Raw genomic sequence first — 56,351 nt, forward strand, 5'->3', positions numbered from 1 at the left:
CCGAGTCGCAACGCTCTTAATTATGCCACTATTTGCCCTCTTTGGGGATTCTCTCTAGCCTGCTGCGGCTCACGATCTCACCGCTCGTCCTCATCCGCTGTACCCGAAGGAGGTGGGTTTTCAGCAGGGGAGGGTGAAGGCGAGGGAGAAGGAGGGACAAAAGGCGTTCCTGGTTCCCCAGAAGGGGAACCGTCGACCTCAGAAGCGCCAGGTGTTGGGCCGGCTGGCCCGCCTAGAATAATCTGGCGCAGAAAGACCGTGTTAGGGACCGAGAGCAAGCGCGCCTGCCCCGTTTCATCCCTGACCTCCAACGTTGTGTACATACCTGAGGTGGCCTGGAAGCGCCCCTGATACTCGCCAAAGCGCAACTCCTGGGTGGGGGAGAAATGGCGACGAATATAGTAGCCAGCAATAATATTGCGCGCTGCCTCCTGTGAGCCGACGCCAAAGCTTAGAGCGATAGCCAGGCCCAGGGCTGCCAGCAGAATCGTAAAGCTCGTCGTCAGCACCGTCGTATCGATGCCGAGCAGCGAAATGGCAATGATCACAAGAAAGGCCAGCAGGACGTACTCTACCAATGAAGCCAGGAGGCGGCTGTAGGCAATATTGACACTGCGCGCCAGGGCCGCCACCGTTGCAGCCAGAAAGCGCGCCCCCAGGCCGCCAAGTAGCACCAACAAGGCTGCGCTAATGGCTCGCGGTACGAAATGCAGAATGGCATCCAAAAAGTCAACTAAGCTGATAAATTCGAGCAGGCGAGCGGCAGATGTAAAGAAGCTCAACAGCAAGAAAAAGAAGACAGCGTTCGCCAGGAACCGTGGCACCGAAGGGGAGAGGCCCAGCCGACGTAAGAAAGCGGCAAAGCCGAGGCGCTCGCCCAGCTGCTGAGCTCCCACATGCTCCAGCAGGAAGCGCAATCCCCAGCGTACCAGCAGACTCAGCACATAGCCGATGGCCAGCAGCAACAAGCTATTAATCAAGCGCGGGACGAACGAAGCAATCTCCAGCAGCGTCTTGCTCAGGCTATCGATGACCGGTTGGATACTCATTGCCTCTCTTCTTCTTCTTCTTTCCGGATTGAATCAGACCAAGGAGCCTACACGCAGAGGCGATTTGTGCTGAACAGGCGCCTGCCGCTCCCTGTCCGGTCTGCCCGGTCCGGCTCGTCTGAGAGCCAGGCCAGGGTAGGGGTCAGAGCGACCGGCCTGCAGACGGACAGAGAGCAAGTCGCCGAGTGCTGGCAGCTGACTTATGAAGGCCCCGGCTCGACCTGCACAGTGGCAGCGCCCTCGTTGCTCTCCCAATCTGGGACCAGAAAGGCGCCGAGCATGTGCAGCAGCTCTCTGAGCCAGGTGGTCAGAGCCAGAGCCGAGAGATCGAGCAGCTCCAGGCTGCAGCGCTCTTGATGGAGACGGGCCAGGACCCGACGCTCCAGGTTGACAGAGAGAGAGACCGCTCCTTCGCGCTGCCGCAGGACCTGAAAAAAGACATGGACCTGACGTGCAATCTCGAATTCGCGGCGACAATCTGGACAAACAGCCAGCGCTGCCCGAGCCTCAGCTTGTTGGGCTGGAGACAAGTGGCCATCGACCAACTCTGGAAGAAGGGATCGCAGTTCGTCACAATTCATGACTGCTCCTCTGCTCTCTTCCGCTGTCGCGGAACCTGCTGAGCCTGCGACGGAGGACGTCGGTGCCCTGAGCGCTCTGCCCGAGGGCGGGAGTGTACCACCCGCGCATAATGCCCACAGAGCTTGAGAAAGAGACGCTGAAAGGCCAGCCTGGCCCGATGCAGACGCATTTTGATGGCGCCCAGGCTCACCTCGAGCGCGCGCGCGATATCATCGTAGCTCAGCTCTTCCAGCTCTCGCATCACAAGGATCTGAGCTTGCTCTCGCTCCAAAGTACAGAGAACGGTATTAATACAATCTCTCAGCTCGTTTCGCAGTAGTTGCTCCTCGGGATGAGCTAGTGCGACTGTTGCTGCTGGAGATGGCTGGAGCGGCTCTGGAACCTGCTCAATGGGAGAGGTCCAGGGATGACGCCGGCGGCGCTCCAGCGAGTCCAGGGCGGCATTGGTAGCCATACGATACAGCCAGGTTGAAAACTGGGCGGGTTGCTTAAGCTGGGGCAGGGAGTAGTAAGCTTTGAGCAAAACATCCTGCGTGATATCCTCCGCTTCTTCGCGGTTGGCGACGATCCGATAGACCAGGGTATAGATGCGCTGGGTGTAGCGCCGAACCAGCTCCTCGAAACTGCGCGTGATCTCAGGCAGCTCGCGCTGGCAGCGCATCACCAGAACGGCATCGCTAAGCATGCTCTCGTCCAAGAACGTATTCCACCTGCAAAGGAGCAGGCATGACCGCCCACACCAGAAAGGACTGTCCGCTTAACTGTCGCATTGTTCCCTTCTCCCGAGCGGAACGATCAACCGGCACACCCGGATCGAACTTGCCTGACCTCCCTGCCGTGCCCTGCTGAGCGAGAGCCGGGTGAGGAGCAGCAAGGCAAGGGAACGAGAAACAGGAGTCGCACAGTCCCTGGCGGCCATGCCAGGGCAGAGTCGGCAACGGGGCGAGAGAGCAGCCGAATGGCCGACCGATGGCAAATGATCGGCCCGGCTTAGCTCAGATCAGATCGCGCCGGCGTCCCTGCAAATCTTCCCAAAGGGTCACCACATTGATACGGCCCTCGACGATGCCGCCAACCAGCCAGCCCAGAAAGGCCAGCACGGCAACCAGGAGCGCGGCCCCAAAGCCAAAGGCTACCCAGACTACCCCGAGAGCAAAGCCTAGCACCAGGCCCAAGGTGCGAGCAGTCATCTTCTCACTTCCTCCTTTCATCTCAGTGCATTGCGCAATGCCTCGCTCGCCTGCAAGTGACCAGCCACAGTAGCGCGGCCAGTCGACCTGGTCGAGCGGAGCATAGTCCTTCCTTCCCTAGCGGACTCGCCTACCACGTCCTGGAGAGGCGACCTGCGTTGCAATCTCTACCCGCGCCACTGGCAGGCCAAGGTGATGCTGGAGAGTCTGCTGTAGCTTCTCCTGAAGCGTTTTGCCCACCTCCGGAGCCGCAGCATCTGGAGAAATCGCCGCTTGAACGCGCACACGCAGACCCTGCTGCTCCTGGCGCACGGCGCCACGAGTCTCCAGGATACCTGGCACCGTCCCGGCAACATAGCGCACCAGCTCATTGACGCTACTGCGCGTCACAGCGACCAGACCGTGGCTATCGTGCTGAATCACGAACTGGGCTGGTGGGCGCTTACCCGGCAGTAGCTCCACGATGAGCAGGATCAGACCGACCAGCGCCAGACCTATTCCCACGAAGGTCGCGGTAGTAGCGTCGGCCTGGTTAAGATGGCTCAAAAACTCCCACTGCCGCTGTAAGAAGCCACCAGGGCTAACCTGAGCTGCGGTGACCAGTCCCGCTTCCAGCAAGATGAGCACGATCCCCGCCGCCAAAGCCACCAGGCTTAAAAGCAAGATCAACAGGCGATTGAATAGATTCCTCATAGCACTTCCTCAAGTAAGCAAGAAAGCAGAGAGAAACGGCGTTCCCACTCGTCGGCTAGCAGGAAGCGAGAGAGTGGGAACGCACGTTACCCAGCCAGCCCTTAACGCACGTCATCGAAAAAGACATGAATCATTCGTGCAGGCTGTTGTCCGGCCTGCGCAAGCGCGCGCTTGACCGCAGTGCGGATCTGCTCGCTCAACTCCAACAGAGAGAGCGCGTTGTTCCCGCTGCTGCTACCGGCGCTGGACGGACGTGGACGCCGCTGAGGCTGAGAGTCAGCGCTCCCACCAGTGCCGACAGGGCTCCCGCTCTGAATGGAGTGGCCATCGCGCTGCACTGGGGAACTGCGTAGCGCCTGCTCGGCCAGCACGACGCGCACGTCAACCTCCAGCGAATCGGGCGTGGGGTGTTTGATGACAACCCCACGCACAAACTCACCAGGACCATAGGTACCTTCGCGGGCAAAGCGACCCGCGCTTAACTCTAGCACCGCTGGGACTCGACAAACCGCCTCTGCCACCGCTCGTGCCAGCGAGAGATCGTCAAGGCTCTTCGGGGCCGCTTGCTGCTCTGTCATACCCCTGGCCATCCTCTCTGCTATTGCACACGCGCCTGGCTCTGGCGCGCCTGCTCTTCAGGGAAGTAGAGATCGGTCACCGCGATGTTGACCTCTTTGACCGTAAGGCCGGTCATGGCCCCTACCCGATTGATAATGTTCTGGCGCACCGCCGCCGCCACCTGGGGAATGCTCACCCCGTAGTCAACCACCATATTCAGGTCGATGGCCGCCTCCTGCTGCCCCACCTCGACGTTGACGCCGAGCGAGCGCGTATCTCCACCGGTGACACGGCTGGCCAGACCGGCAATGGCAGCCCCTGCTCCGGCGGGCACAAGCTCGTGTACCCCCTCAATCTCGCGGGCAGCAATGCCCGCGATCTTGGCCACGACGTTATCGGCAATGGAGGTCTTCCCCTGGGGGGTCACTGCCTCCAGGCCACGCCCCGTCGTTGCCGGGGCCACGCCGCGAAGCGGGCTTTGTGGGGTCGCCGTAGCTGTTGCGGTCGTCTGTTCATTCGGACGATCTGCCATCTCTATAACCTCCTGTAATCGTAGAAAAAGTTGCTATCAGCTTTGCTTCTTTAACTGATTTGGTTCCTGTCGTGCTCTTCCAGTCTGCTCAAGTCCTGAGCGAAAGGAAGTTGGCTAGCGAAAAGAGCCTGTCAGGCTGCTCTCATCTTTATGATAGAGAGGATGCGAATGCCTGCCACCGAAAGAGAGACGGCAGAACTTTCAAAAAGTCACGCCTCTTCTCTCTCTGTTGTCGGCCTATAAGAGCCAGCTTCCCGCCACAAGAGAGACTTCAGAAACAAACACGACCTGTCCCGGTTCAGCGTTTCTGTCAGGAGCGAAAGAGCTGACGCCACAGCAAACTGATGGCGGTTGTGCTTGACAAAGCTCACACAATTTTCCAATCAAATTCTCATGAAGAGCTGCTATGCTGAGAAGGGCAGATTCCGGGGAACGCGCCGTTGACCTCTTCCTCTGCTCTTCCAGGCAGGCAGTCTGCTACTTCTTCTGCTCTGCCGCCTGGGCCACAGGGCCAGATGGAGCGTGGCCCTGGGGCGCTGGCGAACGCGAGCATTCGGGGAAAGAAGGCATGCATATTCTTGTCATTGAAGATGAGAAGCGTCTGGCCTATCTCTTGCGCCGTGTGCTGCAAGAAGAGCGACACACGGTAGATCTGGCTCATGATGGTCAGAGCGGTCTTGATCTGGCACTTTCCGACACCTACGATGTTGTCATCCTTGATCTGATGCTGCCGGGGATCGATGGGTTGGAAATCTGTCGGCAAATGCGGGCCGAGCACATCACCACGCCAGTGCTGATGCTCACGGCGCGCGGCGCCATCGAGGATCGGGTGACTGGTCTCAATGTGGGGGCCGACGACTATCTGACCAAACCATTCGCGATGGCTGAGCTACTGGCCCGCATCAATGCTCTGCTAAGGCGGCGTGATCGCCGCTTCGACGATAACTTGCAGCTGAGTGTTGGTGATCTGACTCTCGACCTGGTGCGTCACGAGGCGCGCCGGGCGGGACGAGTCATTGAGCTGACAGCGAAAGAGTTCGCCCTGCTAGAGTACTTGATGCGTCATCCGGGTCAGGTACTGAGTCGCACGCAGATCATCAATGCAGTCTGGCGCTATGACATCGATGCTCTCTCCAATGTCGTTGATATCTATATCCACTACTTGCGTGAAAAGATCGATCAGGGCTTTGATTATCCCTTGATTAAAACCGTGCGTGGTGTGGGCTATAAAATCGAAGCGCGGGAGAGCGGTAAATAAAAGCGAGGGTAGTGCTATGTTCCAAGGGCCCAGATGGATCGACGGCCTCTTGAGGCGACCGGGCCGCCGGCTGCTGGTTGAAGAGGCGGGAGCGAGTCTCTTCCGAGGTCTGCGCACGCGCCTGACCCTCTGGTATTGCGGTGTCCTGGGGGCGGCGCTCATCCTCTTTGGGGTTGCGCTCTACTTTGGGGCCAATTATTTTCTTCTGCAGCCGTTGGAAGACTCCGCTCAGCAGCAGGCTCGTCAGCATGTGGCTCAATGGCTTGCGGGGTACCTAGACCGTGCCTGTGCCTCTCCCATGCTGGACAGTCCCTTTCCGGCGCCTAGCAAACAAGGTCCGGTCATGGAATGGGTAGTGTGCTTTAATGCCCAGGGCCATCCCCTCGTCTTCAACAACAGCCCTAATCAGCTGCCGCCGGGTCTGATCAGTGGCAGCCTTGTGCAACAAGCGATCCAGGAAGGCGATGCCAGCGACATCGTTGACGGCGGCTCCTCCTTTGGCGCCATCTACCGTTATGCGCGAGCCGTGCCTGGCGCTGACGGCTCTGAGATCGCAGGTGTGGTTCTCGTTGGCGAATCAATCCAGGCCCAAGAAAATGCCCTCTCATTGCTCCTGGTTCTCCTGCTCTGTCTTGGAGCTTTAAGCCTGCTCGGAGCAGGCATCGGCGGCCTCTTTCTGGCTAACCGGGCCCTGGCCCCGGCGCGGCTGGCCTGGGCCAATCAGCAACGTTTCATCGCTGACGCCTCGCATGAACTGCGTACGCCTCTCACCCTTCTCCGCGCTGATGCCGAAGTCCTGCTGCGCAGTCGCCTGCGTCTCCAAGGGGAGGATGCTGCTCTCTTGGAGGATATCGTCACTGAGACCAACCATCTGGCGGCCATCGCCAACAACCTGCTCACCCTGGCCCGCCTCGACAGTGGCCAGCTCCATCGCGAGCACGAGGTGGTTCACCTGGCGGCTCTTGCCCATAATGGGGCGCGGCGCATTCGTGCGCTCGCCTCGCAGCGGGCCATCCGAGTAGAAGAAGAGCACTGCGGCCAGCCCTATGTGATTGGTGATCCCCTCCTGCTCGAACAGGCCATTCTGGTCCTCCTGGACAACGCTCTCAAGTACAATCGCCAGGGCGGCAGCGTTCTCATCCGTACGCTAGAGCGCGAAGGAAGAGCCGTGCTGGAAGTCTGTGATACTGGCATTGGCATTCCGCCGGAACATCTGCCGCACCTGGGAGAGCGCTTCTATCGCGTTGACAAAGCTCGCTCGCGCGAAGTAGGAGGCACCGGCCTGGGTCTCTCGATCGCCCGTGGCATTGCCAGGCTACATCGTGGCCAACTGACGCTGACCAGCGCCCCTGGTCAAGGCACCGTGGCAACGCTCAGTCTGCCCTTAGCCCGCAGTGGGAGCTTTGAGACGCTACAGCACCGGCCCGCGCGCCTCGGGACAGCGACCCCTGGCGGCCAGCAGTCGAATGCGCGCTAAACCGGCTTCAGTTGCTAAGGACGAGCTTCTCCCCTCAAGGAGTTTTTTCTCCCGGTCCTGTAAACAAAGCAACTGTCCAACGTAAAAGATAAAGAGCAAGACAATTGTAGAAGACAGATATTGCTTTCATAGGGAGGAACTATGAAGAGGAAGAGCATCATCGTTGCAGTTGTGCTCGTGGTGGTAGTCATCGTCGTTCTCGTTGGCGGTTTTCTGGTCTATGCCCAGCATTTTGCCAGTAGCGTCAATCAGCCGCATCAGGCGGCGGGACCGATCAGTGTCACCGGGACGCCGACCACGATCGCGGGGCTACGCACCTTCCAGATCGTGCCCGATCAGACCACAGCAAGCTACAGTGTTTATGAGAACCTCATCATTGAGAACAAGCCGCATAACAAAGTTGTTGGCACAACCCACACGGTCCAGGGCAGCTTTGGCGTGCGTACCGATCCTTCGCCGCTCATCGGCAACATGAAGATCACCGTCGATCTGCGGACCTTGCAGACCGATTCGCCGCGACGCGACAACTATGTGCAGCGCAATGCTCTCCAGACCGATCAGTATCCCTATGCAACCTTTGTCTCCGTCCTCTCTCAGGGCTTGCCTGCCAGCTATAGCGATGGCCAGAACGTCCATTTCAAGCTGATCGGCAACCTGACCATGCATGGCAAGACCAACCGCGCCACCTTCGATGTCCAGGGCAAACTCAGCGGCGACACCATTACTGGCACGGCGACCACGACAATCTATATGACGGACTTCGACATTCAGCCGCCGAATCTGGCCAACATTGCCATTTCTGAGAACCAGGTGACGATCAGCATCACCTTCACCGCCCGCGCCACTGGGAGCTGAGCGAGCGAACGAGCGAGCCAGCGAGAGGAATGGCTCCCCTGGAGCCTGAAGTAGCAGAGGAAGATGCAACAGCAGAGACAAGAAGCGCAGCGGCGTCCTGAGCGCTAAGCTGATCTCAGAGGCGAGAAACCGGCCATGCACGCACCTAAAGACGAGGCTTTGGGGCGTGCATGGCCTGGCCGTTCAATGGAGGGAAGCAAGCCGTAGTCTGCGCATGGCAGGCTGTCCGATTAGCGCACTCTACCGTAGCTCTCGCCTGACATGGCCTGGCGACCCAGTGGCAGGAAGCCGACGATCGCTGCGGCGGCCCCGACAACCAGGTGGAGCAGATTATCGGCCAGGTTGATATGGACGAGGCCGAGCAGCATCCCGTCGGGAGCGAGGCCCGGGATGAACCCCAGAATACCGACCAGCAAGTAGACGATTCCCAGAGCCTGAGCGTAGAGGCGCGACCATCCTGTAAAGGCCGCCGCAATGCCCAGGATACCTACGAGCAGATGGATGACGTTGTGCTCGATATTGACCGCGAAGATGCCCAGGAGCGCCCCCTCGGTCGGGTTCAGAATGAAGCCAAGGATGCCAACTAGCAAGAAAACAATCCCGATGACCAGAGCGAAACCACGAGCAAGATCAAACTGTCTCATGAGGCAGAACCTCCTTTCTGCAAAGGGGCTACGTGATAGTGGGGCTGGCGGATTACTTCGTACACCGGGCGGTAAGTGGGAACAGACATCAGCCGGCCCAGCCCGATCCTCGCTCTGATCCCTGGTGAACAACAACAAGAGAGATCCAACGAGCCATCTTTTGCGTATCCATCCCAGAGAGAGCCTGTGATAGAGTGGCGGCGTGGCTTGTAACTTGCTGTCATGCCTATAATGGCCTCTGTAGTGGCCTCTGGATCTTTTGCTTGCGACGAGGACCGTGGAGTGCAATGAGTGCATCGGGGAAGAAGGAGGGGCAGGGTTCGGGTGGGCAGGCTTCTGGCTCTCTGCCCGGGGCGAGGCCCCCGCACATCCCTGTGGAAGAGCTGAGCGATGAAACGCTCGTGCGAGCGATTTCCCTGGGCGTTGTCTGGGCTTTAGAAATGCTCTATGAGCGTTACCATCGCCTGCTCTACTCAATAACGTATCGCATGATTAAGGATCATCAGGTTGCCGAGGACCTGCTCCAAGAAGCCTTTCTGGCGGTCTGGCAGAACGCCGGCAGCTACTCATCGCGCATGGGCTCGGTCCAGAACTGGTTGATCTCGATCATGCGTCACCGGGCGATCGATTACCTGCGGCGCCTGCGCACTCATGCCGAGTTGCGTGGGATGCCGCTGGAAGATGCTGCCACCAGTGAGGAAATGGTCTCTGCCGATGCCTGGGATGCGGTTTGGCGCTCTGTCCAGGGAGCACAGCTACGTAGGGCGCTCACGCTGCTCTCCAGTGAGCAGCGCCTGGTCATAGAGTTGGCCTATTTCGAGGGCTGGACCCACTCTGAAATTGCCCGCGCTTATGGCCTTCCCCTGGGCACGGTCAAGGCGCGCATGCGCCTGGGCCTGATGCGCCTGCGCAGCATTCTCGAACGACTCGGTACTGTCGAAAGCTAGCGCACTGCATCCAGGCAGGCAAGATAGAAGCTCGCCAGGCCCATCTATCCTGCGGCGTTGCCCGCTGCCCGGCTTCCGCATCAGGCGCTTGCCTTGCTTATCGCCCGCCACAGGCCAGAGTGGCCTTCCTCTCTCCAGTCCGGCCCCGCCGTGAGAAAAGGGGAAAGAGGAGGTGGCTAGCCGCTATGCAGCTTATGGAAATCGAAGGCGAGACCTGCACAGGAGACGGAGATCACTCTGCCCAGGCTTGGCACGCTGACAGGGAGCGTTACAATACAATGGGTGCGGGTCGCCCCGGGAAGAGAGTGCAATGGAGACGGAGCCCCTTATGAACTGCCAGGAATTCGAAGAGCTTTCCGGCGCCTATGCCCTTGACGCGCTAACAGAAGAGGAACGCCGTGCTGCCGATGAGCATCTTGCTCAATGTCCGAAGTGCTCGCGCGCGCTGCAGCAGTTACGCAGCGTCGTGGAACTCTTTCCCCTCACCGTTCCTCCGGTCGAACCCTCACCGCGTGTGAAGGAGCGCATTCTTGCGCGCATCGAAGAGCAAGCCCAACAGCAGCGCTCAAGCCAGATGCAGCCTGCCCTGCCTTCTCAAGCAGGAAGCTACTGGCAGCAGAGAGCGGGCAAGCGCTGGCGTTGGGCCGCTCTGGCTGCTGTGGCAGTCCTGTTACTGGCCCTTCTGGGCGGAACCTTCGCCTGGAATATCTCGCTGCAACAGCAGCTCAGCCACCTGCAGCAGCAGGTAGCGCTGTTGGGTAGCCCGGAGGCCCCTGTAGTCTATCCGCTCCGTGGCACTGCTCAGGCCAGCTCAGCTCATGGAGAAGTCATGTACTTTCCCCGCCAGCAGGTCACCGTGGTTGTAGTCTATGGACTGCCGCCCTTAGAAGGCAGCCATGTCTATCAGGGCTGGCTCCTGCGTCATCAGCATCCGACCAGCATTGGTCTGCTGACGGTTGAAAACGGCGTGGCCACTCTCAACTTTCAAGGGCCGCTGACTGGCTACGATAGCCTGGCCATCAGCCTCGAAAATGGTCCCCAGCCCAGCCGTGAGGTGCCAAAAGGTCCTGTCGTAGCTCTCGGTACGCTGATAAATTCTAGAGCAAATTCCTATTAAGCAATGGAACATTCTCCTTCAGTAGCATCTATCTATCTTTCAGGTGGTAGACTATCTGAGGGGGAAGTAATCTAAGTGAGGAAAATCAGCGTATAGGTGATTCGAGGAGGAGAAGGATCGCAGGTCTTGCTCTGCTTCGAGCCGTTCTACTACCCGGTCGGCGGCACAGGCTGTAGTTCAGCCTGCCTCTAGCCCAGGCGAGGGGTGCATCAGTGGCGCCCGCGCCCGTCTTTCCTCACAGCCTCCTCTCTCCGATCGGGGCGAGCGGGTTGGTTGATGAGCTGACCTATGCTTCCCTCTTCTCCTCGCTCAACTATCCGACCAACTGACAGCAGCCAAGCGAAGTGAGAACGACGCAAGGAGTATGGAACAATGGATGAGGTAAGAGAGATACCGATGCCAGAGCCGAAGTCTGGACCGCAGCAGCCGGAAGCGGCTCGGCGCGCCCTTCTGAAAGGGGTAGCTCTCGGGGCGGTGGCTGGAGCTGGTTTGGGGACCGCCCTTTCTACAACTGTCAGCAGTGCTTTCCTGGGGCAGGTGGCTCATGCTGCCTCTTCGGCAAGCAATAGCTGTGTGACACCTATCAAAGATATTTTTACTATTGCGCGCACTGCCGAGCGCCTGGCCGTAACCTTTTATAGCAACGGGCTGCGGCGCGCCTATCGTCTCGGTCTCACCTGGCGTGAGATTGCTGCTCTGGAGGCGGCCCTCATTGAAGAGCAGATCCACGAAAACTTCTTTGCCCAGGCAGGGGGGGATGTCCTCACCAGCGAATTCAGCTTTCCCCACGGGGAGGAGACCTTTGAGAGTCTGCGCCTCTTCATTGAGACCCAGCAGCAGTTAGAGGGTGTCTTTGACTCTGCCTTCCTCTCTGCGGTCCGTGAGCTGGCCCAACAGAATCGCCCTGACCTGGCGCAGATTGCGGCCCAGATTGCGACTGTCGAGGCCGAGCATCGGGCCCTTGGGCGCTTTATCGGACGGCTTGACCCTGCCGACAACTGGGCCTTCTCGCCCGTACTGGTTGCTAAAGTCGGTGATGCTCCGGCCCTGGTCCAAAAAGCCGGCTATCTCAATCCCCGTCCTGGCAACCGCTTTGTCTATCATCCTGTCAACACTACCGACCGCGGCGTGACCTACCGTACACCGTACGCTGTGGCCTGCTCCTAGGGGGCCTTGCTGGCAGCGCTAGCCGCCTGGAGTACTGGCCATTGCCGAGTGGGGCGGCGAGAATCCCCGCCCGCTAAAATAGTGAGGCGGGCACTCTCGCTGCTCCCTCCCTCGTTCTTGTGATCCCTGGGCCTCATGGCTGGAGAGCGATGCACAGAATGCCGGCGAAGATCAGCAGCGAGCCGACCACTTTCTGCCGTCCAAAGGACTCGTGCAGGACTGCCGTACCCATCAGGGCCGCAAAGACAACCGAGAGTTCGCGCGCGGACGCAATGTAGCTGACCTGAGTTTGCCGGAGGGCGAAAAGGACCAGCAGGTAGGAGAGCAGGGCCAGGGCGCCGGCCAGCACGATCCGCGGGGCGTGGGTCTGCCATTCGGCCTGCACCGCTGCGCGGCGGGTCAAGAGCATATAAGGAAGCAGATAGAGAGCCGAGAGCACAAAGACGAGATAGATATACGTGAGAGGCGCAGCATAGCGCAGGCCAACCTTATCAACCGTCGAGTAGCCAGCGATACTCAAGCCACAGAGCAGTGCCAGCAAGGCCGCCGGTTCGCGCAGCCGACGCAGTGGCGCAGTCAGCTCACGCCAGGCGAAAGCGCGCAGATGTACCACATAGATCCCACTCACGATCAGAAGGATTCCTACTCCCCCAACCGGTGACAGGTGTTCATCCAAAGCCAGGAGGGCGATCACGGTTACAAAGAGCGGAGCGCTGCCGCGTGCCAGCGGATAGACCAGCGAAAGATCGCCGTAGCGATAGGCTGCCCCCAGCAGCAAATAGTAAGCGGCCTCCAGCGCGGCTGAAAGAGCGATCAGCGGCCAGACATGGAGCGGCACCGCCTGATAGAGCAGCAGAAATGGCAGAAAGCAGAGCATGGAAGCGGAGCAGATCGCTAACCAGATGAAAACCTGCCGATCCTTACCCTCTTTCGACAGGAGATTCCAGCTACTGTGCATGAGGCCGGCACAGACTAAGAGCGCGAGGACCTGGATACTCATAGCTCAAGGTCGCTCCTGGCGGGGCAAGAAGTGGTTCGACTCTGCTTCACCTGAAGCGGAGGGCGTCAGGGAGACTGGCGGCGCCGTCCGCGCCAGCGTCTCCTCTCAGAGGACCATGACCAGGACCAGGCTGACTGTACCCTGGCTAAGCGCTGGGTGAGCTAGCTGACGCTCGCCGGTCGGCGGCAGAGTGGCATCACCAGTATAGCCCTCAGACCGCGCCTCGTCCAGTCTCCTGAGCGTCAGCATGGGCGCGGCGCGGCATCCCTTCTGTTCAATTGCCCATCTGTGCTATGCTGTTAGCATGCCCTGAAGAGCGATGCCACTCTCCCGACGAGCAGGGTGCCACATCGTCTATCATCGCATCTCATCTCTCTTGTTAGCAGCTGATTGCGATTCTGTGGATTTGAGGAGAAGATCGTATCTATGTCGTCGTCATCGCATTCACAGCAAGAACAAAAAGCGCTGATGCCGGAATTCACACGCTCGCATGAGGAGATCAATGCTCTGCTAGGCTATTTGCAGGAGATCTCTGACCTGGCAGCGCTTGGGGCCCTGGCGGCCTGGGACCAGAATACGGCCTTGCCGGAAGAAGCGGGAGATGTGCGTGGGGCCCAACTGGCGACACTGCAAGGCGTGCTTCACGAGCGTTGGACCGCCCCCGAGCTGGGGCGCCTGATAGCCAGGCTGGAAAAGGTGGTTGAGCACGAGCCTTTCACGGATGCCGATCGTGCCCTGGTGCGCGAAGCGCGGCGCGAACATGAAAAAGCCACGCGCCTTCCTCGCGCGCTCGTCGAGGAGATGGCTCGCGTCGAGGCGGCCAGTTTCGATGCCTGGCGGCGGGCACGCGAACAGAACGACTTTGCCAGCTTTGCACCCTGGCTGAGCCGCACGGTGGCCCTGCAGCGCGAAGTGGCCGACCGCTATGGCTACCGTGAGACGCGCTACGACGCCTTGCTGGACCTCTTCGAGCCAGGTCTGACTGTGCGCAAGCTCGATGCCCTCTTTGCCCCGGTGCGTGAGGTCAGCCTCTCCTTGCTCAAGCGCATTCAGGAAGGTGGGCAGAGTCTCGACGCTGCCTGTCTGTACGGACATTTTCCCGTGGACCGGCAAGATGCCCTTTGCAAGCGTCTCCTGCAGGCCCTGGGCTACGATTTCAAGCGTGGTGGCCTGGCCCATTCGCCGCACCCATTCACTACGAGCTTTGGCAGCCCGGTTGATGTGCGCCTGACCATTCATCCCCAGGAAAACTTTATCGCCTCAGCCATCATGGCGGTGATTCATGAAGGCGGCCATGCCCTGTATGAGCAAGGTTGTGCCCGCTCCCTCCTGCGCACACCGCTGGCTGGTGGGGCCTCGATGGGCGTCCACGAGTCCCAGTCACGCCTCTGGGAAAACTACATTGGCAGCTCTGAGCCATTCTGGCAGGGCCATTTCCACCTGCTGCGCGCGGCCTTCCCCGAGCACTTTGCGGCCCTCGATGCCACCACCTTCACGCGCGCCCTCAACAAAGTAGAGCCGAGCTTGATCCGCATTGAGGCCGACGAAGTCACCTATAATCTACATATTATTATCCGCTACGAGTTGGAGCGTGAACTCATCAACGGAGAGCTGGCCGTTGAGTCCCTGCCGCGTCTGTGGAATGCCCGTTACCGTGAGTACCTCGGGATCGAGCCGGATAGCGATACAAACGGCGTGCTGCAAGATGTCCACTGGACGAGCGGCTTTGGCTACTTCCCCAGCTATACGCTCGGCAACCTCTACGCAGCGCAGATCTGCTATAGGCTGCGCCAGACCTTCCCGGACTTCGACGAGCGTCTGGCAGGTGGCGAAACGTCTTTTATTCTTGACTGGCTGCGCCAGCATATGTATATCTATGGCATGATCTACCTGCCCGAAGATCTCATTCGACGTGTAACGGGCGAGGCGCCCGATGCCCGCTACTTTGTCCGCTATCTCAATGAGAAATTTGGCCGTCTCTATGGACTGACCAACTGAGGACATCACGGTCCGCTGGCGCGTAGTGCCTGACATCAACCAGCGCGCTCGCGAGGAAAGCAGCCAGCTAACCTTCATACCGACTCAACAAAGCAGGCAGGGCTGCAACAAGGGTGGAGGTCCAGCCTCCTTCTTGTTCTCCTGCTTGCTTGTCTTAGTGGGAAAAAGGAGAAGGTTGCGGGCCTAATTGGTGAAATCTTCGGTCACCCAAACATAGCCCTGGCTATCGAGATAGATGCCGATACCAACGCGGTGGAAGGAGCTACTGAGCAGATTGCGGCGGTGTCCGTCGTTGGGGGGCTGCTCGTTGAGCATACTGCTCTCAATGAGCTGTACCCCGCCCCAGGCATCGGGTGAGGCCGAGGCATAGCCCACGTTCTCCCCGCACACATTCCAGGTAATCCCTTCGGCACTGATGCGATCGCAAGGGGCGGCTTCCCCAGAGCAGGCATGGCTGAGACCGCAGTGGGCCATATTCCAGCTGTGCAGGCGGGCGCCAGCAGAGAGGGTGCCATCCAGCGTATAGGCTGGCAGACCCTGGCTGGCCCGGTCATGATTGATAAGGGCAAAGAGCTGCTGCCGTAGCTGACTTTCCTGGCTGCTCTCCGCGGGCGGTGTCCCGTACGGACCGCTGCCGACTGACGCCAGGGTTGGAACAGGTGTGGCTGTAGCGCCAGAGCGGCCCGAAGAAGTAGAGCCTGGTGAAGGCGTTGGGCGCCCCCGAGCTGCGGCGCTTGGCGTGGCTGTGGCCTCCCCATGACCCGTAATGCTAATCGGAGTGGCGGCTCCCAGGCCGCCGGAAACTGGTGCGGTAGTCTGTGGCGTTCCCCGCACGGTGGGTGTGTTGCTCCCTTGGGCCGTTGACCCCTGTCCTGACAAGGCTGGCCCTGTTGTCGGTCCGCTTGCGCATCCCGTTAGCCAGGTCAGCAGCAAGAGCAACAGCAGCGTCAATGGCTTTTTGCTCAGCACAACATCCTCCCTTCTCCTGGCTCACCTCACCTACCCAGAGGCGAAGTCATTGCATTGAGCTATCATGAACCAATCTGGCAGCAATTGTAGCATAGGTGGCTCGTCACGTAGTAAGCAAGCGAGGAAAACAGAGAATAACTAGTACTGAGGTCCTGGAGAGAGGAGCAGAGAGGCTCAACCCTTCGCGTCTGCTGGGAGCCGGCCTTTAGCTTCTGGCGGGCAGAAGCGGGCGCGTTGACAACGCCGTAGACGAAGCAGTACAATTCGGGCAGGCATCTCTTCTTGTAGGATAAGCGTGGCTTGTGGTAACAGATGGGAAGGAAACCGAGGCATGTCCGAAGATACCCAAGACCAAACAGATCGTGCTTTTGAGCGTGCCATTACCACCCTATGTAACTGTCGCAGCCTGATCCGCCATCATCCTGATCTGCCAGCCATCCAGCGCGAGCAGCTGCTCAGCGACATTGATCAGACCCTGGAGCTAGTGCAGGGCTGTGCCGCCAGGGCAGCTCAGGAAGCCTTGTTCTCCGCCGGGCCGGGATTACAGCGGCCCTCGCAGGGGCAGTCGACCCTGCGCGCTCTCTACCAGCTCTATCAAGAGCACATCAACTCGTCCCAGGCCAGCACCCAGGTTCTCAGTGCACGCTTTAACGAGGCCCTGACGACGCTCAAAGAGATTCAGGACCTCATTCAGGAATGTGATGATCTCGATCTAGAGGGCGATCACCAGCAGCTCAGCATGGCTCTCCAACGTGTTGGGGCCTTCACTGCTGACCTCTACTGTCTCTTTATGGAATTCCGCCGCTCGCTCGCAGCTATTCTTGACGAGCAGAGCAGTTACATTCATACCGAGGAACTGACCAGCTTGCAGCGTCTCCGTCCCGTGATGAGCGAGCGGCAGCCAACCCCGATGCTCCGTCCGCCGCATCTGCGCGAAGACCACCGCCGGCTCGACGAGCAAAGGCAGGTCCTGACCAGCCGACTGACCGACGCCACGGCCTTTCTCGTCCTGCTGGAAGAGGGTCTGCGCAGCGACCTCAAACGGCGCAACGAGATCATCAGCCATCTCCACAGCATCGGGCAGCTGTTGCGAGACATGGCTGGCCTGTTAGCTGGCTACGAAGAAACGCTGAGGGCCATTCTCTAGCCGAGCCAGAGCGACAAGGCCCATCAGGGCTTCTTCGCGGTGCCAGCTAACAGGCCAGCTTTACCCCGGCCCTGCCTCCCTGCCCTGCTGCCAGGCGCAGAGGCAGGGAAAGGAGGCGGGCAGACACACAGAGCAAACAGGCAACCAGAGGAGAAACGGCGGTCTGCTCCTTGCTGATCTAGAGAGCGGCCAGGGCTGCCTGGGCCACTTCCATATCCTGGGTGTAGTGGCCGCCGCTGACGCCGATCCCGCCGATAATCCCCTCAGCGGTCTTAATAGCAAAGCCGCCGCCGAAGACGATCAAGCGATCCGTCTTGATGATCCCGTGCAGCAAAGGCGGATCATTCCGAATAAAATCAAACCACTCATGGGTAGCCATGCCTCCGAAGCTGATCGCCGTATACGCCTTATCCTGGGCGATCTGGACACTCAAGAGGGGTGCCCCATCCATGCGGCTGAAGGCTTTCAGCGTACCGTCCGCGTCGCAGATAGCAATACACATCGGCACGCCGATTTCACGAGCTTTCGCCTCAGCGGCGGCGATAAGGCGATGGGCAGCCTCGAGCGTAATACTCGGCTTCTGAAAGCTGTTCTCAGCCATCGTTGGCTCCTTTCTTACCGACTGCAGTTAGCAATAGAGAGAGTCATTACGGTCAACGCTGGCGCCGCTTCTGGTTTGGATAAGGGATCACCCCCATCGGCGCCGCTGGGAGAGCCAGTAGCCGAGGGCCTGAGAGGCCGGAGCAGGCGTCTACGTTACCTCGGCCACGGTGGTGTACCTGGCCTCAGACGTCTCCCTGCTTACCAGCCAGGCCCTGGCTGGCCTTCAGTTAGCTCTGCTGGGGCTGTGGGGCGGCCTCCTGGCGCACCCCGTAGCGAGCCTCCAGCTCCTGGATGAAAGGCAGGCCGACCAGCTCAGTAAACTGCTGGAAGCTTACCGACTGATCCGCGAAAGCCGCCGGCGTCTCGCCTCGCTTCAGTCCTTCCAGTAAGCGAAGCATGGCATGAGTGGCCGTAAAAAGCAAGGCAACGGGGAAAAGTACCAGCTTAAAGCCCAACTCCCGAATCTCACGCAAAGAGAGCGGGGGCGTCTTGCCGCTCTGGGCCCAATTGAAGAGCAAAGGTACATCGGGGAAAGCCTGCACAATGGCTCGCAGCTCCTCCAGCGTGCGGGGGGCCTCAATGAAGATCACATCGGCTCCCGCCTCGCGATAAGCTCGTCCGCGGCGCAGCGCCTCCTCAAAACCGAGCACTGCCCCCGCGTCGGTACGTGCAATGATCACAAAATCGGGGTCCTGGCGAGCCTCCACCGCTGCGCGCACCTTCTGGACCATCTCCTCCATAGGGATGACCTGCTTCCCCTCCATATGGCCACATTTCTTCGGCCACACCTGGTCTTCAAGATGCAGTCCGGCCACGCCAGCCCGTTCATACTCGCGTACCGTCCGGCGCACATTCAGCGGATTGCCATAGCCCGTATCGGCATCGGCAATCAGCGGCACCTCGCCGGTCACCGCCGCCAGGGCCGCCGCGCGGCTCACCATCTCACTCATCGTCAGCAGGCCCACATCGGGCATGCCGAGCACACTGGCTGACGTGCCGAAGCCCGTCATATAGACCGCCGAGAAACCGGCCTGGGCGATCAGCCGCGCGCTCAGAGCATCGTACGCCCCGGGGGCTACCACCAGCTCGGGGCCGGCCAATAACTGGCGCAAGCGCGTTGTCACTCGCATGGGCTTTCTCTCCCTTTCTTCCTTCTCGTCTCCTCCCGCGCACGGGAGCTCAGCGCAGCTGGTGGGCACCTACCAGCCGGCCAGTGCGGAACCTGGCATTCCGCTACTGGCAAGTGTAGCCCATGAGCTGTCTCCCTGCAAGCAAGCGCTCTAGCAAGGAGAAGAGCCGATGGCAGGCAAAGCCCGTGTTCGGGTCAATATTTGCCGCCGGGCGGGGGCAGGTGTTATCATAAAGAAGGCGACCTCTTAGTGTACCGATGACAATAAAAGCTCAGACAGAGCGACCAGTGAAGCGCAAAGCCATTCTCAAGGAGAGAGCGCCCTTCCAGGTGGGAATAAAACCGGCCCGTAAGCTCTTTCCACTAAAGAGAGGGGTAGAAACACAGAACGGCATGAAGCCTTGACCAGAGGAGAAGAGCATGGCAAATCCCTTGTTACAACTCAAGGACTACGGACAGAGTGTTTGGTACGACAACATCGACCGGGCGCAGCTCGAAGCTGGCGAATTCAAACGTCTTCTGGAGGAGGATGGCATTACCGGGGTCACAGCCAACCCCACCATCTTTGACAAAGCCATCAGCAGTGGTCACGCCTACGATGCCCAGATCGAGGAGCTGATCCGGGAAGGGAAAGAGGTTGAAGAGATCTACGATGCCCTTGTCGTGCGTGACGTGCAGACCGTTGCCGACCTGCTACGGCCCATCTACGAGCGCAGCGCCGGCGTCGACGGCTACGTCAGCCTGGAGGTCTCGCCGGACCTGGCGCACGATACAGAGGGGACGCTGGCCGCGGTCCGCCGCTACTGGCAACTCGTCAATCGACCGAACCTCATGATCAAGATCCCGGCCACTCCTGAAGGGCTGCCGGCCATTCAGCAGGCGCTGAACGAGGGCTACAATATCAACATCACTCTCATTTTCTCGATCCAGACCTATCGCGAGGTAGCTGAAGCCTACCTGACGGCGCTAGAGAATCGCAACGCCGAAGGCCAGGACATCAGCAGCATTGCCTCGGTCGCCAGCTTCTTCGTCAGCCGTGTTGACACGCTGGTCGACCAGCTCCTGGAAGAAAAGATCAAGGCGAGCAACGATCCTGCCGAGCAGGCCCGGCTCCGCTCCTTGCAAGGGAAGGCGGCCATTGCCAACGCGCGCCTGGTCTATCAGGAATTCAAGCGCATCTTTGGCTCGCCGCGCTTTGCAGCCCTGCGCCAACTTGGGGCCCATGTGCAGCGTCCACTGTGGGCCAGCACGAGCACCAAGAACCCGGCCTACCGCGACGTCCTCTACGCGGAGGAACTCATTGGCCCCGACACAGTCGACACTATGCCCTACGAAACCATCGAAAAGTTCCGCGATCATGGGCGGGTGCGCTCCAGCATCGAGGACGACCTTGACGGCGCACGCGCACTGTTCAAAGAACTGGAGCAGCTCGGCATCTCCTACGAGGCGGTCACTCAGCAGCTGCTCGATGAGGGTGTGCAGAAGTTCGCCGACTCCTACCATCAGTTGCTCAATAGCATTCGCGCCCGTCAGCAGGCGCTCAAAGAGAGGCAGGTTTCGCGGTGACAGCACAACAGGAACCAGAGCCACAATTTGAGGCCGAAAGCGCTCTTCAAGAGCTGGTGCGTGCGGGACTAGAGCGACTCAGCGCCGAGGGTGTCGCACGACGTATCTGGGAACGTGATGCCAGCCTCTGGAAGAATGACCGTGCCATCCAGCAGGAGATTCGCGAGCGACTCGGTTGGCTGACCGTTGCCGACACCATGCAGGAGCGGCTGCAGGAGATCGAGAGCCTCGTAGAAGCGGTGCGCCAGGACGGCTATCGCTATGCCGTGCTGCTGGGCATGGGAGGAAGCAGCCTCTGCCCCGAGGTTTTGCGCCTGACCTTCGGCGTCGCGCCCGGCTATCTGGACCTGTTTGTGCTCGACACTACCGATCCTGACACCATTCGCGCCGTCGAGGAGCGCATCGACCCTGGCAAAACGCTGTTCATAGTAGCCTCCAAGTCGGGCGAGACCATCGAGACCCTCTCACACTTTCGCTACTTCTGGCAGCGGGTCAACGAGCTGGGCGGCGAGAGCGGCGCGCACTTTATTGCCATCACCGACCCTGGCACCTCGCTAGAGAGGCTGGCCCATGACCATCGCTTCCGCCATGTCTTCGCCAATCCGCCCGACATAGGCGGGCGCTACTCGGCGCTCTCCTTCTTTGGCCTGGTGCCTGGTGCCCTGATTGGGGTCGACGTCAAGCAGCTGCTGACTCGCGCCCAAGAAGCCATGAACCGCTGCAGCGCCAGTCAGCCAGTCGCAGACAATCCTGGCCTGCGGCTAGGGGCCATGCTTGGGTCCCTGGGCACACATGGGCACGACAAGATCACCTTTGTGCTCTCGCCGGCTATTGCCAGCTACGGCTACTGGGTTGAGCAGCTCATCGCCGAGAGCACCGGCAAAGAGGGGCGTGGTCTCCTGCCTGTCGAAGGGGAGGCTCTGGGAGCGCCCTCCGTCTATGGCGACGACCGCCTCTTTGTCTCCCTGCGGCTGGAGGGAGACGACAATACCGCCCTCGATGAAGGTCTGGCGCGTCTACGCGCGGCGGGCCAGCCGCTAGTACGCTTCCAGCTGACCGACCGTTACGACCTGGGCGCTCAGTTCTTCATCTGGGAGCTGGCCACAGCGGTCGCCGGCATCTTCCTGCAAATCAACGCCTTCGATCAACCGAACGTCCAAGAGAGCAAAGACAACACGGCGCGCCTCCTGGAACGCTTCCGTCGGGAAGGAAAGCTGCCCGAGCTAGAGCCAGTCATCAGCGATGGAGCGCTGCGTGTCTATGGCAGAAGGATGGGAGAAGGGGAGGAAGGTCTGGATAGCTACCTGCAAGCCTTCCTCGGCCAGGTGCGTCCAGGCGACTACATTGCCCTCATGGCCTATGTGCAGCGTAGCGAAGTCAATGAAAGCGCCCTGCAGGCGCTGCGTCTGCGTCTGCGCGATCGCTACCGCGTTGCGACAACGCTTGGCTATGGTCCGCGTTTCCTGCACTCGACCGGCCAGCTACACAAAGGCGGGCCTAACAACGGCGTGTTTATCCAGATCACCGGTGATGTGAAGCAGGACGTCCCCATTCCGGGCGAGTCCTATACCTTTGGTATTCTCAAAGAAGCGCAGGCTTTGGGCGACCTCTTCGCCCTCTCGGCGCACGAGCGACGCAACATCCGCATAGCTATCGGAGGTGATCTGGCTGCCGGCCTGCAGGCCCTTGCACAACGGCTGGCCCCCGTAGAGACGCAAGGCGACGGACAGCCCTCGCACTGAGGAGGCATCAACGAGCGCGTATCTGCGCGCCCGGGAGAGCCGCACCGCCTCGAACGGCGGCAGCGACCGGGAGGAGCAAGGCCATCTCTGCCTGCTCATCAGGCTGGGCTTCCCAGGCTCCTATGCTGGCGCTGTTCCTGGTCCGGGCAAAGGGCGGCCTCCTGGCCCTGGCTCAGTCGGCCTGTCAACCTGCCTGGCCCAGGCACATGGGAAGATCTTCAGAAGATTTTAAATCTGCGCAAGTATTGCACTACAATGAATATAGCCGATGACAGGCGATGAGAGGTCCTGGTTACAAACCCGGCAACGGATGAGCAACCTGGAACTCAGTCGAGAGCGTGTATTGTCTGTCAAGAACAAGTGATGACCAGGAGAATATCATCGATGCCTCAACGCAGCGCGGTCGAGGCGCCCAATCCCCTACGCGAGGGGCTGCGCATCAAGCACAGCCCGGAACCCTGCGCGATGGTGATTTTTGGGGCGACTGGCGATCTGACCCATCGGAAACTCTTGCCTGCCCTCTACAACCTGGCCCTGGAGCACCCGCTACCGTCGGGCTTTTCCGTCATAGGATTTGCGCGCCGGCCCTACACCGACGAGCAATTCCGAGAGCAGGCCTTTGAAGCCATCAACGAGTACTCGCGCCAGAAGCCCATCAATCAGCAGGTCTGGGAGAGCTTTGCGTCCGGCATCTTCTACCTGCAGTCTGACTTTCACAACCAGGCGGGCTATGAAAAGCTGAATGCCCTGCTCAACCGGCTGGATCGAGAGCGCGGCACCGGTGGTAACCGCATCTTCTACCTATCGACGCCGCCGAGCCAGTACCCTGAGATCATCCAGCGCCTGGGTGCCGCTGGTCTCAACAAGAGCCGCAAAGGCTGGACGCGCATCATCATTGAAAAGCCCTTTGGCCATGATCTGGCTTCGGCTCGCGAGCTGAACCGACAGGTGCTGCGCGTCTTCAAAGAGGAACAGGTCTATCGTATCGACCACTATCTGGGCAAAGAGACGGTTCAGAACATACTGGTCTTCCGTCTGGCCAACGGCATCTTCGAGCCGGTCTGGAATCGCCGCTACGTGGACCATGTCCAGATCACCGTAGCGGAGAACATTGGCCTTGAGGGGCGAGCGGCCTACTATGAAGAAGCGGGTGCGATTCGCGACATGGTGCAGAATCACATGATGCAATTGCTGACCCTGGTTGCGATGGAGCCGCCGATCGCCTTTGATGCCACGGCAGTACGCGACGAGAAGGTCAAAGTGCTGCATGCCCTGCAGCCGCTGCAGGGGCAGAATGCCCTACTCAACACCATTCGTGGCCAGTACACCGCTGGTTGGATGAACGGGCGGCTGGTGCCTGGCTATACCGAGGAGCCGGGCGTGCGGCCCGATTCCAGCACCGAGACCTACGTGGCCCTCAAGGTCTTTGTTGACAACTGGCGCTGGGCGGACGTGCCCTTCTACCTGCGCACAGGCAAGCGCCTGCCCAAGCGCGTCACTGAAATCGCCATTCAGTTCAAGCAGCCGCCTTCGATGTTCTGGCAGCGCAGCAACATTCAGGGGCAAATCGAACCGAACGTCATCGTATTGCGCATCCAGCCAGACGAAGGCATCTCATTGCGCTTTGGTGCCAAAGTGCCGGGCACCGAGATGCAGATCCGCTCGGTCAACATGGACTTCTTCTACGGCTCATCCTTTATGCGTCCGCAGCCGGAGGCCTACGAGCGGCTGCTGCTCGATTGCATGCTGGGTGACTCCACGCTCTTCACACGTCGTGACGAGGTAGAAGCGGCCTGGGAGTTCATCCAGGGCGTTCTGGATGCCTGGGCGGAGGCGCCGCGCGAGACCATCCATCCTTATGAGGCGGGCACCTGGGGTCCCCAGGCTGCCGACGAATTCATCTGGCGTGATGGGCGCCGCTGGAGACGGCCCTAGCGAGTGCCTGCGCTCGCACCCAGACTGGCGGGCGCAACTCAGACCCGCGCCATCGTGCCAGGCCGCGGCTACCCGTCCGGCCTGTCGCGTCAGCCAGCCAACAAGGCTACCAACCAGACAACAAGTCGGTCACCCAAAAACTGGGAAACTGGCTGACGCACCCTCGCCTCAATCTCGGCTCCGCCGCCCTCGGCAGCGCGGCCTGATTGGGCCGTGGCTGGCCAGCAGGAGCGGACGGTCAACGGAACGGCGGGCAAAGCTGTGACCTGCGCCGATGCACCGACAACACGGGGGCCTACGCACTCAACGGTACTGAAGGGAGCTGTTTGCCTTTCGGTACCTCGCTACACAACACGAGCCAAACGAGAAGCTGCAGTAGCTAGCGCACGCGATCCAGGCCGGACGGCCTCCACCCGTCCGTCGGTCGCCTGGAACGATGCCGTTCTCTATCAGGGGAGATCTGGAATGACTGTGGACCTCGACCTATCCCCGGGGACACGCTCGCTGTGGGCCGGCAAGGCCATTCCCTGGGAGCATCTAGAGGAAGAAGTGGCTTTGCTCTGGAAAATGGCCGCCGATAACATGCGCATTGGCCAGAACATGAGCGTACGCACCAGCGTGCTCAACCTGGTAATCTGCGCGCCATCGGTTGCGCGCGCGCGCTACGCCAGCAACCTGCTGCGCGATCTGTTGAGCACGCATATTGCGCGTGTAATCATTCTCATTCTCGAAGATGATCGCGACGCCCCGGCCTCGGTCGCGACCTGGGTGACCCTGCGCAGCTTCCCAGTCATTTCAGACCTCACTCGCCACCACTTTGAGCAAATTACTGCCCTCCTGAGCGGGCCAGTTGTTAAGCATAGCGCGGCCTTGCTACAAAGGCTGGTCAGGCCGGACCTGCCGATCTACCTCTGGTGGCTTGATGAGCCGCCAGCGAGCGGCGACCCTCTCGACTCGCTGGCCGCGATCAGCCAACGGCTCATCGTCGATTCGGCCAGCTTTCAGGCGCCGGGGCCGGCTCTGCGTCTCCTGGCCTCGCTGCTGGAGACGTATCCTGCCTGTGCCATCAGTGACCTGAACTGGGGACGCCTGACGCCGCTGCGCCAGCTTGTCGCCCAATTCTTCGATGGCCTGGAGTATCGCCCATACTTTGAAGGTATCCAACGCATCGAAATCGAGCACGCTGTCCTTAGCGCCTCTGACGGCCAGGACAGCCGGCCATCGCCAGAGATCTCAGCTGTTGGCGGCTACTCTCTGCGCCTCCAGGAGCCTGCTCGTGCCCTATTGATGGGAGGCTGGCTGAAAGAGCGCCTTACCTGGCGCCGCGTCGCCTGCCGCGCCTCCTGTCCCGGCAGCAGCGAGAGCCTGCCACCGGGCGCCTATCACTGGTGTCTGGAGAACGGGGTCGGGCAACCGACACGTATTGATATCAGCCCGCGTCGTCAAGGCGAAGTTCCCCCCGGCACCATCTGCCTTCTGCGCCTCACGAGTCGACTGGCGGACCAGCAGGCCCTCTTCAGCATCAGCCGCCTGCCCGGTGACAGCGAGCACGTGCTGACCTCCATTGAACTAGAGCAGGAGCAACCGCGCCAGCGCACCCTCAATCTCAACGAGCAGCGTCAGGAAAGCCAGCTCCTGGTCGATGAGCTAGAGATCACCGGCCACGATGACCAATTCGAAAGAATCCTGCGGGAGCTGGCGGCCTTACTGACTTGAGCGAATCGTCCGGGGGACGCCAGCGAAGGGCCTCTCTCCTCTTCGTCTCCGCCAGAGCACTCGCTCTGGCGATCCAGCTTCACCAGAGAGGACAGAATCGAGAAAATGCAACAGCAGATCGCCATCTATCCTGATAGTGAGACTCTCAGTCACGAGGCGGCCCGTCTCGTCACCCGCCTCGCCCAAGAAGCCATTGTCACTCGTGGGCGTTTCACGCTGGCTCTGGCTGGAGGCTCCACGCCTCGCAAGCTCTACAGCTTGTTGGCCAGTGACCCCTATCGTGGCCAAATAGACTGGGCGCGCGTTGACATCTTCTGGTCAGACGAGCGCTGTGTTTCGCCCGACCATCCAGAAAGCAACTACCGTATGGCCTACGAGGTCATGCTGAGCAAGCTGCCTATTCCCGCGGCCAATATTCACCGCATGCCAGCCGAACAAGCTGATCGTCAAGCGGCGGCGGAGAGCTATACGGCTGAGCTGCGGCGTCTCTTTGGCACGGCGGGCGTACCTGTCTTCGATCTCATTCAGCTTGGCATGGGACCGGAAGGCCACACTGCCTCACTATTCCCACATCAGGCGGCCCTACACGAGCGCGAGCGTCTCGTCCTGCCCGTCAGCGTACCCAAGCCTCCCCCTGAGCGGCTCACCTTCACCCCGCCCCTGCTCCAGGCCGCGCGTCACATCCTCTTCCTCGTCACCGGTAGCGACAAAGCCGAAGCCGTGCGGGCTGTCCTCGAAGAGCAAGGCGTGCCCGACGACTATCCCGCGCGTCTTGTCCAAGCCGCCGCTGGCCAGGTCACCTGGTTGCTCGATACAGCCGCTGCCGCGGCTCTCCAAGGGAGGCCCTCAGCATGACAGCCGAGCACCCAACACCCAGGGCGGTCCCGGCGCCGCAGCCGTCAGCAGCCATTGGCCTCGTGCCCTCCATTCTCGGTGCCGACTTCCGCCGTCTGGGGGAGCAAGTCCGCGAAGCCGAAGAGGCTGGCGTGCAGCGCATCCAGATCGACGTCATGGATGGGCACTTTGTCCCCAACATCAGCATGGGACCACTCGTTGTCGAAGCCGTGCGGCGCAGCACCGGGCTGCCGTTAGAGGCGCATCTCATGATCACCAATCCCGAGTATTATATCGAAGCCTTCGCGCGGGCCGGCGCCGATGTCATCATCGTGCACCAGGAGACCTGTCCTCACCTGCACCGCATCGTACAACAGATTAAAGAGGCTGGCAAACAAGCAGGGGTAGCACTCAATCCTTCCACGCCCGTCTGGCTGCTTGAAGACATCCTCTCCTTGCTTGACCTGGTCCTCATCATGACCGTCAATCCTGGCTTCGGCGGTCAGGAATTCATCCCCGAGACCCTACCCAAGATTGCCCGTCTCAGGCAGCAGCTCACCGAGCGCCAGCTTCGCTGTGACCTTGAAGTTGATGGTGGCATCAACGAGCAGACCGCCCCGCTAGTCGTGCGGGCTGGAGCCAACCTGCTCGTTGCTGGTAGCGCCATCTACAACGGGCGCGAGAGCGTTGCCGCCGCCGTCGAACGGCTCCGGCGCGCCCTGGCCATAGCCTGAGAACCAGCGACTATCATTGGCAAGTACCAGAAGAGCGCGCGAGTCTGCATCTGCTTCGCCCAGACTGACAGCTCCTCTCCGGGCCAGATGGGGGCAAGCCGAATGCCCGGGGACAAGGCCGTGAGGCAACGCACCGGGCGACAGCGCAGCCAGAGCGGCAGCCGAGCCAGCCGGTGAGACCATCACCACCGCCAGACGCCAGAGAACTATCAGGAGGCAGCGACCATGCACGACGACATCACCGATGTCCCCGGTATCCATGTTGGGCACGACACCAACCTGGAGGCAGGTACAGGATGCACAGTTCTGCTCTGTGACCCACCTGCAGTAGGCGGAGTAGACGTACGCGGCGGAGCCCCAGCAACGCGCGAAACCGACCTCCTGCGCCCCCTCTACCTTGTCGAGCGCGTCAACGCCATCCTGCTCACCGGAGGCAGTGCCTTTGGACTGGAGGCCGCCGCAGGAGTCATGCGCTATCTTGAAGAACGCGGCCAGGGCTTTGAGACGGGAGTAGCGCGCGTACCGATCGTTCCGGCAGCCGCCATCTTCGATCTGGGCCTTGGCTCGTCACAGGTGCGGCCCGATGCGGCGGCTGGCTACCGTGCCTGTGAGCGGGCGAGCGGAGGACCGATCGAACAAGGAAGCGTAGGAGCTGGAACGGGGGCCACCGTAGCCAAGCTTGGCGGGAACGTACACGCCATCAAAGGAGGGCTTGGCTCAGCCAGCGCGCAGCTTCCCGACGGGATCATTATCGGTGCCCTAGTTGTCGTCAACGCCGTTGGCAACATTGTCGACCCGGGCAGTGGGGACATCATTGCCGGGGTGCCGGGAGCGGGAGCAGTCCAAGGGCAAGGTCCCCATCCCTTCAGCAACACCACCATTGGCGTCGTTGCCACCAATGCCGCCCTCAGCAAAGCGAGTGTCAACAAAATAGCGCAGATGGCCCACAACGGGTTAGCGCAAGCCATTCAACCGGCCCACACCATGTTTGACGGCGACACCGTCTTTGCCCTGGCCCTGGGTGTAGAGACAACACCCCCCCTTGATCCTGCAGCTACGGCAGCGCAGGTCAGTCTCATAGGAGCCGTGGCAGCCGCCACTCTGGCGCGAGCCATTGTCAAAGCCGTGCGCCAGGCCACAGGGCTTCACGGCGTTCCAGCGATTGCCGAGCAGGCCCGGAGGTCTGAGTGAGGGCCTGAGCGGTTGCCCAGGAGCCGATCAAAGCAAAGTCGGGCGAGGCGCGGATCGACGCGAGCGGGTGCAGGCGATCGAGCGGCCAGCGAATACCGACCAGCGAGCAAGGGCCAGATATCGGGCACCTCAAGGTTAAGGTTCAAGAATCAGCAGTAGCAGCAACCCTCCACTCAGCAGCATAACCAGAAGACAACATAACACAAGGAGAGGGAAGAGCGGGACGTGGGCCGCTGGGGGCGGAGCGGGCGAGGCAGTAGGGGCCTGCCACTCAGCGCGCAGGGGCAAATCGCGCCGCGTAGCCAGCGTCTTCAGGCCCCCAGTTGTCAGGTCCCCGGAAGGGAGGAAAGGAGAGCTGCTTATTCCCGGACCGGACTGCTGCGGCTCCGAAGCGGGGAAAGAAGGGGGGGGGGTTACAGGCAAAGCGAGGGGGGGGTATGCAGCGGAAGCGGGGGACGAAGCAGGCGAGTGGGGGAGCACTGCCCGGTCCGCCTGAGCAAGTCGGAGCTGCGCAGAGTGGGCATCGGAAGTTGGCAGTCTCACAGCAATCTCCACCAGGGGCAACTGAGAGCCAGACCCACAACTCACACAACGAACAACGGAACCTACAAGAGACGCGCTACAGAACAGCACTACCAACGCAGTAGCTATTGTTCATTGTAGCCGGGCGAGGGGAAGAATCAAGGAGACCATGACTATTGGGCTGTTGGTTTTTCCAGCAGAGAGAGCAGTTGGTGCAGGATTCTAGCGGTTGCGCCCCAGATGCGGTAGGGGCCATACTCATAGAAATAGACGATGCGGCGGAGGCCGGAAGTATCCCAGATCTCGCTATGGAAGATGCGGGGGTCGGCCAGGGAAGGGAGAGGGGCGCGGATGACCTCAGCGACCTCAGAAGTCTGGAGGGTCAGGGAGCCGGGGCCGGAAGGCAAGAAGGCCACCACGGGAGTGATCCAAAAATTGGTCACCAAGGTAAAGGAAGGGGGGAGCAGGCCGAGCACCTCAGAGCGCTCGGGGGGGAGGCCGATCTCCTCCTGGGCCTCGCGCAGGGCGGTCATGACTGGATCGCGGTCCTGGGGATCGACCGAACCGCCAGGAAAAGCGATCTCGCCGCTATGGGTGCGCAGTGTAGGAGAGCGGCGGATCAGCAGCAGGCAAGGCAGGCCCTCGGCCTCGAAGAGTGGTAAGAGCACAGCGGCGCGCCGGAGAGGGCGAGAAGCGATTTCGGGAGGTGGTGCTGTTGACAGAGCCTGGTCGGGCGGGGCCAGGCGGGAGCGCAGAGTAGTCACCACCTCGTTGATGCTGGACATATTCATGTGCCTATTCTACCACATTTACGCCGCAAAAAGGGGCTGGTTGAACTTGCGTGGGTATGATACAATGTGGTAAACAAAAAAACAGCGGGGAGGTCCGCCGAAAAGCTAGCTTTTGCCTTGCATTCACAGGCGGCTTTTGGTATAATTAGAGCATCGAGTGGGGGTATGCTTACACAAGGCTTTCATTATGCCCATATATACCTTATGACCTGTCTGCGGGCATCGTTTCGTAGAACTACTCTCTAGCACGAACGGGTGTACTATGGAGAATCGTCGTCTCATAGTAGGAAGTACAGCGACAAGCGGCAGCCATCGCAGCCTGAGCAGCCTCCTCCGATAGCCAGTTGTCCGAGACGCATCCCCCCGATCTCAAGATGACGTTCCTGTCGTTACCCCTGGCAGAAGTGATAACGGACCAAGGAAGCGGGCGATCTACGTACGACACACGTTAGACAGGATCAGAGGGCGCTCGAGGGGCAAGGCAAAAAAACCGTGGATCGAAGGGGGTATTTTACCCATGCAAGCACAACAGCACGGCGACCTTTCGACACCGCCAGCGGAAAAATCTCAAAGCGGGCAGGTACGAACCATGTCTGAAGCAAGAGAGCCTGAAACCAGCAGAATTGGCAACCCGGAAGAATCAGAAGACGTGAACATGGAGGCCCTCCTGGCCTCGGCGAACAATCCCACCAGCCTCAAACGTGGCGATGTTGTCGAAGGGGAAATCGTGCGCATCGACCAGGATGAGATTCTGGTCGATATCGGCCTCAAGTCAGAGGGCGTGCTCTCAACCAAGGAACTACCGGCCAGCGGCTATGGCTCGCTAAACGAGTTAAAAGTGCACGACAAGGTCCTTGTCTATGTTGTGCAGCCAGAGACACCGGACGGCCATGCCGTGCTCTCGCTGAGGAAAGCCAACGCTGAGCGCCAGTGGCGTCTGGTTGAAGAGCAGTATCGCAACAACGAGTTGATCAGGGCGCGCGTCATCGACTACAACAAGGGCGGCCTGATTGTCGATGTCAACGGCATCCGTGGCTTCGTGCCGATCTCACAAATCCAGAGCCTGAAGCGTGAGGAGGTGGCAGCGGGTGGAGAGAGTCAGGAGACGGCGGCCAAGCTGGCCAGCATGAAGGATAAAGAGCTGCAGCTCAAGATCATCGAGATTAACCGCGCTCGTAATCGGTTGATCCTCTCTGAGCGTCAGGCGGTGCAAGAGTGGCGGCAGCGGCGGCGTGAGGAGCTGCTGGATGAGCTGAAGCCGGGCGAGATTCGCAAGGGGAGGGTGAGTAATCTCGCCAACTTCGGGGCCTTTGTTGACCTTGGTGGGGCCGATGGCCTCGTCCATATCAGCCAACTGGCCTGGAGCCGTGTCAATCATCCCAGCGAGGTCTTGCATGTTGGCCAGGAAGTCGAGGTGCAGGTTCTCAGCGTTGACAAAGAGAAGAAGAAGATCGCACTCTCCATCAAGAAGGCCGAGGTTGATCCCTGGACGACGGTCGAGCAGCGCTACTCGCCTGGCCAGCTGGTGACGGGTACGATTACCAAGATCGCGCCCTTTGGGGCCTTTGCCCGGATCGAAGACGGTATTGAGGGCCTGATTCACCTCTCCGAGCTGCCTCCTGGAATGGACCCCAAGACCAGCCTGCACGAAGGCCAGCAGCTCCAGCTGCGCATTCTGCGCATTGATCCTGAGCGCCGTCGCCTCGGCCTCAGCCTGCGTCAGGTCGAGGAACCGGACAGTGCCAAGGCTCAGGCCCAGGGCCAGGGTCAGGGGCCGAGCCAGGGTCAGAATCAGACGGCTCCCAGCAGCGGCTCGGCTGAGACTACCACCAGGGGGACCACAGATGATAAAATGAAGCTGTCCCTCGAAGAGGTGGCCAGACGTCAGGAGAGTGGGCAACACCAGCAAGAGGGGCGTGGCGAGCGCCGCGAACGTGGTGAGAAGGGTGAGCGAGAGGGGCGTGGCGAGCGCCGCGAACGCACTGAGAAAAGTGAGCCATCCTTGCTCGACCACCTGCTGCTGGGTGACGATGGTGAGATCACCGCTATGGCTGAGGCTTTTCGGGCCGCTGCTCTTCAGCGCAATAAGAATCTGACAACCGAGGAGACGGAGGGTTCTGGCAGCTAGCGCACACCTGTTGCGTTGCGGAGCGCGGCGCTGGGTTTGACTCAGCTAGTGCGCTACGCTCCTGAACGAGAGAAAGAAGCGCTAAAGCACCAACACGTACTGGCACGCTATCAGGATAGGCCAGGCAAAGCCAGCCCTCAGCAGCTGGCCGATTACTCGTTCTAGCTGAGGGGAGGCCTGGGCTAGCACCGGGTTGGGCGAAGGCACCTGCACCGGATGCGCGAGCGTGCAAGCGCACCTGAACAGCTGAGCTATTCGACCTCCTTGCTGCGACAGGCGAGAGTGGAGCAGTGAGGGGGTCGCTTGTTTCAGCGTGTAGAGGAGTGATCCATGGATGACGGCAATGCCCCAGGTCGTTCTTGCTTGACGCTGCAAAGAAGGGTGTTGTATGATGAATTACCAAGTTTACCTGAGCGACACAGAGGGCTCGGTTCCACCCTCTGCCACTGAAAGGGGGGTGACAAACAGGTGAACGACAGGGATAGAGATAGATTTGATAAATTCACCGAGCGAGCCAGGAAGGTCCTGAGCCTCGCCCAGGAGGAAGCCCAGCGCTTCCAGCATAATTACATCGGGACAGAGCACCTCCTTTTGGGCCTCGTACGCGAGGGCGAAGGTGTGGCCGCCAAGGTTCTGGCGAATCTGGGTGTCGAGCTGAACAAGGTGCGCAGCGCCGTTGAGTTCATCATTGGGCGCGGTGACCGTATCGTGCTTGGGGAGATTGGCCTGACCCCCCGGGCCAAGAAGGTCATCGAGCTGGCCGTGGACGAGGCGCGCCGCCTGAATCACCATTACATCGGCACCGAGCACCTTCTGCTTGGCCTGGTGCGCGAGGGTGAGGGAATCGCCGCCGGTGTCCTGGAAAGCCTGGGGGTCAACCTGGAGAAGGTGCGCACACAAACGATCCAGGTGCTCAGCCAGTCTGGCTCGCCCCATGAGCGCGATGCCAAGCACTCCAAGACGCCGACGATCGACGCGATGGGCGTCGATTTGACAGCCGATGCCCGTGCGGGGAAGCTCGATCCGATTATTGGACGCCATCAGGAGATCGAGCGGGTCATTCAGATCCTGTCGCGTCGTACCAAGAATAATCCGGCGCTCATTGGCGAACCTGGTGTCGGTAAGTCGGCAATCGTTGAGGGCCTGGCGCAGCGCATCGTCGCCGGCGAGGTCCCCGAGACCATCGCGGGCAAACGTCTGCTCACGCTGGATGTCGGCTCCCTGGTGGCAGGCACCAAGTACCGTGGCGAGTTCGAAGAGCGTCTGAAGAAGATTATCGAGGAGATCCGTAATAGTCGCGACTGCATCATCTTCATCGATGAGGTCCACACGCTGGTGGGGGCCGGCGCTGCAGAGGGTGCGGTCGATGCGGCCAATATCCTGAAGCCGGCTCTGGCCCGCGGCGAGATCCAGTGCATCGGCGCTACCACGCTTGATGAGTACCGCAAGTATATCGAGCGCGACGCCGCCCTCCAGCGCCGCTTCCAGGAGGTCATCGTGCGCGAGCCGACCATTGAGGAGACGATCGAGATCCTCAAGGGAATCCGCGAGCGCTATGAGGCCCATCACCGCTTGACGATCACGGATGAGGCTCTCAAGGCGGCGACGGAGATGGCCAGCCGCTATATTACCGATCGTTTCATGCCCGATAAGGCCATCGATCTGATCGATGAGGCTGCCAGCCGCGTGCGCATGCAGCATTCGCTGGCCCCGCTCAATCTGAAAGAGGCCAAGAAGGGCCTGGAGGCGGTGCTCCGCGAGAAGGAGGCTGCTATCCAGCAGCAGGATTACGAGCTGGCCGCCGAACTGCGCGATCGCGAGGTGAAGCTGCGCGAGCGTATTGCCAAGCTGGAAGCAGGCTGGCAGAAAGAGCGTGGGAGCGACCGCCCCGTGGTTGGTGAGGAGGAGATCGCTCAGATCGTCTCGATGTGGACTGGCATCCCGGTGATGCGCATCGCTCAGGAGGAGTCTCAGCGCCTGCTCCATATGGAGGAGGCCCTCCATATGCGCGTCATTGCCCAGGATGAGGCCATTGAGAAGATCGCGCGCGCTGTCCGCCGCGCTCGGGCCGGGCTGAAAGATCCGAAGCGCCCCATTGGCTCCTTCATCTTCCTCGGTCCCACCGGCGTCGGTAAGACCGAGCTGGCCCGCGCCCTGGCCGAGTTCATGTTTGGTAGCGAGGACGCCCTGATCAAGATCGACATGTCAGAGTTCATGGAGCGCCATGCTGCCGCTCGCCTGGTTGGTGCTCCCCCAGGCTATGTCGGCTATGAGGAGGGCGGCCAGTTGACGGAGGCCGTGCGCCGTAAGTCCTACAGCGTGATCTTGCTCGATGAGATCGAGAAGGCCCATCCCGATGTCTTCAATATGCTCCTCCAGATCCTGGAGGATGGAAAGCTGACCGATGCGAAGGGCCGCACGGTGGACTTCCGCAACACGATCATCATCATGACGTCGAATGTGGGCGCCACCTTGCTGAACCGTGAGGCATCAATCGGTTTCAAGCTGACCAAGGATAAGGAGCAGGCGTATAAGAGCGAGTACGAGGAGATGAAGAACAAGGTCCTCGGCGAGCTGAAGAATACCTTCAAGCCCGAGTTCCTGAATCGTATCGATGAGGTCATCGTCTTCCACTCGCTCCGCCGCGAGGATATGTATCAGATCGTCGATCTGTTGCTCAATCGCGTGCGCAATCAGCTGACGGAGCAGCAGATCGAGCTGGTGGTCCCGCAGCCTGCCAAGGACTTCTTGATCAAGGAGGGCTTCGATCCGCAGTACGGCGCCCGCCCGCTGCGGCGCACGATCCAGCGCCTGGTCGAAGATCCGCTGGCCGAGGGTCTGCTTCAGGGGCGCTTCCATGCCGGCGATGTGGTTGAGGCGGTGGTGGTTGGCAATGCTCTCGAGCTGCAGGTGCGCAGTCGGCTGGAGCAATTGCCTGCTCCGGCTTCACCACAGGCGGCGCTCTCTGCTGGGAGCAGTGAGGGCAGCCCCGCCGGTGAAACCTTGCCAGGTTGATAGTGGGCAGAGGAGAGCCATTCTGGCGCGTCTCGCGCGCCGCAGGCTCTCCTCTTTTTTTGTCCTCGCCCGCTTGTTTCCTTAGTTGCTGCCCGCAGACAATGCCGGCAGCTGTAGGCGCTCTCCTTCTGCCTGTCTGTCTGTTGAGGCGCCGGTCAGGCAGGCTGTCCAGGTCTACAGTGGAATATGACGTGCTTTGAAGCACGCATTCTGGTTATGTGATTCTATGCCCAAATCTCGCACACGCTTTGTATGCCAGCAGTGTGGTGGGGAGCAGACGAAGTGGCTGGGACGCTGCCCCGATTGCGGCGCCTGGAACACCCTGGAAGAGGTCTCCCTTCCTGAAATGCCGGCGTCGGCTTCCGCCCCCCAGCGCCGCTATGCCTTGTTGACCGGGGCAGCTGCGACCGTGGGAGCCTCTGCCACTCCCCTGGGGCCACAACCCCTGACCCAGGTGAAGGCCCTCTCTCACGAGCGCCTTTCGGTCGGCTATGCCGAAATGGATCGCGTGCTCGGTGGTGGCCTCGTGCCTGGCTCGCTCACGCTGGTCGGTGGCGAACCAGGTATTGGCAAGTCAACCCTGCTCCTGCAGGTCTCAGGCCATATTGCCGAGCATGTAGGGCCGGTCCTCTATGTTTCGGGGGAGGAATCAAGTGAGCAGATCAAGATGCGCGCCGAACGCCTGGAGATCACCGGTGAGCGTCTCTATCTGCTAGCAACGGTCGAGCTAGACGTGATCTGCGAGGCTGTTGCTCGCCTCAAGCCAGCCCTGGTGGTGGTCGATTCCATTCAGACAGTCTTTGCCACTCATCTGACCTCGGCCCCGGGGAGTATCAGCCAGGTGCGCGAGTGTACGTTGCACCTGATGCAGGTGGCGAAGAGTAGCCACATCCCGATGTTCATCATCGGCCATGTCACCAAGGAAGGAACGGTGGCAGGCCCCAAAGCTCTGGAGCATATTGCCGATTGTGTGCTCTATCTGGAGGGGGAGCGCTACCATACCTATCGGCTGCTGCGTGGCGTCAAGAATCGCTTTGGTGCGACCCACGAGGTAGGGGTGTTTGAGATGCACGGAGAGGGCCTGCAGGAGGTTCCCAATCCGTCAGCTCTTTTCTTGTCCGAGCGCCCCGGGGCCGCCAGTGGCTCAGCGGTCGTGGTGAGTATGGAAGGGACACGCCCACTGCTGGTGGAGGTCCAGGCTTTGGTCACTCCCAGCAATTTCGGCATCGCTCGCTGTACGGCCAATGGGATTGAGCATAATCGCCTGCTGATGCTGCTGGCGGTCTTGACCAAGCGGGTCGGCCTGGCCCTGGGCAATCACGATGTCTATACTAACGTGGTGGGTGGCTTCACCTTGGAGGAGCCGGCTGTTGATTTGGGCGTGGCTGCTGCGATCGCTTCGAGCTATCGCGACCGGCGTATCCCGCCCGACCTGGCTTTGATTGGCGAGGTTGGCCTCTCGGGAGAGCTGCGCCCTGTCAGTCGCCTGGGGCTGCGCGTCCGCGAGGCGGCGAAGCTGGGCTTCAAACGCTGCCTGGTCCCCGCCAGCGGACGCACGGAGCGGGTGCGCCGCGAGTTGGAGGGGGCAGGGCTGGCTGAGGAGTGCCGGGTCATTCCCGCCAGTACTCTTGCAGTTGCCCTGGAAATCGCGCTACACTAACCAGCAAGGGTGACTCTTGTCTCGTGACTGGAGCATCTGCTGAGCTTAAATAATGGAGGTGAGTGTTTCGTGCCTTATCGTGGTTCTCGCCCCCAGAGGTCGATCGTTGCTCTTGATTCTGACCCGGGAAAACGGTATACTCTATAGCTGGCATGACGATTTTTGTGATTCGACGGGCGCGTTTCTGGCGGTTCAGCACAGCAGGCCAGGCCCTGTTATCCGGAATCATCGTTCTTGTCCGTCTCTTTATCATCTATTCTGCTCCTGCCCGCATGCTTTACCTCACGCTGGCCCGTCGTCGGTGGTCAAACCTCTCACCCTTCTGGAGGCTGATGGGATGTCTGTTAATACAATCGCTCGCTGCATTGGGGCGCTTTTGGCTGCCAGCGTCAGTTTCTTCGTCTTCTTTGTGGAGCATCCACTTGCGACGCTCTTGCTTGAAAAGCTCGAATGGTCTGCTGCAATTGCGTTTGCCTGCGGACTTATTGCTTTTGTGATTACTCCCTATGTGACCATTGTCCCCTATCGTTGGGTCAGTCACCAGCTGCGGACCGTGGCGGTCAGTGATCTGATCGCGGGTACCATTGGGTTGATTGTGGGCCTGCTGATCTCCGTGCTCTTTGGTATTCCGCTGGGGGCTTTGCCGGAGAACTGGGGCCATATTCTGCCTGTGGTAGCGGCCATCATCTGTGGCTATTTGGGGGCTATGGTGGCCGTCCTACGCAAGAGTGAGTTGGCTCATCTGTTTCAGTCGCTCTTTCTGACACGCCGCCGTGAGCGGGAGGAGGAGCGCGAGCGCGAGCGCGAGCGCGAACGTGCGAAGGAGGCAGAGGCTCTGGCCAGCGCGGCGGGGCCGCAGATCTTGCTGGATACAAGCGCTATTATCGATGGTCGTATTGCTGATATCAGTCAGACGGGCTTTATCTTTGGGAAGCTGGTGGTGCCACGTTTTGTGCTCAACGAGCTGCAGCGGATCGCCGATTCTGCTGATACGCTCCGGCGGAATCGGGGGCGGCACGGCCTGGAGATGTTGAATCGCTTGCAGAAGGATGCGACGGTGCCAGTGGAGATTATGGATACGGATATGGAAAGCAGCTCGGAGGAGGTCGATAGCAAGCTGGTGAAGCTGGCGCGCGCGCTCCATTGTCCGATTATCACCAACGATTTCAATCTCAACCGCGTTGCTGAATTGCAGGGGGTGAAGGTTCTCAATATTAATGAGCTGGCGAATGCGGTGAAGCCGGTCCTGCTGCCGGGTGAGGAGATCGCGATTAAGATTATGCAGGATGGCAAGGAGCTGGGTCAGGGCGTAGGCTATCTGGATGATGGGACGATGATTGTGGTGGAGGGGGGCCGCCAGTATATGAATATGACGATCGATGTGACGGTGACGCGGGTGATTCAGACAGTTGCTGGGCGTTTGATCTTCGCTTATCCGAAGCAGAGCAGCGGCAATGCTACCTCCAGCAGTCAGGGACAATCGACCGGCAAGCAGCGTCAGGGCTAGCCTGGAGCGGAGTAGTGGGGGATGGGGAAAGAAAAGACGGCAGCACCCGGCCAGATTCAGGGCCAGCAGGTCGCTGGAAGCGTGTCAGTTTGGCTGGGTGGGAGCGACAAGAAAAAAGGGGGACCTGGCTCTCTCTGGCTGCCAGAGAACGTCATAGTAGATGTCGGGTAGGCAGGCACCAGTCAGATGGTGCCTCTCATTATAGGCGGAGGCGCTGGTGGATTATTGCTATGCAAGAACGAGCCGCTGTGGTAATTGTGGCTGCCGGCAGTAGCCGGCGTATGGCCGGTCGCGATAAGCTCTGGACCCCGCTGGCCGGGCGCTTGACGCTGGCCCGTACGGTGGATGCTTTTGAAGGTTGCCCGCTGATTAAGGCGATTGTCCTGGTGGTCCACCCTGCTCGCGAGGCCGAGGCCTGTGAGCTGTTGGCTGAGGAGGGCTGGCGTAAGGTGGTTGCGGTTGTAGCCGGTGGACCGCGCCGTCAGGATTCGGTGCGCCTGGGGCTGGAGGCTTTGGCTCGCCGTTTGCCGGAGACCCAGTGGGTGCTGGTGCATGATGGGGCGCGCCCTTTTGTCTCGTCTTCCCTGATTGAGGCGGGTTTGCAAACTGCTCGCCTGCATCAGGCGGCGGTGGCCGCGGTTCCGGTCAAGGATACGCTGAAGGTGGTCGAGGGAGGCTATGTCTGCGAGACGCCAGAGCGTGCTCACTTGTGGGTGGTGCAGACGCCGCAGGTCTTCGCCTTTCCTCTGCTCTGGGAGGCTCATCATGCTCGCTGTCTTCAGACAATGGGGGAGGAGGAGGTGAGTGATGATGCGACGCTGGTGGAGCGCCTGGGCTACCGCGTCGTGATTTTCCCAGGCTCGTACACCAATATGAAGATTACGACGCAGGAAGATTTTCTGCTGGCGGAATATCTGGTGCATCAGGAGACGTGGCCGCGATGACGTTGCGTATTGGTTGTGGGTTCGATGCGCATGCCTTTGCTCCCGAGCGACCGCTGGTGCTGGCGGGGGTCGCTCTTCCTTCAGAGATGGGCCTGGCTGGTCATTCGGATGCCGATGTGGTGATCCATGCGGTGGTGGATGCCTTGCTGGGAGCGGCAGCCCTCGGCGATATCGGAATGCATTTCCCTTCTCATGATCCTCGCTGGAAGGATCAGCCGAGCGCGCTTTTTTTGACGTACGCGCGCGATCTGTTACGCCAGCATGGCTGGCGTGTGGTGAACGTCGATGCGACGGTCATTGCGCAGCGTCCTCGCCTGGCTCCATATGTGATGGCAATGCGCTCGCGGTTGGCAGAGTTGCTGGAGCTGCCGCTGGCGCAGGTCAGTGTCAAGGCGACGACGACCGACGGCCTGGGCTTTACAGGTCGTGGCGAAGGCATCGCTTGCTCGGCAGTAGCCTTGCTGGAAGAGGTGGCAGCTGGCTGACTTCCCCTTTGTGTTCCCCTGTCCTTTTCATCGTCTGTGATGGAAGAAAGGCTTGGGCTTCTCTCTCCGCTGGCCTCCGCACAAGGCGAGCTGGCGAACTGGTTCAGGGTGGGGCACTCGCCTTTAGCTTAAGAAGTAGCGATTGAGCAGCTGGTCGACGATCTGTTCGTACTGCTCTTTGCGCCAGCTATCGTCAGCAATGTGATCGATCATAAACTGGAGATGGGCAAGGCGGACATTGGTCATCAGGCTGGCTAAGGCTTGTAATCTCAGGCTAGCAGTCTTTTCTTGAAATTGACGCCAGGCTCCCAGGAATGTTGTCAGGGCTGAGACTATGCTGGCGAAGATACTGCCAGCGATGAGGCGCGGGTCTGCCCCGAGGAGGAAGGCTGCGGTGATCATTGCGATTGTGAGCAGGAGGCAGAACAGGCTAGCTCCAAAAAAACCCTGGGTGGCTCTGAAGGCATCTTTGGCTTCTTTATTAAGATCACGTAGATATTGGTCGCTACGCATAATAATTCTGTTCAGGTACTTATCTGAGAGAGTTTGGACGCCGGAGGCGAGTTTCTTGGCCTCCTGATCCATTGGCTCTTCCTCCTCTGAAAGATAAGTGCTCTCCAGTGTGGCTTTCAAGGCACGGGTCTCGACCATTGTTTGTGTGATCTGCTCCAGGATCTCACTCTTGCTGACCTGGAGGGTGGCCTGTAGCTGCTCAGCCACAGAGGGCAGACCCGCACGCAGCTCGCCTGTAAGTCCGTCGATAGCGGGTGTGATATGGTTGGAGAGTGTAGCATCAACCTTTTGCTCCAGGGCGCTAAGCTGATGGTGCAGATGCTCTTCGATCGCAGGAGCACTCTGGGCGAGCTGCTCTAAGTGCGCTTCCTGGCGGCTCAGGTGATCTTGCATGGCCTGACGATGATCTGCGAGAATCTGCTGAACGCTCTCCTTCAGGTGATGGTTGCTGGCTTCCAGCTGCTCTGTCAGGGTGTTGTCCATCGACTGCCTCAGTTCTGCAGTGGATTGCGAGAGCCGATCTTGCCACTCTTGTTCCTCTTCCTCGATCATTGTGATAGTCCGCAGTATTTGCTGAGCCAGGTCACTATCATTCTGATGAATCTTCTCTTCTAGTGTCTGCACTGCCTCCGAGAGGGTCTCTTTCAGTTGCTGAAGCTGTTCATTGAGCGGTTGGGTGTCGACGGCGATGGCCGTGAGCTGCTCCCTGAGAGTCTGGAGAGAGGTAGAGAGAGCGGTGAGGTCTTGCTGCCGAGGAAGCTGTCCAAGGGCCTCGTGAAGGTCCTGAATGCTGTGGGCGAGGCGCTCTTCCTCGGATAGGCGACCAGAGCCTGGGGCACCTGGGTAGCCAGGAGTCCAGTCGCAACAGTCCCAACGGGCACTGTAGCTGAGCATTTCCCGGTAGCTCAGTATTTTACAGTATTTGCCTCCTGTATTATCAGAGAGGATCTCGATGCTATCCCCTTCGAGAGTCCTTCCTCCTCCGTCCACTACTGTGACTATCCAGCCCCAGCGCTCCAGCATCTCGGTTCTGAAGGGTACACGGGTGGCGATCACCGTGACTTCGTCTCTCCGCCGGGCATGGATGACCGGAGCGTTTTCAAGCGTGGCAATCTCGGCAAAGCTGGTCATGATGGCTCTCCCCTGCTCCTGACGCTGCTTACAGACAGGTGGTTACATCAGATCTTGCTCGCTGGAAGAGGTATTGTTTGTCTTTATTTTTCAAAATAAATTGTGGAATATATAGGTGTAGAAGTCAAGGCGCGATCTGAATGTAAAGCGCTCCCAGGTGAAGATAGGTCCTGTAAGAGGATAGACAGAGAAGGACCCTCAAGGCTGAGAAAGCTGATCGATAGCTTGGCTTTTCCTGACCTGTGGGGGCTTCTGCCCAGGGCCGGAGCATGGCAGCCTGTTCCGCCCCATCTCCGCTTGTAGAGAACGGCGGCAGGCTGCCAGCAGCTCCCGCTCTGGGGGGAGAGAAGAGGCTAGCCGCGTACGGGTAGGCCCAGCAGCTGACGGGTAAGCTGGATATGGCCTAAATGCAGAGCTGAATGCTCTACGGCGTGCAGGAGGGCGTCGCGCGCGATCAAAGGGCGATCTGTGGGGGCATAGCGATAGGTGGTTGGCCCACTCACAGGCGCCTGCAGGTGGGTATCTGGAAGCCTATCCAGAACCTCATGCATCGCTTCTAGCCAGCGTTCATAGCGCTCCTTTAGGGCCGCAAAGTCTCCACGGGCGTGAAACTCGGCAGCGCGGTCGCGTGCGATCTGGCGCTGTCCAACGAGAACAAGCACCCAATACTCGGCGGCTCCGACCAGGTGAGTTGCTAGCGCGAAGAGGGTGTTAGTTTCGGGCAGTTCAAGCGGGCGATTCAGATCAGTTTCTGGCAGGTCTTCTAGCAGGAAAAGGGCATCGCGCGAGATGCGCTCTAGCATATGGGCAAAGCAAGCTCCTTCGCTCACGCTCATGGGAGTTCCTCCATCGATCGAAATAAGTCTAACAAAGGGAGAGAAGTGGAGGTCATCAAGCTCCAGGTTGCCTCGTCTCTGCTGGCAATCCCCTGTCATCGTATCACCTGTTGACCGTCAGGGAGTAGGGAGGGAAGGGGTGGTGAGGTGAGAGCATCCCAGGTGAAGGTAAAGCGGAGAGAGAGCAGCGAGCTGCAGGAGGTCTTTATAGCTGGCGGCAGATCAGGCCGAGGTCCCGCTCTGCAGCGAGACGGACTGCAGCTAATAGGTTGGCGCCGTAAGCTGGGAGTACTTCATCGATCAGGCGCATGTCCTGGCCCTGGCCCGCGGCCAATCCCTGGCGAAAGCGATCGTAGTCCCTGGCGGCGGCCTCGGCCTCCGGGGCTGTGACTGTACGCAGGCAATGAGTCAACCTCTTGACCTCGGCAGGCGTCAGGTAGCCGATGTAGTGGCCGAAAGAGGTGCTAGAGAAGGTTTCCTGCGGAGCGGATGTGAAGCTATCCTCAAAGGGGAGGGCACGCCGTCCACAAGCCAGGTACTCAAAAAGTGCCAGCGCTGCCGGTGAGATAGCTGCTAACCAGCCGCGCAGGCGTAGTACGTTGGGATGCTGCCCAAGAAAGAAGCCCTCTGCGTCCAGTTCCTCCAAGTCAGGGCTGGCCACCTCAAAGTAGGCTTCGCTCAGCTGCAGTGGCTTGCCGTCAGCCTCCTCTGGCTGGCTCGTCAGACCCACTGCGATCCGCTTGGGTCTTGCCTGCTGCTCTATCGTGGCCAGGACCTCGCCACGCACGCAGTAGTGCTCAACGATGGCACTCCAGACTGTGGCCAGCGCCTCCGAACAGCGATGGAGATGCGGGACATGGCGGTAGAGATAGCGATCGCTGAGGGCCGTGAACTCTTCGGCAGAGCAGAGTAGGCGATATTCGTAGAGGCTGTGGGGGCCGCGAGGTAGGGCGGCGACAAAGGCCGCTGCCCGAGGCCAGGTGCGTGCCGACTGCATGGCCTCGGGTAGAAAAGCCTCCTCGTATGCCAGGCGCGTGGCAGCGTACAGCGCCTCGACCTCCCCGACCTCATTGGCCGTGAGCCAGCGCGCGAAAGCTGGCATCACTCGCTCCCGGTAACGCTTCCAGTTAAAGCCATAGACCAGCATCGCTCTTGCTCTGCTTGCTCTCTTCTGCTCACTCGCTCGTCTACCCCAGCGGGTGCCCGAAGCGGAGCGGCCAAAAGCCAGGATCAATGCTATCTGGCAGAGCAGACGCCGGCGGCGCTAGTACCGGACCATCCGCTCTGTAACTCTGCTCTACCTTTATCGTACTCGCATATGGGGATTTTCCCAAACTGTTAGCTCTATGGTACTCTGGAAAGAAACAGACAGCTGGCACGCCTGGGGCCATTGTCGACCGCTTCCTCCCCAGAGATGAAGGATGCAACTGCTCCTGTATCTTAGAAAAGAGGGTTGTTTTGTGCACGGATGGCATCAATCGTAATATCTATTCTGTTTTTCAGTTGAGGAGCTGATAGCCTTATGGCTGATCAAGAACATACTGAGAGTAGAGAGCAGATTATTCCTGATTTCTACGATCAGGAAACGCAGATCTTTGAAGAATTGGACATGCCCGAGCCAGCGCGTCCCTGGTGGCGAGAGAGGCGTTGGCAGGTGATCATCAGCCTTATTTTCCTGTTCTTGCTCATTGGGGGAAGTGTCTTGACAGTGGTGGCGCTCAGGCGTGGGCGAGTGACCTATCAATACCAGCGTGTCACGCGCGGCACCTTTAGCCAGATCGTCAGTGCCACTGGTACCTTGCAGGGGACCGTCTATAATGTCAATGCTCCCACGAGTGGTAAGATCAGCGCTCTCTATGTCAGCGTGGGCCAGCAGGTGCGCGCTGGCCAGGTGCTCGCGAAACTTGACTCGACCTCGTTGCAAGATGCCGTCAATCAAGCCCAGGCTCAGGTCAACGCGGCCCAGACAGCTCTCACCGATGCCCAGAACAACCTCAACAAGGTTGAAGCGCAGGCCAATGCCAGCCTGGCCACTGCCTATGATCAGGAGCAGAATGCCCTCTATAACTGTGACCATCCGGCGCTGAATCAGTCGGTGCCGCCCAACTGCAAGCAACTGGCTGAGGACCAATATGCCCAGGCTCAGAGCCAGGCGGCGGCACAGATTGCCTCGGCCCAGGCGCAAGTAGACAACGCCCAGAGCCAGTTAAAGACCGCTCAGGCCCAGCTCACGGCAGCCCGACACAATCTGGATCTGACCACTATCACCGCTCCACATGCTGGGGTGGTTGCCACCATCAATGGTAGCGTCGGCAGTTATCCTGGCGGCTCTCTCAGCGGAATCTCCAGCGGTGCAAGTGGTAGCGGGCAGAGCAGTGGGGTGAGTACGGGATCAGGAGGCAGTGCGGGAAGCCCTGCCACCGCGGCCTTCATGCAGCTTGTCGATCTTTCCAGCCTCCAGATCACGGCTAATGTGAATGAGGCCGACATTGGTGCTGTCAACACAGGCCAGCAGGTCCACTTTACGGTCAGCGCCTATGGTAACCGCCAGTTCAACGGCACCATTCGCGCTATCTCGCCCCTTGGCCAAAGTGTGTCCAACGTTGTTACCTACCCGGTCACTGTCGATATCGATCTCAGCAGCGCGCGCGATGCTCATCTGCTTCCCGGAATGACTGCGAACCTGACTATTACCACCCTTCAACATGAGGATGTCCTGCTCATCCCAGTCGATGCCGTCAATTTTGCACGCAGCGCCGCCAACCTGGCCCAACGCAACGGGACGCCGATCATTGATCCTGCCCAGATCAAAGCGGCCTCTGCCCAGGCGCGTCAGCTTCTGCAGGGGCTGCGCAATCTTCCGCCGGGCGAGCAGCCGACGCCTGGCTACGTACTGGAGCGTGCTGGCGAGCGTTGGGTAGTCAAACCGGTTGTCCTTGGTCTGACCGATGGCAACACCTACGAGGTGCTTGCTGGTTTAGAAGTCGGCGAGAGCGTCGTCACTGGCGCCCAGGGTGGCCCATTTACCTCCCTCAACCAGGTAGGCAGCTAGACGACGCTTATGATCTAATAGAGGCAGAGAGGCATTCACCCGGAAGGCACTGCTTGGGAGAAAGGGCTGCGAGCTTGCAAGCTGCCCATCAGAGCAACTGCCTGTCTGTCTGCCGAGAAGAGGGAGCTGATCCTCAGCGCTAGAGAGAAGAGAAGAACTATGAGCGACCGAGAAGTACAACTGGTACAGGGCGACGAGCGGTCCGTTCCTGCGACCCAGCGACGCCCACCGATTGTGCTTGTGCGTAACCTGACCAAAATCTACCGGCTGGGCGAAACCACCGTTCCGGCTCTGCGGGGAGTCTCGTTGACTGTCAGAGGCGGGGAGTTTGTGGCTATCATGGGACCCTCTGGCTCAGGAAAGACAACCTTTATGAATCTCTTGGGCTGTTTGGATCGGCCCACCGGTGGCGACTATTGGCTTGTGGGGCGCAGAGTCAGTCGGATGACCCCGGATGAGCTGGCCGATGTGCGCAATCGGCGCATCGGCTTCGTCTTTCAAGGCTTTCATCTGCTGGCCCGCTCTACTGCTCTCCAGAATGTGGCTCTTCCGTTGATGTACGCCGGACTCTCGCGCGCTGAGCAAGAGCGACGTGCGCGTCGGGCTCTAGAGCTGGTTGGCCTCGGCAGCCGCCTGCACCATCGTCCCTCACAGCTGTCTGGAGGCCAGCAGCAGCGTGTCGCCATTGCCCGGGCCCTGGTTAATAATCCTGCCCTGCTGCTCGCTGACGAGCCAACCGGCAATCTTGATAGTCGAACCAGCATTGAAATCATGGCCATTCTGCAGGCTTTGAATGCTCGGGGCCTGACGATTGTTCTCGTGACCCATGAGAGCGACATCGCTGCCTATGCTCGCCGGCGCATTCTCTTCCGTGATGGGCAAATCGTGAGCGATGAGCCAGTCGTGGCCACGCGCTCAGCCCAGGATGAGCTGCTCCAATACTATCAGAGCAGTCCGGCCAGTAACGACGGCTATCGAGCGCTTCCTGCGGAGGAGGAGCAATGAGTGGGCCAGTTGAGCGTGACCGCCAGGCGGCGGCAAAGACAGAAGTGGTGGCCCAGCCGGTCCGTGAGGGGAGTGGCAGACAGGCCCCTCCATCGCCAGCGCTGCCCATAGAGGGCAGCAGCCAGCGTCGGGAGGGCCGGGAGATACATCGTGGCAGTCTGCTCGTGGCCAACTTCGCCAGTGCCTTTGAATCCCTCTGGGCCAACCGTCTACGTTCGTTGCTTACCACCCTCGGGGTTGTCATCGGAGTGGCGGCTGTCATCGCGGCCATGACCCTGACCCAGGGGGCCAGTGTGCTGATCCAGGCGCGTCTGAGCGTCTTGGGAACCAATACCTTACTGATCGTCCCTGGGGCGGCTACCAGCAGCGGAGCCTTCAGCTCGCTTGGCTCGCAGCAGAGCCTGACCCAGGGCGATGCCGACGCTTTAGCCTCCATCCCGCACGTTGTCCAGGTCTCGCCAGTACTCTCACTCGGAGCCCAGGTGATCTACGGTAGCCAGAACTGGAATACGCGCATCCAGGGAGTCTACCCGGGCTATCGCCAGATCCAGGGCTGGGAGATTGCCGGTGGGCGCTGGCTGAATGCTCATGATGAGCTGACAGGCTTGCCTGTCGCGGTGCTCGGCCAGGTGGTAGCCAACAGTCTCTTTGGCCCATCCGGCACCAATCCCGTTGGCCAGACGATCCGCATTGGCACTCAGACGTTTCGCGTTGTGGGCGTGCTGCAGCCGAAAGGTTCTTTTGGGGCCTTCTCTCAGGACGATGTGGTGTTTGTTCCTTTTACCGCTGCCTTAATACGCCTCAAAAACAGTAGCTATGTCGATCAGATTCAAGTCCTGGTCGATAAACCTGAACATGTCAATACGGTGCAGCGTGCAGTCGATGCCACCCTACTGAAGCGCCATCGCATCAGCGCCGGAAGCCCCGCTGACTTTCAGATTCGCAATGCCAACCAGTTGCTGCAGACAGCCCAGCAGGCAACCCAGACTTTGACCCTGCTTCTTGTAGGGATTGCGGGCATCTCCTTGACAGTGGGAGGGATCGGCATCATGAACATCATGCTGGTCTCGGTCACGGAGCGGACACGAGAGATTGGCATTCGAATGGCTGTTGGTGCTCGACGGCGGGATATTCGCAACCAGTTCCTCATAGAGGCGCTGACGCTCAGCTCTCTAGGCGGCATTCTTGGGATCGTCCTCGGCTTGCTGGCCGGCTGGCTCATGACGACGAACTTTGGGGTGCCTTTTGTCCCCCAGCCGCTGTCGATTCTGCTGGCTTTTGGGGTTTCGGCTCTCGTGGGGGTCACCTTTGGCTTCTATCCGGCGGTACGTGCGGCGCGGCTTGATCCGATCATTGCCCTACGCACTGAGTGAGCAAGCAGGGCTGCTCTTGCTCTCGAGGAGCAGCCACTGCTTGCTCACTCCAGGTGCAGGTCTGCTTAGTCAACCTTGTTGCTGCTATTGCTCTCGTCCCTGTTCTCCACTTCCGGAGGAGGGGCCATCGGCTGTCAGACTGGCCAGCCAGGGCGGGAGCGTTGAAGAGCCTGGATCTGTCTGGCGCTCTCCAGGCGAGGGAGCGGGAGTCGATGGCCCTGGAGACCCGGGTTGGGGCGAGAGCTGGGGGGGCATCTCGTGGAGGCCGCTGCCAGTACCGGGGCCGGTCGGAAGGGACATCCCCTCGGCGGGAACCAGACTGGTAGTTGGGAAAAGGAAATTTCCGTTGAAAGGGCTGGTTCCGTGAGGTGGAAAGGCGAGATTCGAGGCCACCGGGAGCTCGCCCGTCGTGGGCATCAGGCTGGTAGTCGGAAAGAGAAAGTTGCGCTTGAGGCGACTGGAAGCAGGAGCGCCGGAAGCCGAACGGCTGGTAGCTGGGCGCCGGGCTGTATCTTCCAGCGTGCTGGAAGGAGGAGCGCTCTGCCTGTGCTGAGTCGAGGAGGAGCTGCCGGGGGTCACTGTCAGCCCGGTCGGCGTGAGTGGCAGGTCATGGGCGACCGCTGCAGGTAGAGGCGACGGTCGAGCCGAGGCCGGCGAGGGTGTTGCCGCAGATTGAGAGAGCGAGATGGGCATAGAGGTGGCCGGCTGCATTTGTGTTGGGGCAGCGGCAAAGGAGTCGCTCGCTGGCGTTGCGTTGCCCAGGCGAAGTGGCGCCTGGTGAGCGGAAGCGGTAGCCGGCTGCCAGTTGTTGCCCAACGTGAGGCTGCTAGGGCTGCCCTCCAGGGGTAAGGGCAGAGGATTACCCGCCAAATCGCGGTCACCTGCCAGGCTCTCTGGGCTGCGGGTGCGGCGCCAGGGGCGCGCGCCGGAGGCCAAGCGTGGACGCGGCAACGGCTCAGGCGCAATATAGTGGCGCAGGAGGAGCACGCCCACCAGAATCAGGGCCAGGAGCAGCAAGACGATGCCTGTCACCACCGGGAGAAAGCTCAGATTGTTGCGCTGGGCGATGCGCGTTGTGGCCGCCGTATTGTCATTGCTCTGCTGACCATTATTGGCATTGCTATTGGTCATGGCGGGGGCCGCCGTGGGGGTCATGGTCGCCTGGCTGGTGGCGGTTGCTCTGGCGGTCGCCGTAGGTGTTACAGTGACAGTGGCCGCCGCCGTAGCAGTGGGGGTGACGCCAGATACTGCGGTTGGCGACGCGCTACGCGTCGGTGCCGGGGGAGGCGTGCTAGTTTTGGTTGGTTGGGCCGTTGGGGCAGAGGTGGGAGAAGGAGGCGGTGTCGTCGGCTGCGCCGTGGGTGTGGGGCTGGGCGGAGCCGTGGGCGCCTCCGTTGGTGAAGCAACCACTGTCGGCGAGTCGTCAAGCGGCTGCAGCAGTGGAATCTGCGGGCCTGACGCCGCATACATCGGCACCAGATTGGCTAGCACGCCGATCACGGAAACTGCTAGTAAGCAAGTACAGATGGTGAGCGTGAGCGTTCGTAATAAAAATTTCCCCAGGTCGGGGTCGGTCTGTCTAAACATCGATCCCTACCTCTCGGCACCGGCGGTCATTGCCGGTCAGCGATTGGTGCGCACAGTGTGCCGCGTGCTCGACATGGAACGCGACCGGCAGATCCAGGGCGATGGCCTGGTGTGCTTCGGCTGCGCGCTTTCTCTTTTCCACCTGCCATCGCCCTAGAGGGGAGTATAAAATATGCGTCTCAGCCGGTCAAGCAATCTGAAGAGGATATCCAAATGTACTAGTCGAAATGTGAATGTTTGGGACCCTTTGACCTTGAGCGAGCCTGCGCCAATCTGATGGAAAACGCTCTCCTGGGCATCTCTCTGGCAGGACGCTAGTCATTCTTATTCCTCTGGTCCTTCGCTGTCCACCTCCTCTCTTCCTTAATATAAGGAATATTTGCATATATGTATTATAATCAGGGAATGAAAGTCTGTCCGTGTGGTGGCTATCTCTTCGGGCCTGGCCTTCAGAGATCGACGATTTCGCTCACTCGTTCCTCTCGTGTTGATGTGGGGCGAGCCTTGTGCTGCAGAGTGAGGAGGGCGGCACTGTGGAGGGATGTCTGTCCTTATTAAGGAGCATACCATGCCTCTTACCGATGAGATCAATGTGGTGACTGGCGCCTTTAGCTACACAGGCCAATACATTGCCCGTCGCCTGCTGGCACTCGGCAAGGAGGTACGCACCCTTACCGGTCATCCGCAGCGTAGCCATCCGTTGGGTAGCCAGGTGCGGGCCTTCCCCCTGGCTTTTGATGATCCGTCCCGTTTGCGCGAGGCTCTCAGCGGTGCACGTGTGCTCTACAACACCTACTGGGTACGTTTCCCGTATGGCCACCAGAGCTATGAGCGCGCAATTGAGAACACTCGTCGTCTCTTCAGGGCGGCGCGTGAGGCTGGCGTTGAGCGCATTGTTCACGTCAGCATCAGCAATCCAAGTCTCTCTTCGCCCTTCCCATACTTCCGGGGCAAAGCTCTCTTAGAACAGGATTTGAGGCAGAGCGGCCTCTCCCATGCCATTGTGCGCCCGACCGTTATCTTTGGCCGGGAGGACATCCTGATCAATAATATTGCCTGGCTGTTAAGACACTTCCCGCTCTTTGCCCTCTTTGGTGACGGAACTTATCAGCTGCAGCCGGTCTATGTGGAGGATATGGCTGACCTGACGGTGCAGGTGGGGCAGCAGCAAGAGGATGTGATTGTTGACGCTGCCGGGCCAGATATCTTCACCTATAGGGAGATGGTTGCGCTGATAGCGCGCACTCTGGGAAGGCGCGTATGGCTGGTGTCGGCTCCGCCTGGCCTGGTTTTGGCTCTGGGCAAGCTACTCTCTTTGTTGGTTGGCGATGTCCTGATTACGCGCGATGAGATCGATGGCCTGATGGCCAACCTCCTGGTCTCGCATGAGGCCCCTACAGGTCGGACCCATCTGGCCGACTGGTTACAGGCCCATGTGACAGAAGTTGGCCAGCGCTATGCCTCGGAGCTGGCGCGTCATTATCGCTAAGGCTGGAGGACTGAGCAAGGGAGTGAGAGAAGAAGGAATAGCCTCCTGCGCTGGGTTCCCACGTCCCTTGCCTCTGTTGTCCTCCAATCCTCATTTGGTCCAACTGGTCTATTCGTCTACCTCGGCTTCTGTGGCTGGCTACTCTTGATGCGTATTCTGGCTGCGGCCTGGCAAGACCGATAAGCCGCTTTGCACCTGGCGCATCAAGGTCTCCAAGGAGACTTCTGTGGGGGCGATACTCGCCTGCTCCTCTTGGGCCTGTCCCGGGACGGCGGGACAGGGTCCTCCCTCGCCGTTCTGCTGTGGCTGCTCAGGTGGCGAGCCGTTTGTCAGCGTCGGCCTTACGCTAGACAGAGGAAGCGTTTCGCTCTCGTGGACGGAGCTGAGGCGCCTATTGGCTGGCTTCTGGCGTCGCTGGCGGTACTGAACAAAGCCGCCGAGGAGGCCGAAGAGAAGCAGGCCGCCGCCGGTGGCTCCGAGTAGCCACGGGAGCAGCTGGCCGAGAGGCGATGACGGGCTGGCCGGAGTCGTTTTCTGCGCCTGATTTCCCGTATTGGTGCTGGCGGTAGCGATTGCCGGCATGCGATTGGTGTTGCTATCAGCAGTGGCGCTTGGTGGGACCGACGTTGGCGTTGGGGTGTGCGTTGGCGTTGGAGAGGGAAGGGTCGTCGGCGTGGCGGACGGCACCGACGTCGAATCCGGTATGGGCGCTGCGTTGATAGTGAAACTAACGCTGGCGCTGATGGGAGCCGGTGAACCATTGCCGGCGCTCGCTTTGATTTGGGCTGGACCGGCAAGGCCGTTGGGAATAGTAATGTTGCGGGTGAAGTTCCCCTGTCCATCGCTCGTAACGCTCCCCAGGCTGAACGTGGCACCGCTTGCTTGCAGGACCAGCGTCACCTGAGTACCGCCGGGGAGGAAATTGCTCCCTGTGACAGTGGCGGTCTGTCCTGCTGTCACCTGCGTTGGGCTGATGCTCAGCTTGGGTGGTGTGCTCGACAGTAAGGTATAGCTACCGGCCAGGATTGGTGTAGCCTGGATGATGGCGCAGATTTTGTAGGTGCCTGGGGCCAGGCTGCCTGGCAAGACCAGCCAGCCGCTGAAGCTACCGCCCTCTACTGTGCCTGGCTGGCTATTGCTCGCTGGGGTGTAGCCGAGCAAGCAGTCCTGCTGGCTGTAGCCGAGCGAGACCTGGGTGCCGTCGCTCAGCTGGGTCCAGCCAGAGCCGCTAACCGTAATCACTGTGCCCGCCGGCCCCGAACTGGGGCTGCTGCTGAGCGTGCCGCTGTCCCAGCTCGCTGCGTGCGCCGGGCCGCTGCTCCCCATAGCCAACAGCCAGGCTACTAGTAGCCCGATGAGAGAGAGGCCCACGCCCCTCGCTGAGCTGTGATGAAGCCATGCTCCAGATGGTCTCTGGCGTGGTGCCCGCTGTTCGGGGACCCGGTCAGTAACATCGAAGGCTACCATTGTCTCGCTTGCGTACGCCATTCTGCCGCTACAATAGCTCCCGCTGGCGGGAGCCTGGCCGCTATGATGTGCAGTGATTGCGTATAAATCCATCCTTATTCAGTGTAAGGATGCATTTCCCGAGGTGTCAAGAAAGCACGCAAGGGCCTTGCCAGAAAGGCTATGCCTCGACCAGTTCAATGGTCACCTCGTAGCTGAGGCCCCCTGGCGCGCCGCTGGAGAGAGGCACCTGCTGAGTATGCAGATCGCAGGCGTTTTCTGCATAATAGTCAAAGTGCACGGGAATGGGCGTCCCGCCAGTTGGCTCGCTAAAGAGGAGGGTGCGCCCAGTTGAGGAGAGGTAGCTTGTGCGCAAGGCATCACGATAGTACTGACCGCTCAGACCAGTGGGTCGGCCATCGTAGCCGACGAGGTCATTGAGGCAGAGAATCGTCATACTCCAGGTCCTGCGGCCCGGACCAAGATCGACGTAGGCCTCGCCTCCGTCTGCGCGCACGCTGGCTCGTCGGATACGCGGTTGTGCCATGCGGTAGCTACCTGGCTTGACGAAGTAGCCGACTCCATCCAGGATGATCTCGCAGTCCACACCGATAGTAGGCATACGGCTAGACCTCCTCGTGGCGGTGGTGTGCAGCTGTGGCAGCGCTGTCCGCTGTGCTGGCTGCTGGAGCAGGCGCGGCCTGCGCGATAATGCGGCTGGTCTGGGAGCAGCCGCCGCTCTGGTCATGGATGCAGACCAGCTCGCCGTCGATCGTGATATGGAGACCGCGCTGTTGCAGGGCCAGGCGAATAGCCCCAATGATCTGGCTCAGGCGCAGGTTCTCCTTCTCCAAGGCGGCCAGACGATCCTTGAGCGTATCAATCTCGTGTTGCATGACGCTGATGACGCGCGCCTTGACCTCGTCGGCGGTGCGCGCAAAGCCGTAGTGGTAAGCGGCAAAGGCGCCGGCAATCAGAGCCAGAGTAATGAGCAGGTTAGTCAGGCTTAGCAGGTCCTGCATAGGGGGCTTCTCCTGATTGTTCATTGACTATGTGGTCGACGTAGCTACCGCTAGAGACGGGCCCAGCGAGCAGGGATATCGCCCCATTGCACGCGGGCAGCGCTGGCGAAGTCGCGTTGGTTGCGAATCTCCTGCAGGCGAGTCTCAAACTGGGATCGGCGGGCGGCGATCGCCTCTTGCCAGGCACGAGGAATCATGCTGTCATCGAGGTGGTCATGCAACTCGCCGTCCTGAAAGCTGAAGTTGTCGTTGGTGGGCACCTGATAGGCCTCCATAGCGTAGAGGCTGGCCCCCAGGACAATAAGATCGCGATGCAGCTCGGGCACAGTGCTGCCGCTGGCGTCGAGCTGATGTCTGGTGGCATAGAAGACGCGCATGACAAGGGTGTTGTCGCGGGGCAGCTCGGCGCTGGAGAGTTTAAGCGTAAAGCTCGGAGTCTGAGAGGCAAGCGGGCCCTGGCCGCTGCCGACATTTCCCTGGAGGCCAAGGTTGCCGCCTGCAGCCAGGGCGGTGCTGCTCTCGAACAGATTGGAATACTCGGCGAAATCGCGCTCTCGGGGAGGCCAGAGCATAACGCCGCTGGTATTCACAGTAGGCGCTGGCGGCCTGCCTGTCAGAAGGCTATCGGGTGCTGTGTCAAGGTAGCTCGTGGTGCTATTGTCTCCCAGAGTCGTCAGCAGCAGCAGAGTGCTGCCACCGACCTGCGTTCGGTAAAGGTTGCGCCCAATGACGCTGTTGAGGGCACTGCCAGGCAGGGCGGGCTGCGTCGGGCCAAGGGGGATATTGCTCAGGCTGACGCTACCATTGTTTGCCACCGAGACGCTCGTGACGGGGGAGGGAGTGGTCTCGCCGCCCTCACTCAGAAAGGTGACGGCGTACTGATAGAGGCCGGCGCTGAGTCCCCCGCCGCTGCCGGGACTGGCGCTCAGGCCGCCTGGTGGTGGCTGAAAGTAGCTGCCGTAAGCCTGTAGCGGGTAGATGATGCGTTCGATCCACCAGACGGGATAGGCTGGGTTCCACGGTTGTGGATAAGGATAGGTCCGCTGGTAGGGGCGGGTGTTCATATCGCAGTAGCCGATATTGGGATAATACTGACTGTAGCGGATGACGGCTTTGTCAATCGCACGCTCGAGGTCTGCGCTCGACCAGCGCTGATTAGGTCCTGCGGGATCGAAGAGATCAAGGCGCAGGGCATTTTCGATGTCCAGGAGATTCATCCCGTCTGCGATCCTCCTTGCTGCTGCTGTGCTACTGGGTGCTGAGCGGAGAGCTGCCCGCGCCACGCGCGAGGAAGACTGCAATGAGGTCTCCCTCGGCGTAGCGCGATGAGTAAAGCCCAAACGAGCTAGCTGATATAGCCGCAGGTGACAAGTGTGACGGTACAGGTTGCCCCTACGGCCCGGATGTCGATCTGTCCGTTGCTATCGAGCGGCAGGATGGCCTGGCCCTGCCAGCGCGCTGTTGTAGAGAGCAGGTCGCCGCAGGTAACTGTCTGGGCCAGATTGCCACCGTGGGGAGCAATATCCAGATGAGCTGGCTGGCTGCTGGCGCTAAAGGAGATCTTAGCCAGGGCGGCCAGTGCACCGAAGGGGATGCCGCTGCTCCCACCGACCAGGGTGAAGGTAGCCGTAGCTCCGTTGCTGATGGCGACGTTGGTGAGCTGCTGCACACCGCTCACCAGCGTCAAGCGGCCCGGTGGTGGCATGGGCAGGCCACTGAGGCCGTTAGCGTAGGTGGCAATCACTACGGCGTCCTGGGGATTATGTTCGTCGAAGAAGAGCACGGCGCACAAGGCTCCAACCAGGCCGCTGCTCCCGTCGAGGCTATTGGCCACCGGTACACCCTGGAGCATGTGGGAAGTGGCTTCAAAGAGTAAGACCGCAGCCTGGTATGTGCCTGGATTGAAGGCCTGGATAATGCCACGTCTGATGCTGACTCCCATAGCAAGTCTTTCTTCCCTCTTTCTGCGGCCAAGGGGCTGTAGCTGGCGCCTCATTCAGGTGGTCACGGCGGCTAGGCATCATTGGCTCCCTGGCCGGGCTGTGGTACCGCGTCGGGACTGCCGCAGGCATGGAAACTTGCCGCTGTGTAGCTTGTGCCCAGCAGAGCGTTAAGGGCCGCGGCAATGTTGGCAAAGGTCTGGCTACCCGAGGGATCAACACGGCAGAAAATGCCATCTTGGGGGAGTACTGCATCGCTGGTCGCCTGGAAAATGCACATAGTGCGCGGGTTGAAGTAGCTGCCCGCTGGTACTGTGCTACCGCCATTGTAGCGTCCATAGGCGAATTCGAGGATGTCCATCATGGCGTGGCTCTGTTTCTCCTTTCTCCTGCGTGGGATTGGTTGACTGTTGGTGGCGGCGCTTATGCTCAGCGCTAGCTAAAGTTCGAGCCATTTCAGAGCGGCGGCCCAGCTGTTGCTGCTTGTTGCCACATAGATGACGAGGCCGCTACCTGGTGGCAGGATGATCAGGGCGCCGTTGCTGAGGAAATCGATGGTGGTATTGGAGACGAGCAGCAGCGTATCAAGCTGGCTGCCTACAGGAGTGAGATTGCTATTGCTCATGCTGGCACTGGCCACACTGGCGGGGCTGCCGGGCTTGAGGTTGAGTGGTGTGAGGATGGTACCCAGGGCTGGGTCGCTGCTGGTCAGGTTGAGCTGGTGCCAGCTCGAAGCGGCCTCGGCTACACGCGCTGAGAAGACATGCAGGGTCTTGCCGGAACCGCTAGGGTTAAAGAGGCTCAGCCCGGTGGTTGCTGTAGCCGTGCTAGTCTGCTTACCGGTAGTGACACTATAGCCCTGGCCATTACTCAGCCACTCGTTGAACTGCTGACGTACGAAGACTGGATTGCTAACGCTGGGCGCAGCGCCGTTCCACTGGGCAATGTTGACCTGGGTCCGCCCAGCGCTATCGAGCAGGATAGGGGTGTCACCTGCGCTGCTGCTCTTGCCGTAGTTGGAGACGCGGAGTTCGTTGCTGCCGTCTAGTCCTGGCGTGGTGCCGCCGATCTGGGCGACGTTGATGGCCTGGTTGGGCACCAGCTGCAAACGCCCATTGCTATCGATGGCCAGTAGATTGCTACCGCTGCCATCGGCCAGTCTGACCTGTCCAATGAGATTGCCGCCAGCGGGAAGAGCTGGCAGGCTGTTGACAGTAACGATCTGGCGCCCGGCGCTGTCGAGCAGGATAGGGGTGTCGCCGGGAGCGCTGC

At 60.2% G+C, this 56,351-nt stretch carries 51 protein-coding genes (1 of these 51 only partly in view); 26 read left to right on the forward strand and 25 right to left on the reverse strand.

Annotated features, from left to right (window positions below):
• Positions 1 to 77: 77 nt before the first annotated feature.
• The 7 genes from N688_RS03820 to N688_RS03850 form a co-directional block, all read right to left on the reverse strand.
• The gene (locus N688_RS03820) at positions 78 to 1,049 is read right to left on the reverse strand and encodes a mechanosensitive ion channel family protein (RefSeq protein ID WP_052888045.1); all 972 of its coding nucleotides are present in this window, start codon (positions 1,047 to 1,049) and stop codon (positions 78 to 80) included.
• Between the two features lie 200 nt (positions 1,050 to 1,249).
• Positions 1,250 to 1,630, reverse strand: coding sequence for an anti-sigma factor family protein (locus tag N688_RS03825; protein WP_052888046.1), 381 nt, complete (start codon positions 1,628 to 1,630; stop codon positions 1,250 to 1,252).
• Positions 1,627 to 2,328: a sigma-70 family RNA polymerase sigma factor gene (locus tag N688_RS03830; RefSeq protein ID WP_052888047.1), complete on the reverse strand. Its 702-nt coding sequence runs from the start codon at positions 2,326 to 2,328 to the stop codon at positions 1,627 to 1,629. The genes N688_RS03825 and N688_RS03830 overlap by 4 nt, the downstream gene beginning before the upstream one ends.
• A gap of 298 nt (positions 2,329 to 2,626) precedes the next feature.
• Entirely contained in the window at positions 2,627 to 2,821 is a 195-nt protein-coding gene (locus N688_RS03835) for a DUF2273 domain-containing protein (protein ID WP_052888048.1), read from the reverse strand.
• Positions 2,822 to 2,938: 117 nt separating this feature from the next.
• Complete coding sequence (amaP, locus tag N688_RS03840) at positions 2,939 to 3,514, reverse strand: alkaline shock response membrane anchor protein AmaP (RefSeq protein WP_052888049.1); 576 nt, start codon at positions 3,512 to 3,514, stop codon at positions 2,939 to 2,941.
• Between the two features lie 101 nt (positions 3,515 to 3,615).
• Positions 3,616 to 4,092, reverse strand: a complete 477-nt coding sequence (locus N688_RS03845; RefSeq protein ID WP_052888050.1) for a hypothetical protein — start codon at positions 4,090 to 4,092, stop codon at positions 3,616 to 3,618.
• A gap of 20 nt (positions 4,093 to 4,112) precedes the next feature.
• Entirely contained in the window at positions 4,113 to 4,604 is a 492-nt protein-coding gene (locus N688_RS03850) for an Asp23/Gls24 family envelope stress response protein (RefSeq protein WP_081838485.1), read from the reverse strand.
• A 568-nt stretch (positions 4,605 to 5,172) separates the two neighbouring features.
• Here N688_RS03850 and N688_RS03855 point away from each other — a divergent pair.
• The 3 genes from N688_RS03855 (at position 5,173) to N688_RS03865 (ending at position 8,194) form a co-directional block, all read left to right on the forward strand.
• Positions 5,173 to 5,862: a response regulator transcription factor gene (locus N688_RS03855; RefSeq protein WP_052891359.1), complete on the forward strand. Its 690-nt coding sequence runs from the start codon at positions 5,173 to 5,175 to the stop codon at positions 5,860 to 5,862.
• Positions 5,863 to 5,878: 16 nt separating this feature from the next.
• Entirely contained in the window at positions 5,879 to 7,339 is a 1,461-nt protein-coding gene (locus N688_RS03860; protein ID WP_052888051.1) for a sensor histidine kinase, read from the forward strand.
• 141 nt (positions 7,340 to 7,480) lie between these two features.
• A complete protein-coding gene (locus N688_RS03865; protein ID WP_052888052.1) occupies positions 7,481 to 8,194 on the forward strand; it encodes a YceI family protein in 714 nt (237 codons plus the stop codon).
• A 230-nt stretch (positions 8,195 to 8,424) separates the two neighbouring features.
• Here N688_RS03865 and N688_RS03870 read toward each other — a convergent pair whose 3' ends face one another.
• Positions 8,425 to 8,838 (reverse strand): DUF4383 domain-containing protein, encoded by a 414-nt coding sequence (locus N688_RS03870; protein WP_052888053.1) that lies wholly within the window; start codon positions 8,836 to 8,838, stop codon positions 8,425 to 8,427.
• A gap of 287 nt (positions 8,839 to 9,125) precedes the next feature.
• Between N688_RS03870 and N688_RS03875 the strand changes: the two genes are divergently transcribed.
• The 3 genes from N688_RS03875 (at position 9,126) to N688_RS03885 (ending at position 12,069) form a co-directional block, all read left to right on the forward strand.
• A complete protein-coding gene (locus N688_RS03875; protein ID WP_052888054.1) occupies positions 9,126 to 9,785 on the forward strand; it encodes an RNA polymerase sigma factor in 660 nt (219 codons plus the stop codon).
• A 328-nt stretch (positions 9,786 to 10,113) separates the two neighbouring features.
• Positions 10,114 to 10,902 carry an anti-sigma factor gene (locus tag N688_RS03880; RefSeq protein ID WP_162179615.1) on the forward strand — a complete coding sequence of 263 codons (789 nt, stop codon included), beginning with the start codon at positions 10,114 to 10,116 and terminating at the stop codon, positions 10,900 to 10,902.
• Between the two features lie 372 nt (positions 10,903 to 11,274).
• Positions 11,275 to 12,069, forward strand: coding sequence for a ferritin-like domain-containing protein (locus tag N688_RS03885; protein ID WP_052888056.1), 795 nt, complete (start codon positions 11,275 to 11,277; stop codon positions 12,067 to 12,069).
• Positions 12,070 to 12,202: 133 nt separating this feature from the next.
• Here the strand turns inward: N688_RS03885 and N688_RS03890 are convergent, their stop codons facing one another.
• Together N688_RS03890 and N688_RS22645 are read right to left on the reverse strand one after the other, a co-directional pair.
• Positions 12,203 to 13,069 (reverse strand): EamA family transporter, encoded by an 867-nt coding sequence (locus tag N688_RS03890; RefSeq protein ID WP_052888057.1) that lies wholly within the window; start codon positions 13,067 to 13,069, stop codon positions 12,203 to 12,205.
• Between the two features lie 105 nt (positions 13,070 to 13,174).
• Positions 13,175 to 13,318: a hypothetical protein gene (locus tag N688_RS22645; protein WP_156025278.1), complete on the reverse strand. Its 144-nt coding sequence runs from the start codon at positions 13,316 to 13,318 to the stop codon at positions 13,175 to 13,177.
• Positions 13,319 to 13,495: 177 nt separating this feature from the next.
• On the opposite strand from N688_RS22645, the gene N688_RS03895 reads away from it, so the two are divergent.
• Positions 13,496 to 15,067, forward strand: a complete 1,572-nt coding sequence (locus tag N688_RS03895) for a carboxypeptidase M32 (RefSeq protein WP_081838486.1) — start codon at positions 13,496 to 13,498, stop codon at positions 15,065 to 15,067.
• A 183-nt stretch (positions 15,068 to 15,250) separates the two neighbouring features.
• Here the strand turns inward: N688_RS03895 and N688_RS03900 are convergent, their stop codons facing one another.
• Positions 15,251 to 16,036, reverse strand: coding sequence for a CAP domain-containing protein (locus N688_RS03900; RefSeq protein ID WP_052888059.1), 786 nt, complete (start codon positions 16,034 to 16,036; stop codon positions 15,251 to 15,253).
• A gap of 331 nt (positions 16,037 to 16,367) precedes the next feature.
• On the opposite strand from N688_RS03900, the gene N688_RS03905 reads away from it, so the two are divergent.
• Entirely contained in the window at positions 16,368 to 17,183 is an 816-nt protein-coding gene (locus tag N688_RS03905; RefSeq protein WP_052888060.1) for a hypothetical protein, read from the forward strand.
• A 178-nt stretch (positions 17,184 to 17,361) separates the two neighbouring features.
• Here the strand turns inward: N688_RS03905 and N688_RS03910 are convergent, their stop codons facing one another.
• Both N688_RS03910 and N688_RS03915 read right to left on the reverse strand, forming a co-directional pair.
• Positions 17,362 to 17,784 (reverse strand): GlcG/HbpS family heme-binding protein, encoded by a 423-nt coding sequence (locus N688_RS03910; protein ID WP_052888061.1) that lies wholly within the window; start codon positions 17,782 to 17,784, stop codon positions 17,362 to 17,364.
• A gap of 229 nt (positions 17,785 to 18,013) precedes the next feature.
• Positions 18,014 to 18,916 (reverse strand): isocitrate lyase/PEP mutase family protein, encoded by a 903-nt coding sequence (locus tag N688_RS03915; RefSeq protein ID WP_052888062.1) that lies wholly within the window; start codon positions 18,914 to 18,916, stop codon positions 18,014 to 18,016.
• A gap of 419 nt (positions 18,917 to 19,335) precedes the next feature.
• On the opposite strand from N688_RS03915, the gene tal reads away from it, so the two are divergent.
• The 7 genes from tal (at position 19,336) to N688_RS03950 (ending at position 28,633) form a co-directional block, all read left to right on the forward strand.
• Positions 19,336 to 20,481, forward strand: a complete 1,146-nt coding sequence (gene tal, locus N688_RS03920; RefSeq protein ID WP_052888063.1) for a transaldolase — start codon at positions 19,336 to 19,338, stop codon at positions 20,479 to 20,481.
• Complete coding sequence (locus N688_RS03925) at positions 20,478 to 22,223, forward strand: bifunctional transaldolase/phosoglucose isomerase (protein WP_052888064.1); 1,746 nt, start codon at positions 20,478 to 20,480, stop codon at positions 22,221 to 22,223. Before tal ends, N688_RS03925 begins: the two co-directional genes overlap by 4 nt.
• A 384-nt stretch (positions 22,224 to 22,607) precedes the next feature.
• Positions 22,608 to 24,158, forward strand: a complete 1,551-nt coding sequence (gene zwf / locus N688_RS03930; RefSeq protein ID WP_052888065.1) for a glucose-6-phosphate dehydrogenase — start codon at positions 22,608 to 22,610, stop codon at positions 24,156 to 24,158.
• A gap of 465 nt (positions 24,159 to 24,623) precedes the next feature.
• Complete coding sequence (locus N688_RS03935) at positions 24,624 to 25,874, forward strand: glucose-6-phosphate dehydrogenase assembly protein OpcA (RefSeq protein WP_052888066.1); 1,251 nt, start codon at positions 24,624 to 24,626, stop codon at positions 25,872 to 25,874.
• Positions 25,875 to 25,979: 105 nt separating this feature from the next.
• The gene (pgl, locus tag N688_RS03940; RefSeq protein ID WP_052888067.1) at positions 25,980 to 26,729 is read left to right on the forward strand and encodes a 6-phosphogluconolactonase; all 750 of its coding nucleotides are present in this window, start codon (positions 25,980 to 25,982) and stop codon (positions 26,727 to 26,729) included.
• Positions 26,726 to 27,442, forward strand: coding sequence for a ribulose-phosphate 3-epimerase (gene rpe, locus N688_RS03945; protein WP_081838487.1), 717 nt, complete (start codon positions 26,726 to 26,728; stop codon positions 27,440 to 27,442). Before pgl ends, rpe begins: the two co-directional genes overlap by 4 nt.
• 225 nt (positions 27,443 to 27,667) lie before the next feature.
• Positions 27,668 to 28,633 carry a P1 family peptidase gene (locus N688_RS03950; RefSeq protein ID WP_052888068.1) on the forward strand — a complete coding sequence of 322 codons (966 nt, stop codon included), beginning with the start codon at positions 27,668 to 27,670 and terminating at the stop codon, positions 28,631 to 28,633.
• 695 nt (positions 28,634 to 29,328) lie between these two features.
• Here N688_RS03950 and N688_RS03955 read toward each other — a convergent pair.
• Positions 29,329 to 29,946, reverse strand: coding sequence for an NUDIX hydrolase (locus tag N688_RS03955; RefSeq protein WP_052888069.1), 618 nt, complete (start codon positions 29,944 to 29,946; stop codon positions 29,329 to 29,331).
• 589 nt (positions 29,947 to 30,535) lie between these two features.
• Here N688_RS03955 and N688_RS03960 point away from each other — a divergent pair.
• The 6 genes from N688_RS03960 (at position 30,536) to ispF (ending at position 39,685) form a co-directional block, all read left to right on the forward strand.
• On the forward strand, positions 30,536 to 32,074 hold the full coding sequence (locus N688_RS03960) for a 30S ribosomal protein S1 (protein WP_081838488.1): 1,539 nt from the start codon (positions 30,536 to 30,538) through the stop codon (positions 32,072 to 32,074).
• Positions 32,075 to 32,542: 468 nt separating this feature from the next.
• The gene (locus N688_RS03965) at positions 32,543 to 35,089 is read left to right on the forward strand and encodes an ATP-dependent Clp protease ATP-binding subunit (RefSeq protein ID WP_052888070.1); all 2,547 of its coding nucleotides are present in this window, start codon (positions 32,543 to 32,545) and stop codon (positions 35,087 to 35,089) included.
• 226 nt (positions 35,090 to 35,315) lie between these two features.
• On the forward strand, positions 35,316 to 36,749 hold the full coding sequence (gene radA, locus N688_RS03970; protein ID WP_052888071.1) for a DNA repair protein RadA: 1,434 nt from the start codon (positions 35,316 to 35,318) through the stop codon (positions 36,747 to 36,749).
• 337 nt (positions 36,750 to 37,086) lie between these two features.
• Entirely contained in the window at positions 37,087 to 38,256 is a 1,170-nt protein-coding gene (locus N688_RS03975) for a PIN/TRAM domain-containing protein (protein ID WP_052888072.1), read from the forward strand.
• 230 nt (positions 38,257 to 38,486) lie between these two features.
• On the forward strand, positions 38,487 to 39,200 hold the full coding sequence (ispD, locus tag N688_RS03980) for a 2-C-methyl-D-erythritol 4-phosphate cytidylyltransferase (RefSeq protein WP_052888073.1): 714 nt from the start codon (positions 38,487 to 38,489) through the stop codon (positions 39,198 to 39,200).
• Entirely contained in the window at positions 39,197 to 39,685 is a 489-nt protein-coding gene (ispF, locus tag N688_RS03985; RefSeq protein ID WP_052888074.1) for a 2-C-methyl-D-erythritol 2,4-cyclodiphosphate synthase, read from the forward strand. The genes ispD and ispF overlap by 4 nt, the downstream gene beginning before the upstream one ends.
• 123 nt (positions 39,686 to 39,808) lie before the next feature.
• Here ispF and N688_RS03990 read toward each other — a convergent pair whose 3' ends face one another.
• From N688_RS03990 to N688_RS04000, 3 genes are all read right to left on the reverse strand, one after another.
• Positions 39,809 to 41,329, reverse strand: coding sequence for a hypothetical protein (locus N688_RS03990; RefSeq protein ID WP_052888075.1), 1,521 nt, complete (start codon positions 41,327 to 41,329; stop codon positions 39,809 to 39,811).
• A gap of 353 nt (positions 41,330 to 41,682) precedes the next feature.
• Entirely contained in the window at positions 41,683 to 42,165 is a 483-nt protein-coding gene (locus N688_RS03995; protein ID WP_052888076.1) for a DinB family protein, read from the reverse strand.
• Positions 42,166 to 42,370: 205 nt separating this feature from the next.
• Positions 42,371 to 43,312 (reverse strand): hypothetical protein, encoded by a 942-nt coding sequence (locus N688_RS04000; protein ID WP_052888077.1) that lies wholly within the window; start codon positions 43,310 to 43,312, stop codon positions 42,371 to 42,373.
• 375 nt (positions 43,313 to 43,687) lie between these two features.
• Between N688_RS04000 and N688_RS04005 the strand changes: the two genes are divergently transcribed.
• The 3 genes from N688_RS04005 to N688_RS04015 all read left to right on the forward strand — a co-directional run bounded on the left by N688_RS04005 (position 43,688) and on the right by N688_RS04015 (position 47,595).
• Positions 43,688 to 45,217 carry an efflux RND transporter periplasmic adaptor subunit gene (locus tag N688_RS04005; protein ID WP_052888078.1) on the forward strand — a complete coding sequence of 510 codons (1,530 nt, stop codon included), beginning with the start codon at positions 43,688 to 43,690 and terminating at the stop codon, positions 45,215 to 45,217.
• A gap of 159 nt (positions 45,218 to 45,376) precedes the next feature.
• The gene (locus N688_RS04010; protein WP_238321062.1) at positions 45,377 to 46,222 is read left to right on the forward strand and encodes an ABC transporter ATP-binding protein; all 846 of its coding nucleotides are present in this window, start codon (positions 45,377 to 45,379) and stop codon (positions 46,220 to 46,222) included.
• On the forward strand, positions 46,219 to 47,595 hold the full coding sequence (locus N688_RS04015; RefSeq protein WP_052888079.1) for an ABC transporter permease: 1,377 nt from the start codon (positions 46,219 to 46,221) through the stop codon (positions 47,593 to 47,595). Before N688_RS04010 ends, N688_RS04015 begins: the two co-directional genes overlap by 4 nt.
• A gap of 84 nt (positions 47,596 to 47,679) precedes the next feature.
• Here N688_RS04015 and N688_RS04020 read toward each other — a convergent pair whose 3' ends face one another.
• Complete coding sequence (locus N688_RS04020) at positions 47,680 to 48,726, reverse strand: hypothetical protein (protein ID WP_238321063.1); 1,047 nt, start codon at positions 48,724 to 48,726, stop codon at positions 47,680 to 47,682.
• Between N688_RS04020 and N688_RS23465 the strand changes: the two genes are divergently transcribed.
• Both N688_RS23465 and N688_RS04030 read left to right on the forward strand, forming a co-directional pair.
• Entirely contained in the window at positions 48,707 to 49,339 is a 633-nt protein-coding gene (locus N688_RS23465) for a hypothetical protein (protein ID WP_238321064.1), read from the forward strand. The genes N688_RS04020 and N688_RS23465 overlap by 20 nt on opposite strands.
• Positions 49,340 to 49,750: 411 nt before the next feature.
• Positions 49,751 to 50,671 (forward strand): SDR family oxidoreductase, encoded by a 921-nt coding sequence (locus N688_RS04030; protein ID WP_052888081.1) that lies wholly within the window; start codon positions 49,751 to 49,753, stop codon positions 50,669 to 50,671.
• Between the two features lie 138 nt (positions 50,672 to 50,809).
• Here N688_RS04030 and N688_RS04035 read toward each other — a convergent pair whose 3' ends face one another.
• The 7 genes from N688_RS04035 to N688_RS04065 form a co-directional block, all read right to left on the reverse strand.
• Complete coding sequence (locus tag N688_RS04035) at positions 50,810 to 52,159, reverse strand: hypothetical protein (RefSeq protein WP_238321126.1); 1,350 nt, start codon at positions 52,157 to 52,159, stop codon at positions 50,810 to 50,812.
• A 139-nt stretch (positions 52,160 to 52,298) separates the two neighbouring features.
• Positions 52,299 to 52,739: a hypothetical protein gene (locus N688_RS04040; protein ID WP_052888083.1), complete on the reverse strand. Its 441-nt coding sequence runs from the start codon at positions 52,737 to 52,739 to the stop codon at positions 52,299 to 52,301.
• Positions 52,740 to 52,743: 4 nt separating this feature from the next.
• Complete coding sequence (locus N688_RS04045; RefSeq protein ID WP_052888084.1) at positions 52,744 to 53,139, reverse strand: hypothetical protein; 396 nt, start codon at positions 53,137 to 53,139, stop codon at positions 52,744 to 52,746.
• Between the two features lie 50 nt (positions 53,140 to 53,189).
• The gene (locus N688_RS04050) at positions 53,190 to 54,356 is read right to left on the reverse strand and encodes a hypothetical protein (RefSeq protein WP_052888085.1); all 1,167 of its coding nucleotides are present in this window, start codon (positions 54,354 to 54,356) and stop codon (positions 53,190 to 53,192) included.
• A gap of 128 nt (positions 54,357 to 54,484) precedes the next feature.
• Positions 54,485 to 55,081, reverse strand: coding sequence for a hypothetical protein (locus N688_RS04055; protein ID WP_052888086.1), 597 nt, complete (start codon positions 55,079 to 55,081; stop codon positions 54,485 to 54,487).
• Positions 55,082 to 55,152: 71 nt separating this feature from the next.
• Complete coding sequence (locus tag N688_RS04060; protein ID WP_052888087.1) at positions 55,153 to 55,443, reverse strand: hypothetical protein; 291 nt, start codon at positions 55,441 to 55,443, stop codon at positions 55,153 to 55,155.
• A 75-nt stretch (positions 55,444 to 55,518) separates the two neighbouring features.
• A protein-coding gene (locus N688_RS04065; protein ID WP_052888088.1) for a hypothetical protein crosses the window boundary here: on the reverse strand, positions 55,519 to 56,351 show its 3' portion. Its footprint extends 223 nt past the window's final position; 833 of the gene's 1,056 nt are visible here — the last part of the coding sequence; its start codon lies beyond the right edge, outside the window; it ends in the stop codon at positions 55,519 to 55,521.

Source organism: Thermogemmatispora carboxidivorans (assembly GCF_000702505.1).
Lineage (GTDB): Bacteria > Chloroflexota > Ktedonobacteria > Ktedonobacterales > Ktedonobacteraceae > Thermogemmatispora > Thermogemmatispora carboxidivorans.

Excerpts from the sequence above, each read along its gene's own strand:
- N688_RS03820 (WP_052888045.1), bottom strand. The coding sequence starts at position 1,049 with ATGAGTATCCAACCGGTCATCGATAGCCTGAGCAAGACGCTGCTGGAG.
- N688_RS03825 (WP_052888046.1), bottom strand. The coding sequence starts at position 1,630 with ATGAATTGTGACGAACTGCGATCCCTTCTTCCAGAGTTGGTCGATGGC.
- N688_RS03835 (WP_052888048.1), bottom strand. The coding sequence starts at position 2,821 with ATGACTGCTCGCACCTTGGGCCTGGTGCTAGGCTTTGCTCTCGGGGTA.
- amaP (WP_052888049.1), bottom strand. The coding sequence starts at position 3,514 with ATGAGGAATCTATTCAATCGCCTGTTGATCTTGCTTTTAAGCCTGGTG.
- N688_RS03845 (WP_052888050.1), bottom strand. The coding sequence starts at position 4,092 with ATGACAGAGCAGCAAGCGGCCCCGAAGAGCCTTGACGATCTCTCGCTG.
- N688_RS03850 (WP_081838485.1), bottom strand. The coding sequence starts at position 4,604 with ATGGCAGATCGTCCGAATGAACAGACGACCGCAACAGCTACGGCGACC.
- N688_RS03855 (WP_052891359.1), top strand. The coding sequence starts at position 5,173 with ATGCATATTCTTGTCATTGAAGATGAGAAGCGTCTGGCCTATCTCTTG.
- N688_RS03860 (WP_052888051.1), top strand. The coding sequence starts at position 5,879 with ATGTTCCAAGGGCCCAGATGGATCGACGGCCTCTTGAGGCGACCGGGC.
- N688_RS03865 (WP_052888052.1), top strand. The coding sequence starts at position 7,481 with ATGAAGAGGAAGAGCATCATCGTTGCAGTTGTGCTCGTGGTGGTAGTC.
- N688_RS03870 (WP_052888053.1), bottom strand. The coding sequence starts at position 8,838 with ATGAGACAGTTTGATCTTGCTCGTGGTTTCGCTCTGGTCATCGGGATT.
- N688_RS03875 (WP_052888054.1), top strand. The coding sequence starts at position 9,126 with ATGAGTGCATCGGGGAAGAAGGAGGGGCAGGGTTCGGGTGGGCAGGCT.
- N688_RS03880 (WP_162179615.1), top strand. The coding sequence starts at position 10,114 with ATGAACTGCCAGGAATTCGAAGAGCTTTCCGGCGCCTATGCCCTTGAC.
- N688_RS03885 (WP_052888056.1), top strand. The coding sequence starts at position 11,275 with ATGGATGAGGTAAGAGAGATACCGATGCCAGAGCCGAAGTCTGGACCG.
- N688_RS03890 (WP_052888057.1), bottom strand. The coding sequence starts at position 13,069 with ATGAGTATCCAGGTCCTCGCGCTCTTAGTCTGTGCCGGCCTCATGCAC.
- N688_RS22645 (WP_156025278.1), bottom strand. The coding sequence starts at position 13,318 with ATGCTGACGCTCAGGAGACTGGACGAGGCGCGGTCTGAGGGCTATACT.
- N688_RS03895 (WP_081838486.1), top strand. The coding sequence starts at position 13,496 with ATGTCGTCGTCATCGCATTCACAGCAAGAACAAAAAGCGCTGATGCCG.
- N688_RS03905 (WP_052888060.1), top strand. The coding sequence starts at position 16,368 with ATGTCCGAAGATACCCAAGACCAAACAGATCGTGCTTTTGAGCGTGCC.
- N688_RS03910 (WP_052888061.1), bottom strand. The coding sequence starts at position 17,784 with ATGGCTGAGAACAGCTTTCAGAAGCCGAGTATTACGCTCGAGGCTGCC.
- N688_RS03915 (WP_052888062.1), bottom strand. The coding sequence starts at position 18,916 with ATGCGAGTGACAACGCGCTTGCGCCAGTTATTGGCCGGCCCCGAGCTG.
- tal (WP_052888063.1), top strand. The coding sequence starts at position 19,336 with ATGGCAAATCCCTTGTTACAACTCAAGGACTACGGACAGAGTGTTTGG.
- zwf (WP_052888065.1), top strand. The coding sequence starts at position 22,608 with ATGCCTCAACGCAGCGCGGTCGAGGCGCCCAATCCCCTACGCGAGGGG.
- N688_RS03935 (WP_052888066.1), top strand. The coding sequence starts at position 24,624 with ATGACTGTGGACCTCGACCTATCCCCGGGGACACGCTCGCTGTGGGCC.
- pgl (WP_052888067.1), top strand. The coding sequence starts at position 25,980 with ATGCAACAGCAGATCGCCATCTATCCTGATAGTGAGACTCTCAGTCAC.
- rpe (WP_081838487.1), top strand. The coding sequence starts at position 26,726 with ATGACAGCCGAGCACCCAACACCCAGGGCGGTCCCGGCGCCGCAGCCG.
- N688_RS03950 (WP_052888068.1), top strand. The coding sequence starts at position 27,668 with ATGCACGACGACATCACCGATGTCCCCGGTATCCATGTTGGGCACGAC.
- N688_RS03955 (WP_052888069.1), bottom strand. The coding sequence starts at position 29,946 with ATGAATATGTCCAGCATCAACGAGGTGGTGACTACTCTGCGCTCCCGC.
- N688_RS03960 (WP_081838488.1), top strand. The coding sequence starts at position 30,536 with ATGTCTGAAGCAAGAGAGCCTGAAACCAGCAGAATTGGCAACCCGGAA.
- radA (WP_052888071.1), top strand. The coding sequence starts at position 35,316 with ATGCCCAAATCTCGCACACGCTTTGTATGCCAGCAGTGTGGTGGGGAG.
- N688_RS03975 (WP_052888072.1), top strand. The coding sequence starts at position 37,087 with ATGTCTGTTAATACAATCGCTCGCTGCATTGGGGCGCTTTTGGCTGCC.
- ispD (WP_052888073.1), top strand. The coding sequence starts at position 38,487 with ATGCAAGAACGAGCCGCTGTGGTAATTGTGGCTGCCGGCAGTAGCCGG.
- ispF (WP_052888074.1), top strand. The coding sequence starts at position 39,197 with ATGACGTTGCGTATTGGTTGTGGGTTCGATGCGCATGCCTTTGCTCCC.
- N688_RS03990 (WP_052888075.1), bottom strand. The coding sequence starts at position 41,329 with ATGACCAGCTTTGCCGAGATTGCCACGCTTGAAAACGCTCCGGTCATC.
- N688_RS03995 (WP_052888076.1), bottom strand. The coding sequence starts at position 42,165 with ATGAGCGTGAGCGAAGGAGCTTGCTTTGCCCATATGCTAGAGCGCATC.
- N688_RS04000 (WP_052888077.1), bottom strand. The coding sequence starts at position 43,312 with ATGCTGGTCTATGGCTTTAACTGGAAGCGTTACCGGGAGCGAGTGATG.
- N688_RS04005 (WP_052888078.1), top strand. The coding sequence starts at position 43,688 with ATGGCTGATCAAGAACATACTGAGAGTAGAGAGCAGATTATTCCTGAT.
- N688_RS04010 (WP_238321062.1), top strand. The coding sequence starts at position 45,377 with ATGAGCGACCGAGAAGTACAACTGGTACAGGGCGACGAGCGGTCCGTT.
- N688_RS04015 (WP_052888079.1), top strand. The coding sequence starts at position 46,219 with ATGAGTGGGCCAGTTGAGCGTGACCGCCAGGCGGCGGCAAAGACAGAA.
- N688_RS04020 (WP_238321063.1), bottom strand. The coding sequence starts at position 48,726 with ATGACCAATAGCAATGCCAATAATGGTCAGCAGAGCAATGACAATACG.
- N688_RS04030 (WP_052888081.1), top strand. The coding sequence starts at position 49,751 with ATGCCTCTTACCGATGAGATCAATGTGGTGACTGGCGCCTTTAGCTAC.
- N688_RS04035 (WP_238321126.1), bottom strand. The coding sequence starts at position 52,159 with ATGGCGTACGCAAGCGAGACAATGGTAGCCTTCGATGTTACTGACCGG.
- N688_RS04040 (WP_052888083.1), bottom strand. The coding sequence starts at position 52,739 with ATGCCTACTATCGGTGTGGACTGCGAGATCATCCTGGATGGAGTCGGC.
- N688_RS04045 (WP_052888084.1), bottom strand. The coding sequence starts at position 53,139 with ATGCAGGACCTGCTAAGCCTGACTAACCTGCTCATTACTCTGGCTCTG.
- N688_RS04050 (WP_052888085.1), bottom strand. The coding sequence starts at position 54,356 with ATGAATCTCCTGGACATCGAAAATGCCCTGCGCCTTGATCTCTTCGAT.
- N688_RS04055 (WP_052888086.1), bottom strand. The coding sequence starts at position 55,081 with ATGGGAGTCAGCATCAGACGTGGCATTATCCAGGCCTTCAATCCAGGC.
- N688_RS04060 (WP_052888087.1), bottom strand. The coding sequence starts at position 55,443 with ATGATGGACATCCTCGAATTCGCCTATGGACGCTACAATGGCGGTAGC.